Origin of the sequence: Granulicella tundricola MP5ACTX9 (assembly GCF_000178975.2) — a bacterium.
Taxonomy (GTDB): Bacteria; Acidobacteriota; Terriglobia; order Terriglobales; family Acidobacteriaceae; genus Edaphobacter; species Edaphobacter tundricola.
The window spans coordinates 57,096-114,766 of the sequence record NC_015059.1 but is presented as its reverse complement, the minus strand read 5'-3'; the positions used below and the strand labels follow the sequence as shown (position 1 = coordinate 114,766).

Below are 57,671 nucleotides of genomic sequence, written 5' to 3'. Positions count from 1 at the left end.
CGCAAAGCCGATCACGATTGGCGTCGTTTATCGATTGCATTTTGATCGTTTCGGATCCCGCTAACACAATGCAGGCAGCTATGAGAGCAAGGTGAAAGCCGTTTACTGTTGTGTAAGTACGGCCGTACCGATCGAGCCAGCGCAATTTCCTCCAGTCACCATTGCTGAACTTACGTTGAAAGTCTTCGCATCTGAGGTGATGGTTCCTGTAAGAAGGAGACGTGCACTGGTGGGGTCGTTGGTAACGAACGAGAGATTAACAGCGCTTCCCGCTATGCCGCCGTCTGCGCTTGCCAGTGAAGCTTGATTAAAGCAGCTAAAGCCAGTAAAGCTAGCATTCCCTGAGACGAGGAATACGCCATCACCGGTTCCCTGTTGGAACTGACTTAAGACAAGCTGCATCGTCTCCGGAGTCGTGCCAGCGGTCACAGATCCCTTGTAGGTTCCTGAAAGCGCAGCGTACTTCGTCCCTGCCAAGTTCCCGGTTGCGCCATCTGCACATCCTCCGGTGATTGAGTAGGTTCCCGTCATATGAGTCACCGTTGCGTCCTCAGCGGCGGAGATGGTGAGGAATTGGCCGTCAACCGCAAAAGAACGCAAACCCAGCTGATATGCAAGGACGGCGCCTTGAAGCGGGACTGTTGGCGTGTTCACGTAGCAGCTTGTAGACTGCGCTTGGAAAGCACCGGTCGTTAAATCGTTAATGCCAGGATCTGTTCCCTGTTCATTGATAAAACCGCCGAGTGACGTGAATGGTGCAACTCCTTTCGTCGGAGTGGCCTGTATCTGCCAGTTACCAGTGGCATACACGTGATTAGGATCGGAAGTCCCACCGCCTCCACCAGTGCCTCCCGAACCGCCGCTCGACCCTACCTTGCAGCCACCTAAACCTAAGCCGGCGGCTGCTAACGCTATTCCTAAGCACACATTTCCGACAAACCTGCCGCCAACCTCAAGACCGTTCTTCATGGATGAACTCCCAAACCTATAAACATCTTCACGTAACTCAGCCGTCGAAGTGTCTGAATCTTTACTGAAGGGTGAGAGTTGACGCAGCTAGAGATCCTGCGCAACCTCCACCTGTAATGCTGCCAGAACTGATAGTAAGCACGTCTGCTGCTGAATCAACGGATCCGTTCAGAATGACCTTCGCCCCACTTGGATCATCGGTAGTGAAGGTGAGTGCGACCGTGTTGCCGATGATTGTGCCCGCTCCAGCAGACAGAGTTCCTTTGCTAAAGCATGAGAAACCGTTGAACACGGCCGAGCCGCTCTCAAGGAACAGACCCTCGCCGGAACCCTGGGTATTCTGCGAAAGCGATAGCCTTAGCGTTTGAGCAGGGTTGCTCCCGGTTACCGACCCTGCATAGGTGCCCGTAAGCACGTTGTATTTAGTTCCGGTGATAGTTCCTGCTGCTCCACCTGCACACCCCCCGTCGATCGAATATGTTCCTGTGAGATGGGTTGCAGTAGCATCCTTTGTTGCGTTGATCGTCACGAACTGAGCATTAACCGAAAAAGAACGGAGCCCCAAAGCAGCAGCTTGCAAAGCGCCCTGTAGTGGAATCAATGAAGCTCCCAAGTAGCAGGAGGACGGTTGTTGGGCTTGCAAGGCGGCAGTTGTCAGATCATTGACGCCAGGGTTCCCACTTTGCTCATCAACATAGCCCGCCAAAGAGGAAAAAGGCGTAGAGCCCGCGGTCGGAACCGTTTGGAAAACCCAATTTCCAGTGAGGTAAGCGTATCCGGTCGGAGGAGTTGTGGTGCCACCATTGAGTGCAAACCCAGAAGTCGTGCAACCTGTCAGCGCAACAGAGGCGCCAAATATAGCGAGTCCAGCTACGGCCCGGGCCACAACAGCAGTCCGACGCACAATTTCAGTCTTCATGAGCGATTCACCCTGGTACAAGGTCTGATTTCTAGCAGTCTCTTCCCTGCTCCTGAACAACATGTCCAACCGATATTGTATCTCTCGTAAATAGCACTTTACAAATATCGGGGATGAATTGAAGTCCTCGAAGCCCGATAGAAAAGATTCGTTTCCAGCGCTTAGCGTTCAACAAACTGCATTCTCCGGAGCAACAGTCTCAAGAGACTCTGGAACTCTTATCCTCCGTCATTAGCATGCATTGAAACAATCACAACCTAATTGCCTAGGCGGTCACTTCGCCGATACTGAAGTTGTAGCCGTACATGCGTATTCCTGCACTTGTGCCACAGACTACGTGCGGTAACGGTTCGCACGTAGGTAATCTGATGCGGATGACTCTTCGTTCTCCTATTCTCAACAGCTATCACCGAATGCAATAATCAATGCTGGATTTTCAGTTGAGGTCAGCCTGGCCTTCCAACGATGACGGAAGGGCGTGGAGTAGTGGTGGATCAGGATATCGCTAAACGAGCTCGTGCTCACCTCATAAGGTTGGAGCTGTTTAGAGAGCTGCTAGCGCGAATGTATCGCGAATCGATCGTCCAATATGAGTTTTCAGTCCGCCTAGCCCTCCTCTTCGGTTCGGTTCTAAAGGTCCGACAAGCCGGCCTTTCAGTGAAGGTATTGGCCGAACAAATGTGTGTGGAAGAGATTGTCACGATCGGGCGGACGATCGTCGAGGTGGTTGTCAACGCAGCTTACCTCCAGTATGCGGAAGATATCGAAATCGATCGTTACCTGCAGTTCGACAAAGAATTTATCTCCCGTCAAAACGAATTCCTCCAGCTTCAGTCGGGAACAAGGCCGGTTCCCGGCATTGTTCAAAAGCTAAAGGCTAACGCGCTTCGGGTCAGCATGAAGATCATGCCCAAAGATGATGATCCTCGGTGGAGTACTCAAAGCATTGCACAACGCGCTGCATTTGCCGACAAGGTCAGCGAATCTCCGATTATGGCGCTACTTGTGAAGACGTTGCATGCAAGGGGGCATTCGGCCTCCCACGGCACCTTTCAGTCGATGACTCCGTTTATCTCCGCTTTAGAGACGATGGTTGTCGCTGAGACAGACGACCGCTTCGACGAGCTAGCAGAGGCCCTATTTGGAGTTAACCTCAGCCTCATGACGCTCTGTCTCTATCTAAACAACTTTCTCAATCTCGATTTGGACGAAGCCATTCACCACGCCGCTAGAGCATCGGCCGACGACAGAGGGAGTCATATTCACTAACGTTCTACCAATCAGACGCGATATGCCGCCATTCCGCTTCTTAGTCAATTGGAGCGCCAACGCGCCGCAAAAAGGCCGCAAACTTTTCTCGAAATACTTCAGTACTAAAACCTTCTGCATGGAGCCGGATAGCTAAAGGCGCCCACTCCTGCCGTTCGAACCTCTCGATAGCGTCTACGACTTCTTCAGTCGTCTGCTCGTTAAAGAAGACTCCAGTCACCCCTTCAACAACGGTTTCCATCGCTCCGCCAGCCCGATAGGCTATTGTTGGGCGACCCGCCGCGGCAACCTCCAACGGGGCCATCCCAAAATCTTCTTCACCGGGAAAGATGAGAGCACGGCACCTCGAAACATACTCCTCTACTTGAGCATCAGATGCACGTCCCGCAAAGTGAATCGTAGGACCTGCGTCCTTCTTGAGCCCTTCTAAGGCTGGTCCAGAACCGATCACCACTAATTTTCGGCCGAGTGCGGTGCAGGCACTTACCGCAAGGTCGATACGCTTGTAAGGCACCAACCGCGCCAAAACAACATAATAATCGTCTTGTTCGAGAGAAACCTTAAAACGGTGAATGTCGATCGGCGGAACGATCACCTCAGCAGAACGGCCGTATGCACGCTTGATGCGTGCCGCCACAGTTTGAGAGTTTGCAACGAAATGATCGGGCTGTCTGGCCGCAGCTTCATCCCAAATCCTCAGACCTCGAATCAACGTCGGAAGTACCGCCTTCACACCTCCTGCAAACGATTCTCTCGATGAGTAATTGTCGAAGTTCCAGACCCACCGCATCGGTGTGTGGCAGTAGCAGACATGAATGGCATCGGGGGCCACCTGAACGCCTTTCACGTACCCGGAAGAGCTCGACACCACAAGATCATATTGCGACAGATCCAGTGAACTCACGGCGAAGGGATACAGCGGAAAATAGAGACGGTAAAGGTCCCGCATTCTGGGTAGGTTTTGCATCCACGATGTGGTAACAGGCACGTCCCGGATGCTTTCAGGCATCTTGTCTTTCAAAGCCACAGTTGCAAACAGATCTGCACCCGGAAGCATGTTGTATAGCTCCTCGGCGACCTTCTCCGCCCCCCCCATTTGAGTGAAATAGTCGTGAACCATGGCTATTTTCATGATGCCTTTTCCAATCTACCGATCCCCATATCTCTATGCAGCTCCGGAACGCTTCAATACCGTTGTGACCGTTTGCAGCAAGATCTTCATGTCCAATAGGAGAGACCAGTGCTCGATGTAACGTACATCAAGTTCGATCCACTTATCGAAACCTACATGGCTCCTTCCATTGACCTGCCAAAGGCCTGTAATACCTGGCTTGACACTGAATCTGCGCATAAGAGTTGCTTCGCTGAAGAGAGACACATCGCGAACGCTCATCGGTCGCGGACCTACTAACGACATGTCCCCCCTCAACACATTCCAAAGCTGTGGCAACTCATCAATTGAGGTCGAGCGAAGGAATCTCCCGAGCGGGGTGACTCGCGGATCGTTCTTTATCTTAAAGATTGGCCCGCCTGCTTCGTTTGCGTTCTCAAGAGCTGCCATCCGCTGTTCCGCATCGATAACCATGCTTCTGAACTTGATCATGGGAAACAGACGTCTCCGATAACCAAAACGGTTTTGCTTGAAGAACGCAGGACCCCGACTCGTCATCTTCACTGCGACGAAGACACAAACAAACAACGGCGAGAGAAGGAGCAACCCAAGAGCCGAAAGCACTATATCGACGACACGCTTGACTGCCAAACGCATTACATAATTTTCATGTCGCGGGAATAGTTCTTGAAATAGTTGGCGATTTGGCTGCTCATTTTTATGAGTCGTTGCATATATATCTTGCAGATAAATAACCTGCACGCCCACCTTTTCAGCCATCGTTACAGCCCTTTGCATTTCGGGGTAACACGACTGGATTGGCATTGCAATAATGAGTATATCGGCTGTCAACCTCAAGAGGAGCTCGTCCAGATCGTCGATCCTACCCAAATAACGATCAGCGATATCTGGCGCCATCTCGGACGGATCACGATCATCGACGAAGCCGAAGACCTTAGTAGATGAATGGTATCGAGTCCGAATTTCCCTCCACGCCTTACCAGCTCTTCGTCCACTTCCGATGATGAGGATGTGTTGAGGGTTTCTAGAAGCGACCCAACTTACGACCAGCTCACGAAAGCCGATTCTATCTACCTCGAACGCAAAAAGAGCTGCGACCGTGAGAATAACGGTTTGAAAGCGCAGCAAACGCGGATGGAAGAAACCAAGATGAAACATGACCGGAACTGCCATAACAAGGACGCCCTTGAGAATCGCGGCCATCCTGCTTGGAATTGTTGCAAATCGATCGTAGAGTTGAAGTACAGAGAAGCAATACTGCCAAAGGACGATGAACGAGAGGCCGAAGACGGCATCCACCACGTTGATTGGCCGGCTAATAAGACCATGAAAGCCCGCTAAAGAGTAATTCGAATAGACGATTGCAGACACGGTAATAATAAGTGCAACTAATCCATCAAGAGCTGCCAGGCCGACGTTGCATGTGGACCGCTGTATCACTGCCTTACCTCCGCTTCCCATGCGCGAAAGAGCACATAAAGAGACTGTGTTGTCAAGCTCCGTCCATTCTGCAAGGGACGCCCCCAAGCACCAGTTCATCGATGAAAGAATAGATTCAGAAGTCGTAAAAGAATGAAGTCACAGTCAATCGCGGGCCGACAATGGCGGCGCACCTCGATCGCGGATCATGGGTTAACTGTCGTGTCATAGGATGCCGCATTCGAGGGACCCGTCTCAGAGCCAAAACCTATTTCCGCAACCAGCCTTACAACAGTTACTCAAGTATCGTCAGTGAACGCCTCATGTGCTGGCCTTGAATCTGCAGGTTCATCAGATGAAACCCTTACTACTCTATAATTTAGCACGCCTAGTCGTCTTCGGAAGGCTTTCTAAGCTTCAACTTTAGTGCTACGAAGGATGAAGTTGTCTATGCCTCTAAGTTTACGAACCTCCGGAGCCGATAGATTTGTGGGAAGAAAATCAGCAGCAAGTGATATGCCCTTCTCACGAATGAGGACTGGCGTCTGTACCCTTTTGCAAAAAAAATAGATAGAGCTTTCTGGCGTTGACCAAATACGGCATTATCAACAAGTGCGTAGGGAGTGTAAAACTCCATTAACTCGTCTCTAGCGGCTGTCTGTTGCAAAGTAAGATTTTCCATTTTGGCTAAGACTTCATAGTGCCTCCAGCAAATTCCTACGTTGGTTCTAGAACTACCCTTCGTCAACCGATATTGGCTGATAGTATCGGCTACCAGGATGAAGCTTCGTTCCTGATAATGTAGGCCAAGCCTAATTGCAAAATCGCAATCCCCCGCCCTTCCCACCTCGGCAACGCTACGATATCCAATCGCACGTGCCGCCGCAGATTCCACTAGATACCCATCATTTGGAAACCGATGTTCTAAGCTACATAACAACGGGTCCGTGATGATGCCGGCCAAATGGGGCTCTTGTTTGAACCGTTGACTGATCGCTTTGCTTTCAATTGGGTCAAGCTCCCCGCTATCAGTGATCACATCTTGACCTCCGAAGGCGGCCACAGCAGCAGGAGTATCGGCCATAGCGTTTACCAGAGCTCTGATGGCTCCAGGAAGTAAGACATCATCATCATGAAGTAAGAGGAGATACTGTCCGCTGGCATGCTCGAAAAGACTATTGACGTTTCCTGGTTCACCTAGGCTGGGGATATTTCGACGGTAGCTCAGCTTGATTCCCTCTGGTACCGCTACTGAACGAACCATCTTTTCAACGAGGTCATTTGGCGAGTCGTCACTAATATTAATTTCGAGCGGCCGATAGTCTTGCGTGGTGCAAGAGAGCAATGATTGGAGAATCATGGTTGGTCGACGATATGCCGTCACGCAAATCGTTACTAGGGGCTGGCTTAAGGTGTTTTCACTGGTTGGAGACTTATCTGAGTGACCCATATCTAACCCACCTTAGCGCTTGGCAACGATCGGCGCGGATTATCTCTCGCATCTAGTATTGTCTCTTGATTAGGTTGTAGTGTCCTGAGAACATTCCACAACGAGGCACATACAAACACGATATCGCGTTCTAACATGTTGTCGAACATCGGGAGCGTGAGGATACGGCTCGATATATCTGCGGTGACATCCAAGCAGCCAGAAACAGTCCTGTCTATGAAGTAGGGGTGCTCTGCTATATGTGGACTGAAATATGTCCCTGCACCAATTCCTTTTTCCTTCAATGTTTCTATAATCGAGGCTCTAAACGAAACCAAGGGTGCCGGAAGAAGTACTGATTCAAACGACAGAGCAGGAATTCCATTCAGTTTTTGACGCTGCCATCCAGGAAGTTTTTGCATATATTTTCGAGTAAGAACCTTCCTGCGTTCTAGCACAGTGTCAAATTGGTCCAGTTGCAATAATGCAGTCAAAGCTGAAACTTCGCTCAACTTGGAGTTTAAGCCTGGCAGTGTTGAGACCCGCGGCGATTCGAACCCAAAAGATCCCATAGAACGGAGTCGGTCTATTCTTTTTGCGTTGCTACAGTAAATGACCCCCCCTTCGCCCATAGAAAAGATCTTTGTTGCGTGCATCGAAAAGACGACCGGCCAAGGGAAATCAGTTCCGAATGCTAAGCCTCTTTCATCGAGACTTCCAAGTGAGGCTGCGGCGTCGATTACGATCGGTATCCCTTGCTCCTTCGCAATACGCTCGTACCGTGCCAGATCGAGATTGTTTCCAAATGTTGCATATGGAATAATCACTGCGATTTGGTCCTTGTACTGCTTTAGGAGCAACTCCTCTGCCTGGTGAGATGGAAGCCATGTTTCTGGGTCAATATCGCAAAGCAAGGGAATTAGGCCATTCCAGACGGCCGCATGTGCGGTTGCAGCGAAGGTGAAGGACGGCATCAGTGCAAAACGACGCTTCGGAGATTGGCGCTCTTCGATGACCTCTCGGATGGCGAGCATCAAACCGATCGTGGCGTTGCACACCGTCAGACATGAACCACGTATGAACAGCTTGTCGATAAGAGCTAATTCAAAACGGCTGTTCACCGGACCGTAGTTAGAGTATATTCCCGAGTCTTCAATGGCGGCGAGAGCAGCACCGTTGTGGCTCAGCTTCGGAGGGTTGGGTCTAATCAAAGGTAATGGAGCATCAGGAGGAAGGATGTGACGACTGTGGCTCCTTCTTTCAATCTGAAGTCGAGGAGATTCCAGAAAAGGAACCTGCACCAGGTCCTCCTGTATGTGCCGAACTTGAGGTTTAGCCTGGACCTGTGTCACGAGGGTTGGGAGAGGCGCCTTGCTTTGGGGGACCAACAACGTCCTACTGCGGTCTAGGACCTGACTAACGATTCGGTTGCCTAGAGCATGTTGCCACAACCACAAACTATTTATTTGCCCTTCGAATGTTGCCTCTCCTCCAAGCTCCCTGTCAGGTGGATGTCCGGCAGCCAACCCAATAGCAAAAAGCCCCGAGATGGCTGCGCCGTGTTGATCCAACACACGACAATAGGCATCAACAAGTCGGTTCGATCCATTCCTTTCCAGCATGAGTGCAATCGGTTGATTCTTCTCGTCAAAGATGGGAAGTGCACGCGGTAGATAGCCCATGGCTGCAATAATCACGTCTGCTTCATCTAAGAGTTTTTGGCATTGAAAAGACTTTTCCGGTGAAATCAGTTGTAGTCTTACACGCGGCTCGGGTGGCCTTCCGCCTATCCCGCGAACGCTCATAATAAGCTCGCGTGAGTCGAGCCTGAAGCCACCCAATCGATAAACTCTTCCAGAAAGAGGGCAGACATCTAAGGGGCCAAACTCGGTGTACCCATCCGCCTCAGCTTCGGCAACCGAACTATAGAAAATGTGAAGTGGTCGGCGATGTAGGATGGTGATGCTTTCAGGGCCGAATTGAGAAGAACTAGGTAGCCGATTTAACATTGCATGTGCCACGGCACCCGCACTTGTCGACCCACCGACAATCACAATCCTGGCTTGCTCTCGGTCCTCCAACCTTGCAGCAATATCAGAGAGGCCAACGCTTGTCAGAGCATAGCCCGACTGTAGAACTCTGCCTTTGTAGCGAGGCAATAGCGGTTGCCCGGCCACAGCTTCTAAGAAAAGTCTTGCTTCAGGCTGGTGGGCGCCGGTCGCCAAAACAACTGATGAGGATCGAAGAACCTCTGCAATACCGCGGTCCCGATCAAACACATGGGTATCCCATTCGTGAGGTGAGATCTGGCGAACGAAGAGTGCATGCGTATTGCGAAGAATCCTTCCCCGCGGGCTGGCTGCCACCAAGTCTAAGACCGTGGTACCCAGCAAATGTAGAAATTCCCCTGCGAGTGAGAGAGGCACCGCATCGTTGCCGTAGGCAGCCACCTCCAGCACAATAGGATTGTCACGCAGCGCCGTGAACGCATCGTCATGAGGGCGCATGATGATATCGAGAATCGCTAAGGCTGTACTGTCTGATCGGATCGCATAGCTGCCGATCGTGCCCGCCCCAATCCGGTCGCTGTCATCGATGATGATAACGCCCGCCTTGAGGAGGTCACCTAATTTCTCTTCCTTTGAGGCAGCTAACAGTGGCGCGATACCTGCTGGACCGGCACCAACCACGACCAAAGCAAATGAAGCAGTTGCAGAACAATTCATAGCACCTCATACTATCATTCCGTCTATGAATCTCGTGTATACTTTTCCGCCTAAGTGATTTCTCATAGCGGCCTGGATCTGTGTCGGTTAGAACACAATGTTGCCGCAAAATCGCCAACAAGGTCGATAGGCATTCGATCAAGCATGACGCGAAGGGCGCTCACCGCCAATAACTCATAGGTGGGATGGAGCTGCACGACCGTTGCCATAGATGCACAAATGCTAATCGTACGCATCACTCTTCATAAGAGATCCTGACCAAAACCGCAATCCCACCACATCTTCTTGCCTCTCAACACTTCTGGGGTCAGGCGTTTGAGTCCCAGGACTCCTGAGATAACACTTATTGGCTATTACCCTTTGCAAAAGGGTAATGGCCCGTTGCGAACATACGCCCCATGATTGAGCTATTCACTGTTGCACCGCGGTGTAGCATGACTTCCATCAACTTGCTTAATTATCTTGGGAGCGGCTCAATGATGTTTTTTGCACGACCTTATCATTTCTTGATTGTCGCCATTGTCGGCTTACTCTCATCGCCAGCTCCCGCTTCTTCCGAAGGCGTTGCCAAACAGGGTCTTGCCGCCGGTTGTTATTCTCTTAAGTTAGCGTTTGACGGCTCTGCGTGTATGGATATCTCTGGCGGGAGCCCTGCAAATGGTTCAGTCGTTCCATCATGGTCTTGCAATGCCAGCGCTGCTCGATCACGGTCAGTGGCCCCCGTCAGCACCCCTTCAGGTAAAACATATCAACTCGTATCCTCTCTCAGCGGTTCTTGCTTGGATTTTTCCGCTCTCTCAGTTGACGATGGCGGACAGATGCAGGCACGGCAGCGTCTCAACTCCAATCAGCCAAATCAACTGTGGCAAATCTATCCCTACGGAAACGATACGAGCTCGTCTCTGTAAACAGCGGAAGTACCTGTATATACGAGCTGCTGGACGAAGTTTCGTCACCGGCTTATGGTCTGCTTCATTCCGATTTTCCGCAAAACCTGCGTACACAGATGTGAAGAACCTTATCTCCATGCTGGGCGATCCGGGAGGCAGCTTTTCTCCAGGAAAGCTCGACTATACGATCACTGGGGCCGATGCCAGTCAATCACATGCTCTTGCGGAAAGAGATGGCTCATTTTCATTGTTTGTATGGCTTGAACACAGTAGCTACAACGCTGCCATTTGAAGAACCTGTTCTACTGCGTTACTTCCGTTTCGCACAAGAGTAAGGTTTGCGGGCCTACCCCAATCGAGGTGTTGGTAGCCAATCTTGATGGCAGCGTTTCGATCGAGAATGGAGGTGCCAGCAACTTATTCCGGGGGCCCGGGTTTTCCTTCTTTCATCGGTCGCAATCGAGCGAAGATAATATACACTCTTTCACGGCATCTAACACACGGATGTAGTAAACTTTGAAATTAGTACACTGAACATCGAAGCTCGTAAACCCGGTTACCCTCGAGGAGTCTGTCCTGAATCAACCCCCCCAACTTGATCTTATTAGGCCTCTACCCGCCATAAATGATGATCTGGCAGAGGCGAGTACTTTCTCGCTCAAACGAATGCTAGAAGCGTTGATCCGGCAGCGTTACGTATTCTTAAGCGTGTTCTTCACTGTTCTCGCTTTGGGTGCTGTGTATATTTTTGGAAGCCACAAGAAATATGCTTCGCGCATGGAACTCCTTGTCCAAAATGCTCGTAGCGAACAAGTGATCACAGCGGGACGCTCCGAAGCTCCCGCCACTGCAGCCGAGGTTTCAGAGGAAGAGATTAATTCCGAGATCGAACTCCTGCAAAGCGCAGATGTACTTGATGAGGTTATCGATCCAGGGTGGAGCAAAACCTCGCCTTCTCAACGACCCCTTGACGAGCAACAGCGCCACGAAGGGGCGGTTGGGTCTCTTCAAGACAATTTGGCTGTAACACCGATTCGCAAGTCTCACGTCATCTCGGTTCAGCTGGTCAGTCGTGATCCACACCAATCCACTCTAGTTCTGAAGAAACTCCTCGATGTGTTCCTGCAAAAGAAGCTGCAGATTAATCATCCTGCCGGCGCATCTCAGTTGTTTGATCAGGAAGCTGAACGTTACCGCCTACAGTGGCAAAGGGCTGAACAGGCACTTTCGTCCTTCCAGCAGCAGAATGGCATCGTGTCAATAACCGAGCAAGAAGGCGGACTGCAGAAACAGCTTTTCGACGCCGACACTCAACTACGCGACGCCAACGTAGAAATTAGTGAGCTCACCCATAAAGTGACGGCGGACAATGATCAGCTTCAGGCGCTGCCCAGCCGCCGTCCTACTCACGAGACAGCAATCCCGGCATCGGGTTCGATAGATCAACTTCGAACTCGGTTAAGTGAGCTGAATCTCAGTCGTACAGAGCTTGTATCTAAGTACAAGCCGGGCGACCGCCTCATCCTTCAGGTCGACGAACAGATCGCTCAGGTAGAGGCGACCTTGAAGAACATGAACGGATCTTACTACGCAGAAACATCCACTGATATCAACCCAACTTGGCAAGCAGTTGAGCAGGATCTAAGCAGTACACGCACTAGGCTTGAAGGCGTATCTGGGCGTCGCCATGAACTAGCGGATCAGATCACCCGCTTGAATAGCAGGCTGGGAAATACAGAAGAGCAGACACAGGAGCTAAACGCCCTACAGCGGCGTGTCGCCGAAACTGAAGCCAACTATCAGGTGTATGCTCAGAAACGCGACGAGTCACATATGACTGACGTTCTAGATGAGCATCAACTTTTGAATGTTGCTGTCGCACAAGCTCCAACCTTTTCTCTTTCCCCTGTTCGTCCGCGACCCAAGAAGGATGGTTTGCTAACCTTCCTTACTGCAGTGTTCTTGGGCGGCTTCGGTGTATTTCTCGTTGAAAATAGCCGATCGACCATCGCTGATGATTCTGAGCTTGAGGCGGTAGCTCGTTATCCCCTTCTCGCATCCGTGCCCGTTCGATCAAGACTTGACGCTAATAGCCACGTTGATGATCTGCTTGCGTGAATCCTTTCTCACTTCCTCACCGTTACACCGGCCACAACAATTTGCATAACTTATGCCTATGAAAACTTTAGACGCTCCGTCCATGTATCAGGGGCTCTTGCATCGTATAGTAGAACGCTCCAATATGGATCCGACACGTGGGCTGTCCCTTGCGATCACCTCCGTGAATCATGGAGAAGGCGTCTCCTATGTGACCAAAACACTTGCTTCAGCCTTAGAGACCATGCTTATTCCAAAGGTCCTTCACATTTCTCTTTCCTCTCTTGAGACAGTAAAGCATGACCCATCCGAGATTTATTTGACATTGGAGAGGCGCTCAGGAAGACCTGAAGAGTTGCCACGTCTTAGTCAGCAAGATAGCTCGTTAATGTCTGGATTGTGGCATCGGGGAATGGAGTCTCGTTCGGGCGTCGTGCAGCATCTCTGCACCCACTCGAATGTTGTATTAATTGACTGTCCTCCGCTGCGAGAGGACAACAACACCTTAAGCGTTGCTCCTGTTGTCGATGGAGTCATCTTGGTGGTTCAGGCGGGAGGAACCACCACAACAGATATTCTGTTCGCAGAACGAAAGATCGTTGCTGCCGGCGGAACTTTCGAAGGTTACGTACTAAACAAAGCCCAGACCGTTATGCCGAAATGGTTTTACAAACATTTTGCAAAGAGGACCCGATGAGAATTGCAACGTTCTTCGCTGTGGCAGGTTTACTACTTTCAAGCGTGATGCATGCTGACGATAAACTCCATGAACACTCACAGTATCATTTACACCCCGGGGACACACTCTCTCTCGATTATCGACTAAGCCCAGAGTTAAACCAGACAGCGACGATTGGGCCAGACGGGTTTGTTGATTTAAGTCTTGCGGGAACACTCAAATTATCTGGTTTGACATTGCAACAAGCCCACGATCTGATCGTGGAACGAGACTCCGCTCGCCTCAATGCGCCAGAACTTAATCTCCAGCTGAAAGATTTCCAACACCCTTACGTCATGGTAGCGGGTCAGGTCTTGATACCAGGAAAAATCGAGATGCGTGAGGATATGACTGCCCTACAAGCGGTTATGCTTGCAGGAGGATTTAAGGATTCCGCTCGCGAGACAAAGGTTGTTGTTTTTCGACGTATCAGTGGGAACTCGGGTATGGCGGAGGTGTTGCAACTCAATCTGCATCGCATTCACAAAACGAAACAGCTCGAGCAGGATCTTTCCCTTGAGCCAGGAGATATCATTTATATTCCTGAAAATATGGCAACGCAGTTCAGCAAATTTATGCGGATTCCTAATTTCTCGGCATCTGCCGGTGTTCCTGCTTTTTGATGCTTTGCAAGCGGCCACCAGATTGTTTGGTGCGCGGGATCTAACATAGTATTAATACCTCTACGGGTCCTTTAGTGTGGCTGCGACCCCGGAGCATGGAAGATTTTTCAGATTGCGAGCTGCTGCCAATGGTATTGCCTGCCATCTCCCAACGCGGCCTATTTGCCCTTTTGTATCCTAATTTTTTTATCCTTTGTTTTATCTTTAGCTTGGTGTGTGTCGGCGTCCGGTTCTTGCTTCCGCGCACCTGGGACACGGCCCTTGGAGCATTAACACAATCTCGCTGGCAACTATCGATCGTTAGTGTGCTTGGCCTCCTTTATCTCTACATCGGATGTCTGATACTTCGGTTTCCTGGATATGTCGATCCCGTCGAACCAATGGTGGTGGCCGCTTCGTTCTTCTCTGTTCATAGCAAGCCCGTCTATGACATGGTTATTTCGTATGGACCACTCTGCTTTCTTCCCTACGGCTTGGCAATGAAGCTTTTCGGCGCTACAGTGGCCGTACTGAAGGGAGTGGTTGGACTGGCGAATGCCGTGTTCATCTTGGTCCTCTTCGTCATCTTCAAGAAGCTATTTCGTTGGCCCTCAAGTCTTCTTGCGACCATACTCGTTTTATCTACGTGCTTGATGAAGCAGAACTATCTCTTTCAGGCTCGAGGAGATCTGTTCATTTATGTCGCAGTTGCACTCAGCCTCCTGGCGGCCATATCAGAGGGAGGTGCGCTTGGCTGTGTCTTAATGATTGCAGCAGTTACTCTCGGATGCGGAGTAAAGGTTACAGCATTCATGTATTTTGTCTACCCACTTTCCTTGTTTTGGCAGCGGCATGGATCTAGACTCCTGCTCCTTGTGGCGGCGGGCTCAATACTATTAAGTTTTCTACCATTTGCTTTGCATACTTTGAACTTGCACGATTATCTCCATTGGCTTACGGTAATGTCGCATCAGCCAAAAAGTATAAGAGAGTTCCTAGGCAACGTGGTAATAACCGGTCTGCTCCTTTTTCCATGTTTATTAGCATATTGGCAGTTACATAGACGACATCACTCTCTGGCCCGACAGTTTCTTAGAGAGAACTGGATTCCTTTCTCTTTTATGACGGGCAGTATACTTGCTATGGATGTGTTGGCAAGTAAGATCGGTGCCGGACGACATCACCTAGTCCCATATTTCGTTTTCACGGGCTATATAGTAGCTCAGCTCATTCACAAGTCTCGTTCTGGGATGCCGTCGTCATCTTCTCCTGGCTTGCTACATGTTTATCTGTGCGGATGTCTCGCTTTGCTGCTCTTACTGACCGAAGTTAGTGAACTCCAAGATGTACGCACTCTAACCAGACAAGAAGCGGCTCAGTCGGTTGCGCTTGAAAATGATGTGAACAGGGTTTTAGCTTCCTATTCGGGGCATAGGGTAGAACTTGGCAATGGCATTGGTGAGTTTGACTTGGAGCGTGAGTACTCACCGATGTTCTCGGCTCCGCAGCTCATTTTTGCGGGAGGCTCATACACCTTTGATCCTTCGGCTCAGGCGGACATAGAGATGGTAAACGAGCCAATGCGGGAATCCGATCTGCGCCATGTTGCTTCGTGCGAATCCGATGTCTGGCTCATCCCCCGTGGGCAGGTTCCATTCCACTCGGTCAGCATTTACAGTGGCATGTATCCCGACCGGTATAGCGGTCGCCTTCTCTTCCCCGCAACTTTCGAACGGATGTTCTTAGACACATACTCCCTAACCTCATCTAGCCATTACTTTGACATCTACACCTGTAAACGCCCGCGCTGAGAAAGGGACTTTTATTTATGGCGAGGCCCCCCTTCACCTCTCTCCAGTGTCCAACGAAAGGTCAGCTTAGGACATCATGACTACCGGTGCCTCCATCGCCTTTTTCTCTGCACAAGAGGTCGCCCCGGATCGCTACGCCATTGTCTCCAAGCGATAGTCGACGCAACACTGCTGCCAATTGAAGCGTCGGTATTGAATGATGCAATGCTGTAGTCCGCCACCTCAAAGAGGTGTGTTCCTATTACTGTTCGCTATATTTAGACAATGGAGTGTACATCCAGTTTGTATTTATAGAGTTTTTATAGATCCATCGCCAATTCTCCTGAAGGTTTGCCATATTGGCCTTTGCAGCAAGCTCGTCTTGGAAGCTTGAACATTTCGCTGTGCCTATTAAGTTTGTGGCGCTCATCTCGAGGTGAGTACTGAAAGATTTTTCATAAGCGTGGAGACTGGGATCAACTCCCCTAAATACCCCGCTGTAATAGACAGTCTTATGTGGGTCGTCAACCAAACTGCAAATAATGTATAGCTTGTTTGACTTGGGTGCGGTCGATGCGGCATATTGAGAAAAGCCGAGGCTCGGACTAGATAGGAATGACATTCCAAGTATTCCGGCAAAGAGGCGTTCGAAGAGAAATGTGATGTGCATGTTGGATCTCCAACCAAATCTGGGTGAGATTGGGACGTTAGGGAACATGAGAAGATATCTTGATGATGGTCGGGTTGCCGTCGATTGACAAGGATGTGGTCGCTCCAGACACCGCGGTCGCTGTGGTCGTCATAACACCTGTGTCCGGAAATGTTGAGATACTCGTCACGACAAAGCCTGGCCCAAGTTGGAGTGTAATCTTTTTAGGCTGCAGGACCGTTAGCACACATTTCGCCGGATCATATTGACTCTCCTCATTCCACACAATTAGGAAAAACGTGCCATCTCTTTTCTGCAAAAGGGTGTGCCCGAGGTTTTTATCGCCACCCCGTAGTTCATAGGGCAGTGCATCTGGTGCAAAGGGAGGCCCTGGGTCGCTCAACAGTTTTATTAGCGATCGCAGTGCGGTAAATGCAGGCTTGTCTTGAAGATCAGCAGTGAGCAGTCCGTAATCCGGTGACGATACCTCGTCGAGCAGCTCATACAAGAATGTACGGGTGACATGGTGATTGAAGGCCAGCAGCAACGTTCGCATAATGTACGCTCCACCCAAGGGCCGAGGGAGCGTATAAGGCGTAGGCTTTTCGGGCATCAAGTAACCCGTCTCAGTGATCGTAACGGGCAGGTGATCACCATCTAGGCGAGCTTGATCGATCCACCAGTCGAGGCTACCGTAGTTGTGGCCTTCCGGGTCGCCAGCGCCCCAGCCCTGATTTCCAGGATTCCGGCCACCAAAATAAACGTGCAAGTTATTCATCGTCATCATCTGAGATAACTTGCCAACACCTGCGTAGGCCTCCTGCGAAGTGAACGAAGGTCCAAGCACTGGGACATCGAGAAGGTCTCCCGTCCGATGAAGCAACGGTTGAAAGTTTACTGCGTTCTCAATTCCTCGCTTGCCCCCCCCTCCGCAATTCTGACCCGCGTCACATTCGTTGGGAGCTTCCAAAGCCTCTAGATCCTTGACAAGATGACTGAAACGAACAATATCGTCCGACGTGGTCTTCGGATCATTCGGAATAATGTAGGTCGTATGAATGCCTGCCAAAGCTAGCTCTCGATGTTCTTTGACAAATGCCGACGACGGCTCCCAATCGTGATATCCGTCCCGGATGTGACGAATTCCCGAAGAGCGCAACAGCGCCGAGACCTTTGGCCACTCTCGATAATATGGGGTGTTGTCATAAGACAGATGAGTGTCCACTCCGACAGCATCTACGAAGCTGTCTGATTGCCTCGCCGCTTCTAAGGACGCTCGCGTTGCGTTTGCGCGATTCTTCACTGCATCCGTTATAGCGTGCACATGAAGGGGTTCCTGTGCTCCCATGACTTTATCAAAACTCCCATGCTGAGTGATTAGAACCAGAAGCATCACTACGAAAAAATTACTTGTTTGGTGGATAATTTTTCCCATCTTCCAGCTCATATTTTGCCTCCCTCCTATGGTAATTGCTTTATATGGGTGAAGTCGACAGTAATGGTGCTTCATGATGCCTGCTCACAAAAGTGCTACAAAGACTTTTCTGTTTGCATACAACCTTTATGGTAGTATCAGGAAAAATCAGGTAATAACATATTTATTGTTTGTAGGGCTCCTGTATTGGTTCGTAACCGGGCGACTACGTGCCCTAAGTGTGCGTGGTTGTATTACCGTGGTAACCCGCCCGCTAGGGGCGGGAATTACTGCAGATAAGATTACTAACTTTGAGGAGTACTCTCTTGAATTGTGTTCGTGCGCGGTCGTTTGAAATGCTTGGCTTAATGATCTTCGCTACATTATTGGCCGCCCCACTACTTGGTCAATCGGAAGGCTCTCCCGAGCTTAACGTGCAGGCAGGTCCTTACACCCTTTCGCCAAATTCCACTACTTCTGCATGTATGGACCTCAGATCGGCAAGCAGTGTCAATGGAACTGCAATTCAGGCTTACTCTTGTAATGGCACTAATGCACAATCCTGGTCCTTAGTGCCCATCAGTGGAAGTGCCGGAAACGGTTATCAGGTAGTCTCGGTGAGCAGCGGGGCCTGTCTGGACGTTTCCAACGCCTCGACAACCAACGGCGCGTTGGTGCAGGAGTGGCAATGCATAGGTGGAAATCAAGCGAATCAGATTTGGCAGCTTTTCCCCTTCGGAAGCGCTTATGAACTGGTCTCCCTCAATAGTGGCAAATGCCTTGATTTATCGGGTGGCAATTCAGGCAATGGAACCCAGCTCCAGCAATGGTCATGCGGGCAGGGCTCTAATACAAATCAACTGTGGAATTTTCATCCCTTCTCTCCAGAGGGTACAGCTCAGTTGAACCTTTCCGTTGGCCCTTACAGAATTTCGCCAGTCTCTAATCCCTCTGCATGTATGGACCTAAATGCCGCAAGCAGCGCTAATGGGGCGGCCGTCCAGTCTTATTCCTGTAATGGAACGAATGCACAATCGTGGACCTTGGTTCCCGTCAGCGGTAACGCGGGCGGTGGCTACGAGGTTGTTTCGAGCAGCAGCGGAGCGTGCCTAGATGTCATAGGTGTGTCGCTTGCTAACGGAGCGCACCTGAATCAATGGCAGTGTGGGGGAGCAACGAAGCTAAATCAGATTTGGCAACTATACCCATACGGCAACGCCTTTGAACTAGTCTCTCTCAATAGTCAAAAGTGCCTTGACCTGCCGAATGGAAACTCAGCGAATGGGACAGTTCTTCAGCAGTGGTCATGCGGAGAGGGATCCAATAGCAATCAGCTCTGGACCCTTGCGGCACTTTCGAACGCCGTCGGTGTAGTTGCAACGGCTACGAGTTTGACTGCGTCACCCAATAGCACCGTTCCGGGCCAGACGGTCGGAATGACTGCAAGCATGTCAAATCCATCTACGGCAGGAAATGTCACTTTCTTCGATGGAGCGACCTCGCTTGCAACTGTCACTCTCAATGGGGGTACCGCCAGCTTCGCTACCACTGCCTTAGCAAATGGAACCCACTCGTTGACGGCACAGTATGTGGCCAATGCAGCATATAGTGCATCCACCTCACCCCAGGTCCAGGTCACTGTGAGCCCCTCGGCAGTCGGTGAGCAGGCATCGCAATCGCAGGTCTTCTTTGACTCTGTTGGAGTGGAAACACATATTAGCTATCTGAACACGGCCTTCGGGACGCAGTGGCCGGCTGTCCTCCAAGAAATCAAGTCTTTGGGGGTTCATCATTTGCGGGACGGATATTACGACTGGCCCTCATCCTCCTCAATTGTTCTCAATCATCAAAGCCTGGCTGCTTTGGGGATCACTACCACCTATGTAGTACCACTCAACTTCGCTACTACGGTAGCTCAAATAAGGGAGGCCTCAGCTAACCTTCAAGATATGGAAATGCTGGAGGCGTCGAACGAATGCGACGTTGATCCCGCTTGTGGTGGCCCCGGCCTCCTTGGCATCGCCAACGTCGTATCTTTTCTCCCAACTGTCTTTGCAGCTGGTAAATCTCTCGGTATTCCAGTCCTCGGACCGTCCTTCACCACCTCTCAAGCATACGCCGCGGCAGGAAATTTGGCGTCGCACATGACGTACAACAACCTGCATGTCTATTTCGGAGGTCGGAATCCCGGAAGTAATGGATGGGGCGATGGAGATGCTCAAGGAAATAGGTACGGCAGCTTAGCTTGGTGGATGGATCAAGGCAACGTTGACGCACCAAACGTTCCGGACATCATCACGGAAACGGGGTACTACGCTGTTCCTACCCCATATCCATACCAGATCTCTGAGGAAGTAGGCGCCTCCTATATTCCTAGAACTTATCTTCTTGCATTCAATCACGGCGTAAAACGGACCTTTGTACATGAACTGATTGACGAAGCAGCGTCGCCTTTTTTCGGATTATTGAGATACGATTTGTCCGAGCGTCCAGCCTTCACAGCCATAAAGAATATGCTCTCAATCGTGACTGACCCCGGCACCTCTTTTACCCCAGGAAAACTCAATTACACGTTTTCTGGTGGGGACTCTACACTCAACCACACCCTTCTCCAGAAGCAGGATGGAACGTTTATTCTCATAGCTTGGTTAGAGCAAAGCAGCTACGACGAAGTGAATGATGTAAACACCCCCGTGAATCCGCAGACAATAACTCTTACGTTGAACGGAGCTGCTGCTGTAAATAACGTTACTCAGTTCGATAGCAGTGGCAACACCCACGGTGTCGGGATTTCCGGTTCCAGGACGACTGTACCCCTCACGATCAACGATCAGCTCACCGTCATTCAGATTACCCCTCAATAACGTCCGTGTGATCGTTCGGTAATACTAAAGGTGGATATGGCTTATGCCATATCCACCTTTTTCGGGTGATCCCGCGGGTCGGCACTGTATGCCCTACACTTGAAGAGACGCTCCGTCAGCGACAGTCTTTAGCAGGCAGGTCAGTCATTCTGCCCAGGAAGTCATTAGTCCATGACTGCATACTCTCTAACGTTAGGCACTTTGCCGAGGCACATTCATGACGTGTTTGAGGCTTTACCGAACCCATCTTGCATTATTGGTTACCCTTTCCATCTGTGCTGCTGCATCTCTGGGAGATCTGTGGCTAATCAAGGGATATCTATCGCCTACACAACAGTACGATTTCGAGGTCTACTTCACAGCATCTAGTGAAATCGCACAACATCTCGATGCACATCTTTACGATGAATCAGGAAATGGCTTGAACCCTCAACTTCGAGATGCAGATCCTTCTGGCACTATGGCTCATGTAGCGCGTCAGCAAGGGATTCAGCAAATCAAGCTTTATCTGTACCCGCCCCTTTTAGCAGACCTTCTTCAGCCGGTTGCCCGATTGAAGCTCCCAGACGCACTTTTGCTGTGGCGTTCGCTCAATATAGGTTTTCTCATATTGGCCTCGTTATCTATCGCAGCTCTGCTCAGAAAGACATGGTGGACCTTACCATCATTGATAGTTTTCTCAGGCCTTCTGTGCTTCAGCCCTATATGGCAGGCCCTTCACTACGGACAAATCACGTTACTGTTGCTATTTCTTTGGGCGACAGGGATCCTGGCCTACGCAAAGGGATGGACGAAGACCTCAGCAGTCCTACTCGGGATAGCTTCACTTCTAAAATTAACTCCACTGCTGGCCGTTGTTCCTCTACTTATTTGGCGTGATTGGCGTTGGCTTAGATCTTTTGGTTTGACTCTAGCGATTGGGCTAGGAGCCATGGTTTTTATAAACTCACCGCATGTGGTGATGTTTTACGCTCAGCATGTCGTGCCACCAATGTCCTCAGGTATCGGAGATCGGCAAAACCAGACAGTCTTATCAGTACTGCAGGTTATCTCGTCTGGCAGGCATCCACACCTAGGTAAGCTCGCTCCAACCTCGATCGCCTGGACGGGACATATTTTATCTGGCCTGCTTGTTGCGATAGCTGTTTTCTTGACAGTCCTTCGTCAAAAGAATCTATCAACATCGAGCAAGCCCATAATCCTCGCTGCTTTTGCTCTCTTGTCGCTATGTGTTTCACCTGTCTCATGGGTCGACGCGTTTGCCATAGGCTATATCTTGATTGCTTTACAGTGGAATCATTCTTTCGTACAGAAGACTTCAATTGTGCAACTCTTGCTCCTCACAGCGAGCACCGCTGCCTTAGGCGGGAGTCTTGCTATCAAACACATTCACAAATTGGACTCGTTTCTGTTTGCTCAATATCTACCCCTGTTCTTTGCTATTTACCTGGTTTTTTTCACGTTATTGCCATCTAGCATATCCCCAACAGAACATCCTCACCCGTGTTCATAAGGCACGAGAGCTCGCGAGTTAGTTTGAGTTATGTGAGTTATCCAGACGGATACTACACCAGAATGCTAGCCGATGGTGAGTAAGCTTTCAATATATAACTAATTAAAGTCTGGCTTTACAATTCTCATCAGCACCTTAACAGGTTAGCCCAAGAGCAGGCGCAGATATCCAACTACATTCTCGGTCGCCCTATCATATGTTGGGATATCTCCCCCTTCGGTGAGCGACATCGTGTCCTTCTCAATCTCGGAACGCAACCTACGCTATCGATGCAACGACTCGATTAGCTCATCATAGATCTCTTGAACTTTCACCGTCATGCGAGCACATGTAAAATTCTCAATACCCTTCTGTGCGTTCTTCTGCCATGTTTGCTTCAGAGCAGGATCAAGAAGAAGGTTGCTAATCGTATCAGCAAGGTAGGACGGGTTCTTTGCGGGAACGAGAATCCCGGCTGTTCCGCCATCAAGAGCTTCCGGAATGCCATCAACATGCGTTGCAACAATCGCACATCCCGCCTCTCTAGCTTCTAACAAAACCAAACCTAGCGAATCCCGCCTTGAGGCGAGAACAAAAACATCGGTCATCATGAGATAGCCCTGAGGCTCTGCCTGCCAGCCCTCGAAGTGTATTTGGTCACAGTGCGGCGAAAGTTTCGCTTGAGCCTCGAACAACACCCTTTCTGGGCCATCACCTACAAGGTAGAGTTGCGCATTCGGGACACGTAAGAGGACCAGATCGAATGCCTCTAGGAGGTCAGCAATTCCCTTACGATGATTTAGACCCGCAACCGTGGTGATCGCTGGACGTATAAGCATTCGTGGTGGAATGGATGTAAACGGCGCCGTTCTGGCACTTTGGAGCGGACCATTAAGTACGACACGCAGCTTCCATTTCGGGATTGTTCGCGCCATCGTTTCGCTTACAGACTGGCTGACTGCTATGACTCGATCTGCAACTCTCATCAGCGCTGATTCAGGATCATGAACGTTATGCAAATGGGCGACTAACGGGTACCGCGGAAAACGAGTGCACAGCCAGGCTAAAAGTAAGCTTGTCCGCATATGTGCATGGATGATATCCGGGCGGAATGCCTTGATTTTCCGAAAGAGCAATACGCTTGCTTTAACAAGGTTCACAGCACTCACGCGCTGATCAAGAAAGAAATACTCAATACCTAGTTTGGGAAGAAGCGCTGCGTATTCACCATGCCCCGCGACTATTACAACTGTATGGCCATTTCTGGCCTGCTCTGCCGCCAGGTCGACGGTAACATTCACGATGCCATTTCCCTTATTGGTAAGAGAGTTCAGAATATGGAAAATTCGCATCAGAACGCAACTTCCGGCTCACCCTGATGGAGCAGAGTTTCGGGCACAGAGCGCCTCCGAACATCTATGCGGGCTTCCATTGTAGCGTAGCCTAGTCCGATTACGCACCAAGTCAAAAAAGCAATAGGGCCGGTTAAGATATTGTTCAACGCAGCCTCTGCAATTAGTGCAAAGAGCGAAGTTTGGATAGGGGTCAGAGGTATCACAAGCTCGCATTTTGGAGCAAGAACAATGCGATAGCTCGCGCTAAATAGGCCGATGCAGAAGACTATCGACCCAATAACACCAAAGCACAGCAATAGATTGACGACGGAACTGTCGTGCTCCGCGTCCGAAGTGCTTTCTTTTCCCTTTTCGTCTCCTTCTACGCCTAACCCCAACCCAAATGGAGAGGTGGCAATCGAATGGAATACTGCAGAGTAGGTTTTAGTTCGATCGTAGGCGCTATTGTCGTTCGTGTCTGTCAGGCTGTTAAATCTGCCGGTGAGAGTTTCGTTCAGGGCTGGAACTTGCAGACCGATCAAGATGGTTCCCAGACAGATGGCCCCAATGACCACGATCTTCTTACGCTCTCGCGTAGGAAGACGGAATGCAAGGAACAACGCACCCGCAAGAAACGCCACCCAAGAAGAACGACTCATTGAGAGGAGGAGCGAGGCCAAGCCGGCACACAGGGAAAGATATCTGATTTTGTATTTAGACCCATATGAGATAAAAATCCCGACAACCAGATAGGCCGCTACAACCTGAGGTGCGTTCATCGTACTGAACACCCGAACTTCCATGGGACGTGCAGCGCCGAATGACACGAGTTCGGCTAGCTCCAACCATACTCGATCCCAATCAGGGAAGATGAAGTATTGCAGAATCCCATAAGCGCCCACGACAAGCGTGCCGTACACCATGACTCGTTCAAAGCCGGCGTACATCGTTCGGATGTGTTTGCGTTCTATTACCAAGTAAAACGCAAACAAAAGGTTCATTAGCCAGGCGGCAATTCCTGACGCTAAGCCACCTAAGAGCATTTGAAAAGCTGTTGTCGCTGAGGCATATATAACTGCTGCCAACACGCAGAGAAGCGCAGCATACCGTGACTGAAATATTTTCGTCCACTGCGGCACTAATACCCATAGACATGCACCGACGGCGACATAGGGTGCCACCATGATTGTGGTCTCTGTACTGCCTGTCTTGTAGTCGATGTAACGCCGCACCAAGGGTGTCAACATATAGAGCCAACACACTAGCTCTATGTACGCCGTCTTGTCCTTTCGGACAAAATATACCGCTAGGATGAGTGACAAGAGGGGCAAAACATATACAAGCACCCTTGCGATTGGTGAGACAAAAGACAAACAAGCAACTGCGGCCAAGAGCCACATCTTCTGATGGGAAGGACTGATGCGGGCGAGACAACGTGCAATCATGCGGCGGAGCTCCGTCCTTTGAACCGAAGGCTCATCTGATCTTTCAGTAGAATGAAATCTTCCCGCTTTGGAATGATATCCGGCGGCCGTATCTTAAGAAACATTCTAAACGAGAAATATACCAGGATAGTTCTGGCCACGGTTGAAATAGTGAGGGCGGTTGCGGCCCCAAGTACCCCCCACATCGGAATCAGCCACAGCATTAGGGGAATACTTAGTGCTAGTCCGATTGCTTGCAGTACAGTTCCCAATCCAGGTCGGCCCAAAGCCATGAAAGCTTGCGACAGTAAGAAGGCGCAGCCGGATATCGTCACTTCCAGCAACAACACTCGAAACGCACCAACACTATGGATGTATTTTCTTCCGTAGAAGATCTTTAAGAGCCACGGACCGACAAACGCCACTACTAAGCTGCCCATCAACGTTAGGCCTGCGCTAATCCTGGTTGCGCGTCCTGTGAGTCCAATGACCTCTTCCGTCGACAACCCCGTTGCTTTTGGAAAAAGGACAGTGACAGCGGAAGACTGGATAACGCTCATAATGCGGGATAAGCTTAGAGTGACAGCATAAAGTCCCATATCGGCAGGTGTGAGCAGGCGGATCACAAGAACCTGATCAACTTGGCTTCCCAATGTGCCAAGGAGATCTATTCCCCATGACCGAATTCCATAGCTGAGCAACATACGACAGGCCCACAGCCTGGGAAAGTGCAAGTATTTTGGCAGCAGCGGCCTGAGTTGCTTCAACATGAAGAAAAAGACAGGTATCGTCGGCAATGTGTAAGCCAAAGCCGCAATACTCACAGTCAGATGATGAAATGCTAAAGCTGAGAGCAAACCGACAAGGGTTAGTGCAGGAACCATCAGTTGCTGCGCGTTTGATTTCCCAAAAAGTCCATTTGCCTCTAGAACGGAACGGCCGGCGAGCGTGATAGAGCATATTGGCGTAAAGATAAGAAACCATTGTGCATTGATCACCACCCAAGATGGATATTGATGAAGCCATGATGGGAGAAAGTAGGTTCCCACCACCATCGTTATTACACCTGCGCACACGCTCATCGCCAAGCCCGAGCTAATAAGGTCTTCTTTAAATTCTGGATGGCGGCAGATAAAGTAGATCAGCGCAGTCGGTAATCCAAAAGTCGTAAGCCCTGCCAGGAACAAGGACCAGAGAATCATGGCAGCCAATTGCCCTCGTCCGCTCGGCATCAAAGCGCGAGCTGTAACAATGCCTGTCGCTGCATTCAATCCTTGCTGCAGGATTCTGCTGACCAACGTATTAGCAATTGCGTTTGTTCCATTACCTTGAGATACCATGGGCTCCGGCACAGATGCAGAGTCTATCGGGGCGTCCTCGAGTATGAAAGGATCTAGTTCATCTACGTCTTGAGAAATGTTGAATTCCTTCCGACGAACGGGTTTCCGGATGCCAGCAGTTCAGTAAAGGGAGAGACTAGCAATTTCAAGGAATTACCGGCTCTCCCACAGCTCGACATCCAATCCCGTCAGTGTATACTTTACAAGGATATCTTGTTCAAATCAAGCTAGGTCGCTTTATCATGTCGTCTTACTTTAGACATAACTTTTGTTGTGAGTGCTATTTAACTCTGGTTGTTTGAGAGCTGAGCCGAATATGTCCGCGTTAGCCCCGGAGCATACTTTAGCCTATCTTAGATGAGCTCAACTTAGTCTTACACCGAGGTGGGATTGCAAAGGAAGATAAGGGTACTCTTCGTCAATCACACTGCTAAATTGGGGGGTGGTGAACTCGCCTTGTGCGCGCTTATCCGCCACCTCGACCCGGCCTTAATAGATCATCGTGTTCTGCTGTGTGAAGAAGGTCCGCTCGTTGAGCGGCTGAGGATGTTTACGGAGGTCCATGTTGAGCCCCTCTCGGGGGAGCTTCGTGAAGCCCGGAAAGATGGCCTCAGCTCGGGAAAGATAGACTTCTTCAAGAAGGGTATGGAGCTTGTTGGTTATGTTTGGAGACTCAGCCGCACGATAAAGAGGCTTAGGGTTGACCTCGTCCACACAAATTCACTAAAAGCTGATATTTTGGGGGGGCTTGCGGCGCGGCTTGCAGGCACAAAAGTGATTTGGCATATCCGGGATCGGATAGAAGTTGACTATCTTCCTGCTCGGGTTGTCAGCTTCTTCCGACAATTGACCCGTTGGATCCCGCATGCAGTAATCACCAATTCCCACGCCACCATGGAAACGCTGCATCTCATCCCACACGGCGATTTGCGCAAAGAGCGTTTGGCCTGGAAGGGCCTGTCTCGAGTGATTCACGATGGGTTTGATTTCAGCACCTCCTCAAAGAAGCAAGCCATAACAGCTGGCGCTGTTACCATCGGGCTTATCGGACGCATCTCGCCTTGGAAGGGACAGGATGTTTTCTTGAGGGCCGCAGCAATTGTTCATCAAAGCTTTCCGGAGGTTCGGTTTCAAATTATTGGATCTGCCCTGTTTGGGGAAGAGGAGTACGAGAGGCACATTCACAAACTTTGTATGGACCTCCAGCTTGATTGTTGTGTAGATTTCCTAGGCTTTATCTCAAACATTCAGATGGAAATTGAGAGACTTGATCTCGTCGTACATGCCTCTACGATTGGAGAGCCATTCGGACAGGTTGTCATTGAGGGAATGGCTGCCGGCAAAGCTATCATCGCAACTCGCGGTGGAGGAATTCCTGAAATTGTCCTCAACGGCGAAACAGGAATTCTCGTTGCGATGAAAGATTCGCAATCCATGGCAAATGCGATGTTGACTCTCCTCTCTCACCCTGAACAGCGTGCAGAAATGGGAAATAAAGGTTTCCAGAGGGTCGTTGACTATTTCAGAATAGAGAAGACGGCTGACGGCGTAAGCCGTTTTTACCAAGAACTTAGTCAGTCGGACTCCTAATCAATTTTGAGATTGTTCGTTATTACTTCATCGCGTCAGTGACCATGTTTGGAGCTTATGTCATCATCCGCTTACCTTCCGGACCTGCAACATCCTCTAGCCCTCCACATTGGTATCAAGTATGGGAGCGGTGGAGAAGGCCGCGTTTTTTCCGAACTCTCAAAATACATGCCCTCTGCTGGCATTGACTTGATTGGGGTCGTAGGCGGACCTGATGATGTATCCCAATTCACACAAGGAAAAGTAGTCAACTTTGCGCTTGATGGCGCCGGTATGGCAAACCGCCTCATGGGGGCCCGCAAGGTGATAGGACAAATTCTGAAACAGTCCAGGCCCGATATTGTAGGATCGCATTTCGCTCTCTATACGGCACCAGCCTTGGATCTCATGAAGGGTTTACCAAAAGTCACTCATTTTCACGGTCCATGGGCAGATGAATCCAAACAGGAAGGCAGTAGCTCTGGGGCGGCATTTGCCAAGGCTCAGGTGGAAAATTATGTCTATCGTAATTCCGACCGGGTCATTGTTCTCTCCAAAGCGTTTGCTGAGCTTGTCACCGATAGGTATTCGGTGAACCCTGAGGTTATCCGTATTGTGCCTGGCTCGGTCGATATTCAACGTTTTAGTTTGGCAGACACCCGCCAAGATGCGCGGTTACATTTGGGTTTACCCACAGATCGTCCGATTTTGCTTTCAGTTCGACGTCTGGTTCAACGAATGGGATTATCCAACTTGATCGAGGCTGTGGCAGCGATCTCAAAGGTAATCCCAGATGTACTTCTCTGCATCGGAGGAGAGGGAGGCCTACGAAGCTCTTTAGAACGACAGGTGCGAGAGCATAACCTTACCAAGTACGTACGATTTCTTGGTTACATTGACGAGGCATCTTTGCCACGTTTATACCGCGCGGCAGACATAAATGTGGTCCCCACATTGGCCCTAGAAGGCTTTGGCTTGGTCGCTGCTGAAGCCTTGGCTGCCGGAACTCCTTCTATGGTCACTCCGATTGGTGGTCTTCCGGAGGTAGTGGCATCCCTTTCTGAGAACTTAATCTTCCGGTCTTCCTCTGTGGAGGATCTTGCAGACGGTCTCATTGCCGGGTTGCTGGGGAAAGTGAAACTTCCCAGCCAGTCCAATTGCGAATCGTATGCACGGGAGAATTATAATTCCACTCTTATGGCCGAGCGAACGGTTGCCGTTTATCGTGAGCTTTTATAATGTCGTAGCTCGGGGTTTTGCGTAGGCGTGATTTCACGCCAACATTGTTCAATTCTCTGCTCGGCCACCCTAAAGACAGACGAACTCAAATCTAATGCTGTTCAACAAAGGTCTGCGTGATGGCACAACAGGCTTTCGGCAGTAGCCTGCAAACGTGGATTTACGAATGACCAAGCACCTGATTCATGGGAAACTATGACGATTTCGGTCCTTTCTGCATTGATGGGACAGTTTGGCAACACCTTGGTGTCACAATTGGTTCCTTTTTCAAAACAATCCTAGTACACAGTTTCGAATCTTCATTGCTTCAGCGTCCAAAATAGATCGGGAATACTGCTAAGATTAGGTCCCTAGTTCCAGCTGAACGAGGCTCCTTGGAGCCCATCGTCTATCAACAGGAGCCAAGTACGAGCATTTATCTACGCCACAGTCATCTGACATTTGCGATGTACCTCCGGCTGTTCATGACAGAATACCTAGATCCCAGTCTGGAGGAGGTCCTGTACCTGGGTAGCGACATTATCATCTGTTGCGAAATCGATGATCTTTGGTCATTCCCCTCGGGGATGCTTATATCGGAGCAGCCCCCGAGCCATACGATGATTGCCAGCGAGCTCCACCGAACTTTGTGAATAACGGTTAGTTGGTCTACCGAGAGACAATAGGGATAGACCTGACAGCTTTATAGCGGTTGTGTTACTTTGGAACTCGATTTCGGATCTCAGGTTGTGTGACGCGGCGTGTCAACTTTCAGCCTCCGAACTTGGAGAACTAAATGAACGACCTTATAATCGCATTGCTCTTGGTCACAATGATTGCGCTTCCAGGCGTCCTCAAGATCGTCAGCTCGCGCTCGGACCTCGAGTAGTGCATAAGATCGATTGTGACGATGAATTCCGCAGCTCTAGCGACCGTCGCACAGTGGTTCGCAGTAAACCCCGTCATTCATGCAGACAGCTCTGAAGACGCGATAGGTAGCGGACGTTATCTTCCTGCTTGATACTCAGGTACTACGTAGGGACGATGTACACGTCAAAGATCATCACGCCAACCTGGAGTCCGATTAACACCAACTCTTCGAACCACTCCCTGTAGCGGGATGACCCCCTTTATGGTTTAGTAACCAGACCTTCTCCTAAGTATAACGCAACCATCTGATCATGAGTTGCATGGCATCTAGCATGAGTCTCGAAATCATGGCGACCCGTGTTTTCTAAGTTCGGTGAATCTTCTCGGGGCGCTTTTTTCTTGATCAACGCTGTACAGTCTCGAACTCGCCTAAAGTCCTCGACAATCGAACGATTGCTCAGTTTCGTCGTTCCTGCCGCGTGTGTCTCCCTCCTGTGACAAGTGTTACAGGATGGCATGCGGTGGCTAACCTTAGCAAGAGTTGCGGTCGACAAACATTACTGACGGGTAGTCTGGATGCTGGGAACTTTCCGCCAACGTTCAGTTTCTTAATATGAACTTAGCGTAAGCCGTGTACCGACTTCCCTCGTTAATTACGCTTCTAGAACAGAGTGAGAGCGCTCTTCCTTTTCTCAAAGAGTAGCCGGACTGTATACAGAACCCGTATGTCTGAAACAACTTCCCCGGACTGCCTGGATATCCAAGATGAGCGCTCTCTTAAGCATCGTGCGGGGTCGAAAATAAGAAGGCACAACTATCGCGTTGCACCTTCTTGGACTGACGATGACGGAGGCCGAGTTAGGTCCGCAATATTACGAGTTTTCTGTCGTAGATTGCGTTTCACCGCCTGCCAAGCTGGCCGCGGCGTTGGCGCTCGACACATTTTTAGAAGTGCCAGGCTTGAAAGACGTCTTCTTGGCTACAGCGGGTTTAGCTTTCACGATCTTTGCACGAGACGTTTTCTTCGATGCCTTAGCCGTCTTTTTTAGGAGGGGACTTGCTACTTTCGTGACCCCTGCTTTGTTGGCTTTCTTGGCAGCTTTGACAGGTTTAGTGGATTTCTTTGAGGCCGCCCATCTTAGTTTCTGAGCAGCTGCGATCCGTGCTCGCCCTTCTTCACTGATGCTTCGCTTACCGGTCGGCGGCACGACGCCGCCAGAAACCTTGGTAGGTTTGTTGAGAGAACCTTTCGGCCTGCCTCGCTGCTTGCCTGTCTCTTCCCTCTCATCAGACCCTGTAAGCAAAGCGCGTGCTTGCTGCAGGTGTGCAATTTCTTGATCAATGAGTGCCACAATTTGGTTTGTTTGCATATTTTCCTCAGATTTAGAATAGCTGGTTTTCCATCAAGTTGAAATTGTTCGTAACAATTTCTCTGTCAAAAGCTTTGAGTTTACGTTGAGAACAACAGATAGTTCCTGAAGATAGTGTTGCCTCTTCCCAGGTTGAAAGCTCATCGATCTCGATGAGGGTCGGCGGCAATAGCAGCGTAAGCGTGAACACAGACGTCACTAGCTTTTTAGCGTCCTATCATCAAGAGGATTCGATCGCTCCTTGTTAAGGCGACGATCCTATACTTAACTTGCTTTCGGCATTTCACAATGCACATCCAAAGAGTCCTGGTGAACCCGAGTGTCCGCGCTTTGCTTTGGACTGCTCTGATTGGCAGAACGCAGATGCAGGAAGCATAACAATGCTGCTTTTCGGCCTGAAGATAGTGATGATGAACAACGTTGACCTTCGTTTGGTTAGACTCGGTCAAAGATAGAGTCAACACTCCGGGATCCTTTATATTTTTAAGACCTTTTCTTCCGTCGAGAGCGCGACCCCTAACTTCCATTGCCGTGCACTCAGTCTAACTCCGCACACCTTCGAGCGATGTTTTTAGCGAGTACGATGGGATGGCCGCATAGCGTTGTTCCTTCCCCGCACTGGCCTGAGTAGAATAAGCGGAGCGAATAGATCACCTTCAGCGGAATGCCAAACCGCATTGCTCTCTACATCTCATGTCCTCTGTCTCTTGAAGGGCCGTATTCCAGACAACACGTCGCGAGGACATCTGGGAGCCGTCAGCGCAAGAAGGCGACCAGACATCTCCGGGGTCATGCCATCCAAGGCCGGGCCAAACACACGAGCCACTGTATGGAAGCTTTTCTCGTTGTTCTCGCCGCAGAACAGCGGAAGCACGAGAAACTGCCTCATCCCTCGAACATCTAGCCCGACAAACGTCGTCATTTGCCGCACAACTGCATAACGGATGGGCATAGCCGATCTAGGGTCATACTTACCATCTGATCCGTTGTAGATATCACTCCCCCCGGTGATTCCGAGCTGACATCGATCTTTGCCATACAGGAAAACGTTCAGGTTCTTACTTGGTCTCTATCCGCACCGGCGGATGACACGAAGCATAGGGATCTTCCCGTCCGCAACCCGCTGCCAGCGGATCGAAAAGGCTTTCGGCTCCTCAAGCGGACTCGGGCACTCGCTAAGGTGAAGCTGCGATAATTGACCAAAGCTACTCGCCATCCACAATCTGCTACGGCTCCATCCTGAAAGAATCGCTGGCCATCTTCAGCAACACCCTAACCAGCGGAGCGCCTGAACATAGGAGAATTCATCAAAACAGTACGAGACTACAGCCGAGCAACTCAATACTTCAGCCAAACAGGGCCGCCACATCCAACCCACAACCCCACAGCAAATCCAGGGCGCACCGCGACGATTCAACACCCTCTATATCAGAGCCTCTCAGGCGATATCAGACGCGCAAGGTGCTACCAGAGTAGAATGAGCTCACCGTCTCATCGTCGTTCAGGCGATCACTAGCAGCAAATTATTGCTGTATGACAATGCTAGAATCCATCGTTTATTGCAAACTGATAAAGGGCAAGTCGTGCTGCCAACACTTGCTGGAACGTGTTTACAGGTCTAGATACTCCATATGTCACCCGATCACATCGATGTCCTCATTCCCGCGTACAATGCTGCCAAGACTATCACCCATTCAATCCTCTCGCTTCAAAACCAGACCTTCAAAGATTTCTCAGTGCACATTGTCGACGACGGCTCAACCGACGGCACCGGAGAGCTGGTGAAAGCATTGATGATTGATGATCCTAGGATCAGACTGTATTCGCAAGCCAATAACGGGATCGTGGATGCTCTTAATAACGGATTAGGCTATTGTAGGGCGCGGTATGTCGCTCGGCTTGATGCGGATGATATCGCTCAGCCAGATAGATTAGCTACACAACTCAGATTTCTAAACGATAATCCCGATTTTGTGGCAGTCGGATCGAATACCAGACATATTGATGAAGCAGGGCTTCCTACAGGTAGCTATAGCCGTCTGAGTATGCCTATTAAAGGTAATCCCTATTCGCTCCCCGCAAAAGAGCCGTATATAATACACCCGACTTGGCTTGTCAGGCGGAGCGCTGTCGATCGCATTGGCGGCTATCGTCATGTGCCGCTCGCGGAGGACAGTGACCTTTTATGGCGGTTGAGCGAGATCGGTCAACTGCATAACTTAACAGAGATATTGACTGATTATCGTGTTCATGAGAACAGCCTTTCGTCTTCGTCAGTTGTCAACGGGCGCGTTATGGCGATAGGTTCTCAACTCGCGGCATTTTCGGCAAGGAGGCGACGAGAACACAAGAATGACATAGTGTTCAACAGTACAACAGTCAATTCTCTAAAAATCGTTCCCACCCTGAAGGCGATGACGAAGAGCACTGAGGTGGTACTGGGGCAGGATGAGCTTGTCGATTTCCGTGCTTGTGTTGCCGCTAAGTTGCTTGAACTCTCCTCCTACAGACCCTACGAGTTAGACGAGGGCGATTGCAGGTATATTCGCGATGCTCTCGCGGCAATGAAGCAATACAGACCAACAATATCTCAGAGTGAGGTCAGGGCGCATGCTATCAGCGCAGCAGCCCGCCTCTGTCGTGCAGGCAGATGGAGAGAGGGTCGTCTACTACTTAGGCCCGACGATACGATGTCGTTCGTCATTCGACTCCTAGGTCGCATGCCCGTATTGAGTACAGCTAGAGCATTTGTCCTAAGGAAACGTAGAGCCCACGAGATGGTGAAATAAAGGGTTCGATGAGCCGTCCATCTTCTATGTTCTTATCACTCGCGTATGTGTGTGTGGCAGCAGCGTCACGGACGCGAGAGGAATGGTGACATCTGCTGAGTCCCTGTAGGGACACCCTTCATGAACGTACATTGCTAGCGTGGTCGAGTTGGCGTGTAGAGATTTAGCTTAGAAAGAAGGACAACCCAAAAGCCTTTGCGAACAGCAGAGTAGCGAAGCAGGTAAAGACAGAGAAAATAGTTTTTTGCGCGCCAAGCACCTTCGAAGGCCCACCAATTTTCGGTGGCGTACAGTTCAGCAATTTTTCTGTCGTACAAATCTTTATCTCTAGCACACAACCTATCGCAGATCTCGGTTCGGAAATGCTGCATTGCTTTCGCTAAGGCAATCGGATCCGGGATGGTTCGTGTGTGCACGGACTTTTCCTTGCTGTACCAACCAATAGGCGTAGTGTAGATATAATTGCAACTATTAATAAGCTTAAAGCGTGCTCCCCAACATAACGCCTTGCAATATAAGAGGTAATCCTCTCCGTGGCGAAGTGCGCAGTCGTATCGAAGGTTATGTGTGCGAAGAAAACTTGTTCTAAGCAGCGGTTTTAGATAGCCTCCGTCGAGCTCGGTATTGCCTAACCAGCCAATAAGGTAGTCTGCTAATGTCAGAACAGGAGTGGAAAAGTCCTTATAGTAAGGCCCGGTCTCCCTCCTGATGGAGACGTCATAGGTCATTAAATTGTCGGCTATCAGATCAGAATCAGAAGAAGCCGATAATAGTTCAGCTAATCGATTAGGGAGCCACGAATCGTCAGCATCGAGTAGAGCGATCCATTCACCCCGTGCTTGATCGAAGCCTAAATTACGCGACTCTGCTGGGCCAGTATTTACTTCTTTTAGGATGAAGCGGAAGCGGTTGTCAGAACTGTACAGCTGCTTAGCAAGCTTCACAGTACCGTCTGATGAAGCATCGTCTACAACGATCAATTCCCAATCACTGAATGTCTGAGCTTGCACGCTATCTAAGGCGCGCTTCAAAGTGGCCACGGAGTTATAAACAGGCACGACTATACTTATCAAAATACTCGCCTCCCAATTCTTGTTAACTGTAATGCAGCAGGGATGAGAGGCCAAGCTCATCAATCATTGCGATCGCAACTTCATGTTCCACACATGGAAGGGTAACAACGTCAGTATAAGCGGCTCTGCCGGTGGCAGAACGAGTCTAAGAAGGTGGAGGAACTCATTGTGCATCACCTCAGAGCCTCTGGCGTGAAGCTGTAGAGACAAGATGGTTGTGAACATTACAAAAGTAATGGAGCTAAATGAATTAGCTATACCTAGACTCGAATCGCCCTTCTTCTGGCAACCGTTCGGCTGAAGCGCTCTGAATTGGCACTGTCAGTGCCGCCGAGTGATGTACCGTTTGCGGGCCATGGAGTCTGGTGTTAGCCTACTGGGAGGTCGGTCAAAAAAGATATTCCAAGTAGGCTCTTTGGCGTGCCATAACAGACCTAAAGATTTCAACGATTTCATCACCCTGACTTTCGATTTTAATGAGGATCCATGAAGTCTCCTGCCGCCCGAGTGATCGCTTTCTACCTGCCACAGTTTCATCCTATTCCTGAGAATGATGAATGGTGGGGCCCGGGCTTCACGGAGTGGACTAACGTAGCGAAAGCGAAACCGATGTTCCGTGGTCATAAGCAGCCACGTCTACCGGCAGACCTTGGGTTTTACGATCTCCGGGTGCCAGAGTCTCGCGAAAAACAGGCGGAGTTGGCTCGCAATGCAGGCGTAGAATCTTTCTGCTATTGGCACTATTGGTGGGGTCACGGGAAACGCATTTTGGAACGTCCATTTGAAGAGGTGCGCGACAGTGGCAGACCCGATTTCCCTTTCTGTCTTGCCTGGGCAAATCAGTCCTGGACAGGAATTTGGCATGGAAACCCTCGATCAATTCTGATGAAGCAGGAGTACCCGGGACGTGCGGATGAGGAGCTTCATTTCCGGTGGGCGCAGAAAGCTTTTGAGGATCCTCGCTATACATGCGTTGATGGGAAGCCCATGTTCGTGATCTTTGCGCCACATGACATGCCTTCGACAGAGGCTTTTTGTGAACACTGGAGAGAGTTGGCCCATAAAGCCGGCTATCCCGGTCTTCATCTGGTCGCCATTTCTAATAAATATGCAGACGGTATAGACCGTTACCGGAACCCGATCCTCAGGCCATTTGACGCGGTCACTCAGTTGGTGCCCCAGGACTATCTGGAGACGATCGGGCGCACTACGAAGCGTCGTGATCTTGTACGCAAGTGGAAGGAACTGGACTTCGGGGGCAGGCTAAATCATCTGAAACCAACGTCTTGGCGGCGTCCAACCCGGATACGGTACAAGGATGTCGTTGCACGTGCGTTAGAGGATATGCCGCAGGAAGAACGTTTTCTTCCTTGCGTTCTGCCAGGTTGGGATAACACTCCGCGCTCTTCTCATAGAGGCGTGATTTTTGAGGGTGAAACTCCAGAACTGTTTAGAACATTGCTGCAAAAAGCGGTTCAACATGTCTCCGTTAACTCCGTAGAACAGCGGATTGTGTTCCTAAAAGCATGGAATGAATGGGCTGAAGGCAACTACGTTGAGCCGGACGTCCTGCACGGCCATGCCTACCTAGACGTGATCCGTTCCGTTGTTTTCCCTGGTGTTTCGCAGTAGGGTGGCCAACATGTTGACTACCCAAGAAAGTGTTCCCCCTGAAACACTCAAGTCGACCTTTGATGCGCAAGAATTAAAAAAACGGTCCGTTCAAGGCGGTCTGCTCGTTATGGGTGCGCAGGCTGCGAAATTTGTGATTAAGTTTGGGTCCGCCATTGTGGTTGCTAGGCTGCTCACCCCGGCCGACTTTGGCATGGTAGCGATGGTATCTCCCATCTTGGGCTTCCTGAGTACCTTCAATGATCTTGGCTTTGGGCAAGCTATCGTCCAGTCACCTGACATCACCAAAGAGCAGATATCTGCTCTTTTCTGGCGCAATATGCTGATTAGCGCAGGGCTGGCAATTTTACTCAGCTTGATCGCGCCGCTGGCATCCAAGCTGTACCATGAGCCGCGTACGACCCCGCTCCTAATGGCTATGGGTGGAATGCTTATTCTCGCCACTCTTGGACTTGTTCCTAATGCGCTACTGAAACGAGAGATGCGGTTTGGACCCCTTTCCGCTATTGATGTGGCAGGCCTTCTGATTGGGACGGGTGTCACCATCGCGGCTGCGGCAAAAGGCTTCAGCTACTGGTCTCTGGTAATCGGCCAAGTTGCAACTTCGTTGGCCGGTCTCGTACTTGCCTTTATGTATACTCGATGGATTCCTACGCGGACTCTCAAGGCTGAGAAGCTAGGCGCATTTATGCGCTTCGGAGCGAATCTCACGCTGGTTAATGTGGCGACGTATTTCAGCATGACAGCAGACAATATGATTGTGGGCGCCGTGTCAGGCAAAGTGCAACTTGGTCTTTATGATCGGAGCTACACGCTTACGATTGGCCCTCTTAATCAGCTTCTGTCGCCAATCAGCCAGGTTTCCGTTCCCCTGCTTTCGCGGCTGCAGGATAAGCCAGAACTTTACAAAACCAGCTATAAACACATGCTACGCATAGCACTGACTCTTACCATGCCTGCAATGCTGTTCTGTGTGATGACGGCGAAGCATCTCGTTCCACTGATGCTGGGACCCAAGTGGACGCTTGCGGCTCCGATTTTTGCATGGGTATGCTTCGGCGGCTTGATAGCACCCTTATTCTCAAGCACAGGATGGATCTTTTCCACGCAGAATCGCACGGACGAGCAGATGAAGGCCTCCGTGGCAACCGCGTTCATAAGCATCATCTCCTTTGCGATTGGTGTGCATTGGGGAGCTGTGGGTGTCGCATGTGTGTCTTCCCTTTCCTTCACGTTTATTCAAATGCCATTGATGCTCTATGTCATGACGCGGAAGGGTGTCATTACCTTGCCCGACGTTGTGCAGACTTTGATTCCGTTCATCATCACCACATTGCTGGTCGCGATTCCGCTTTATTGGATGCGGTCTGCCTGGACGCTTCCCCAAATGGTCGGCCTCCTGCTCCTGAGCTATAGTCTGTTTGTCGTCCTGCTAATGATGCTCCCGGGCGGACGTGACTTTGTAAAAATGTTGCGCAATATTAGGGGAACGTTACGGCCATCCTGAAGTGTGTCTGGCGCCTAACGAATGTCGCATATATCCGTAACAGTTGCTGGCATCTCTTGTACTAGTCAGACCTAATGGAAGCGGACTTATGTCAATAGGCTAGGGCTCGCCCGCATCCGTTGCGCACGAGAACCTATCAGCAGAACTTGCCGGCTATCGCCATCCATTCAACCAACTTTTGGTCGTCTCGAGAGATATGAATCCGCGGTCAAAAAGCCTCTGGGCGTTCCAGTCATGGCACTGATGATGTCGGCTTTATCCGTTTTAAATAGAGGAGACGCGCTCCAGATAAGAGTACTGCAGAATGTGCCGTAACATTCGGCCTGAAGAATTTCTCTCATTGGGGCTTGATGACGATTAGCATGGTCTATTTGTGTGATCATAGCGTTATGCGAGTCATTGATACACCGTTGCAGGATGTAAAGTTGCTACGGCCAAAACAGTACCCCGATGAACGGGGTTGGTTTTCAGAGGTCTTCACTGGCAAGGGTTTCTCGGCATTGGGGCTGCCGGAGCACTTCGTTCAGGAAAATCAATCCTACTCAAGCCGAGGTGTCCTCCGTGGTCTGCATTATCAACTCGGCAAGCAACAGGGCAAGCTCGTGCGTGTGCTCTCTGGCACGATTTGGGATGTCGCTGTTGACTTACGCCCTGGTTCACCGGATTTTGGTCAGTGGGCTGGTTTCGAATTGACAGGTGATGAGCTGGAGCTCCTCTGGATTCCTGAGGGCTTCGGCCATGGTTTCCTTGTTACGTCTGAGTCCGCCAACGTCCTTTATAAGACAACTGGGTACTACTATCCCGCGGGGGAACGCTGTATCCGTTGGGATGACCCCTCACTCAAGATTGATTGGCCTTTAGAGGGTCTCGGCGTACCAAACATCTCTGCAAAGGATGCCACTGGCTCCTACATGTCACAAGCAGAGCTGCCACCGGCGTACTTGCCTAAATAGCGTCAAGGTGTCAGGTACCAGTCCTTTGCCTATCAGACATTGAAGGAGACAGATATTACCAGCCCATTTGTAAAGCCCTCCAACCAAGACCAGCCGGTCCTCATTACCGGCGGAGCAGGCTTCATCGGAGCCAACTTCGTACTCGACTGGTTCAAACAGCCCAACGCCCGACCGCTGATCAACCTCGACAAGCTAACCTACGCCGGCAATTTCGCAAGCCTGGCCCCGGTTCAGGACAATCCCGCCTACCACTTCGTCCACGGCGACATCCTGGACGGCGAGCTCGTCGCACGCCTCCTCCGCGAGCACCATCCCTCCGCCATCCTCCATTTCGCCGCCGAGAGCCACGTCGATCGCTCTATCTCAGGCCCCGAAGCATTCCTTAAGACCAACATTGACGGCACCTTCGTCCTACTCCGCGAGGCTCACACTTACTTCCAGACCCTCACCCCCGAAGAGCAGGTCACCTTCCGCTTCCTCCACGTCTCGACCGACGAAGTCTACGGGACCCTCACCCCCGACGCACCCGCCTTCCACGAGGACACCCCCTACGCGCCCAACAGCCCGTATGCCGCCTCAAAAGCCGCCTCCGACCACCTCGTCCGCGCCTGGCACCACACCTACAAGCTCCCTACCCTCGTCACCAACTGCTCCAACAACTATGGGCCCCTCCAATTCCCTGAAAAGCTCATCCCGCTCATGATTACCCAAGCCCTCACCGGCAAGCCGCTGCCCGTCTACGGCGACGGCCAGCAGGTCCGCGACTGGCTGTACGTCGGCGATCACTGCTCCGCCATCCGCGCCGTCCTCGCTGGCGGCCGCATCGGCGAGACCTACAACGTCGGCGGCGGAAACCAGCGGGCTAACCTCCAGGTGGTCAACACCCTTTGCGACCTGCTCGACGAGCTCGTCCCCCACTCGCCCTACGCACCGCATAAACAGCTGATCCGCTTCGTCACCGATCGCCCCGGCCACGACCGCCGCTACGCCATCGACGCGCGCAAGATCGAATCCGAGCTAAACTGGCATGCCACCGAAAGCTTCGAAACCGGCCTGCGCAAGACCGTCGCCTGGTACCTCGCAAACACTGCCTGGACCGAAAACGTCACCAGCGGCGCATACAAAAACTGGATCCAGCAGAACTACTCGCACCGCACCGAGTCCGGAGAGCCCCAGTAATGAAAGGCATCATCCTCGCCGGAGGCTCCGGCACTCGCCTCCACCCCGTCACCCAGGCCATCTCCAAGCAGCTCCTGCCCGTCTACGACAAGCCGATGATCTACTACCCTCTTTCGGCTCTCATGCTCGCCGGTATCCGCGACATCCTCATTATCTCCACCCCCAACGATACCCCGCGTTTCGAGCAGCTGCTCGGCGACGGCGCGCGCTGGGGTCTTAACTTGCAGTACGCCATCCAGCCCTCGCCCGACGGCCTCGCCCAGGCCTTCCTCGTCGGCAAGGATTTCCTCGCCGGTGAGGGCTGCTGCCTAGTCCTCGGCGACAACATCTTCTACGGCCACGACTTCGCCCGCAGCCTCCGCGAAGCCGCAGCCCAACCCTACGGTGCCACCGTCTTCGCCTACGCGGTCAATGATCCTGAACGCTACGGGGTGGTGGAGTTCGACGCCAGTCGCCGCGCCATCTCGCTCGAAGAAAAACCCCTCAAGCCCAAATCGCGCTACGCCGTCACCGGAATCTACTTCTACGATCCCCAGGTGGTAGAGATCGCCGAAAACCTCAAGCCCTCGCCGCGCGGCGAGCTCGAAATCACCGACATCAACCGCTGGTATCTGGAGCGCGGCGAACTCCGCACCGAGCTCCTCGGCCGCGGCATCGCATGGCTTGATACCGGCACCCATGACTCCCTGCTCGACGCCTCGAACTTCATCCAGACCCTAGAGCACCGCCAGGGCCTCAAGGTCGCCTGCCCTGAAGAGATCGCCTATCGCCTTGGCTACATCGACGCCGATCAGCTCCGCACCCTCGCCGCCCGTTTCGGCAAGAGCACTTACGGCAGCTATCTCACCCACCTGCTCGAAGAGGCCATCTACTAAATATGCCCGGAATTCTGATTACAGGCAGCACCGGCCAAGTCGGCGGCGAACTCGTACGGCTCTTTCGTTCGCAGAATCCATCTCTTGAAGTTCACGCGCCTGACCGCTCGCAGCTCGACCTCCGCGACCCGGCTTCCATCCGCGACGTCGTCCGCACCCTGCTCCCGCAGTGGATCATCAATCCCGCTGCCTATACGGCGGTCGATCGCGCTGAATCCGATCAGGAAGATGCTTTCGCCGTCAATGCAGAGGCACCCCGCATTCTCGGCGAAGAGGCCGCGGTGATCGGCGCACCTGTCCTTCACTTCTCGACCGATTACGTCTTCGCAGGCGACGCGGAACGGCCCTACGAGGAGACTGACCTCGCGAAGCCCCTCGGCGTCTATGGCCTCTCAAAGCTAGCCGGCGAGCGCAACCTCGCAGCCAGCGGTGCCGCCCACCTCATCTTCCGCACCTCCTGGGTCTACGGCGCTACCGGCAAGAACTTCCTGCGCACCATCCTCCGCGTCGCCCGTCAGCAACCGCAGATGCGCATCGTCGCCGATCAGCATGGTGCACCTACCGCTGCCCGGGATCTGGCGCAGATGACCGCAACCATCGTCGCCCAACTCGAGGAGACGGCAGGTGCGGGTGACCTTGCGGAAGCCATCCGCTCGATCCAAGGCATCTACAATGCAACTAACTCTGGCGACACGACGTGGTTCGGCTTCGCGGAAGAGGCTCTCCGTCTCCGGCGCGCGGCCGAACCCTGCATTAGTTTCGCGGAACTGATCCCCATCCCCACAGCCGAGTACCCAACGCCCGCTCGACGCCCTGCGAGCAGCCGCCTCAGCTGCGTTAAACTTAGTCGCACTTTCGTCATCCAAATGCGTCCTTGGCAGACGGCACTCGGAGAAGTCCTTAAAGAGATTTCCTAACCGTCCAACCTCCGCAACCGGTGACCCAGTCGGCTAGATGGTCACTTGCTTCGTTGGTTCTGGGGCAGGTAAATTCCAGCCAGGTAGACAACAAATAAGAAAATAGCCTCGAGAGTACACACCTCCGCTGAGCATTAACCCTTTGTCCAATCTTCTGTTCATCTGCTCAGGTTTAAGGAGCGGTAATGGACGGACAAAGGGAGAGGTTGGGGTACTCCAATGTTGCGCTTCCCAGTGTGTGGCAATCTATATAGGTCACGGTGCGAACATACAGCCCGAGGTAATATGCTAACCCTGCTTTGCGGTACAGATTCTCCGCTTAGTGCCAAGCACATTCTTCCCTTCTGCCATGGCGAACATCAAAGCATGGCATTTTCCGCGGACATGATAGGCTCAGTGATCGCCGACGGATATGCAGACAAGCGCTGACCTCAAAACGTCTCAATGAGAGCCCGCACGCAGGTTAATTTATTATAAATTCCAACAAAGAAAGGCCACCGAGGGAGGCATGTTGTCGTTATGACGAGCTTTTACTCCATTTGGCCCTCTGTGGTCTGCGTCGTCGGGCTGCTAGCTTTCGCGTCAACCCCTCTGTTTTCGGTGGCAGACACGGCTCCTACCTTAGAGATCAAGCGTGTACGCACTCTTGATGGGCTGAGAGGGTTCCTTGCGTTTGCGGTCGTCTTCCACCACATCGCGATCTACCGTAACTTTCTGCTCGATGGCAACTGGCAGGATTCACCCTCGCGCTACTACACCGAACTCGGGCCAATCGGCGTTTCCTTGTTTTTCATGATCACCGGCTACCTGTTCTGGTTCAAACTCTGCAAAGAGAAAGGTCGTCCTAACTGGCATTCTTTATACATTGGGAGGATCTTCCGTATCGGCCCGCTCTATATATTTGCAGTGCTGCTAGCGTTTGCTCTCGATCAGGTCCATGGCGCACCATTGCCCATCTACACACAACTCAAGCCGCTCGTGAGCCTCGGAGCCTTTCAGTATCAGGACCCGCACATGTTCCTTGCTGGGGTCACGTGGTCGATTAAGTACGAATGGTGCTTCTACTTCAGCCTGCCGATATTGGCTCTCCTGGCGAGGTATCCGAAGGTGCGGACGCCACTCCTTACGTTCGCGGCCTCGGCTTTTGCGATAGCAGCAACTCTCATGCCAAGAGGCGATGGATGGAAACCCACAAACGTGTCTATCATGCTATTGTTTTCGCTCGGGATGCTAGCCGTCCCTCTGAAGGATCAGCTCACGGCACTACCGGATAGGTATGCGTCAGTCATGAGTATCCTTCTGTGCGCTGCGGCCTTCCTGCCCAGGACAACCTACGCACCCATAACGTCTATTCTCCTCGGCGTCGTTTTCCTCCTTGTCTCCTCAGGAGCCAGCATCTTCGGCCTCCTAACGATGAGAGCAGCTATTCGTCTAGGAGACGTTAGCTATGGTATCTATCTGCTACAGGGATTGGCGTTGCTCTCCTTGCGCTTTACGCCGGTGCGAAGATTTGCCTTATCCTCGTCCCCTCATTTCTGGTTGATTCAGTTTGTAGAGGTCACGATGCTGGCGGTCACAGCAATGATTACTCATGTGTTGATCGAAAGACCGGGCATAAAGCTAGGTAGAAAGATTGCGGGGAATGCACCGCAAGAGACACCCCGTATTGGCTAGTAGCCAAACTAGAACGAACTGAGGCTATAGGACTGGTTGCAGCGGCGGAAAACGAGAGCGGTACACCTGATATAGGTATAGATAACGTTTAGACTCGAGCGCTGCGTTATCAAGAGGTTGGCGATGCTGCCGATAAGGGTTACATTGTTGCGCTTTCCGCTCCAAAGGAAAGACGCTCGCTCCGACTATTCAACAATCCAACAAGTTATTAGGAAGAATGAGTATTACCTTTCGATTTAGACAAGAACAAGGCAAAGGTGAGGTCACGAAACGCACCCATTTTTCCTTGCTGAGCTACCACGAATCGGAGCCACGCGTTGCCTCTTAGTGTAGGGGTAAACCGAATAGCTTGAAGTAAGCCTGGAGCGACACGCGTTCCAACGAGTAATGACCAAACGAAAAAAGCAAGTCTTCCTAGTGGTGTCAAAGCACCCCAGAGCCCCACCACCTCATTATAGTTAAAATCACGAAAGGGCGTTACGTTGGTGATTCTACCAACGCCACTGTAATGGCGCTCTTCACTTCGTTCGCCAGCGTAATGGTGCACGAGCGCAAGCGGGTCGTAGGCCAATTTCCACCCATTCTTCTTTACCGAGACGCATAGGCTGATGTCCTCACTCGACTGTGCCCCTAGTCCTCTCAGTCTTGTATCGCAACGCGAATCTTCTAGAGCTTTCCTTCGATAGCTCATGTTTGCGCCTTTAAGTAAATCTACTTCTCGCATGCTGCCAAATCCCAAATGATGGTTTCCAATGGTCCTTCCGAACCATTGCAATTTGCCGACCGTTTCGCGCTGTCGATCGTCAAAAGCTCCGTCAACAAAACAACGGTCCCGACCTCCAAGCCCACCTAATGACGGATTCTCAGCGAAAGCGGCGACAACTCTGCACAACCATTCCGGTTGAGGAACGGTGTCGTCATCAATCATTGCAACAACATCAGTTGTCGAAGCCTCGATACCTGTGTTACGTGCCGCCACAAGACCCGGAGTGTGCACGGCTACACGACGTATAGGTAAGTTCGCACTCTGATAAAAATCCAGAGCGTGATGACTTTCGAGATCATCGTGCCTGAGTACCACGACTACATCGTCTGGAGTGCAATTTTGGGACTTTAGACTATCAAGGCATCGCAAGAGATCAGCCGGACGTTTGTACGACGCTATTAAGACGCCTATAGACAAGAGATTTGACATGGAGTTCCATTCGCTTGAAGTGTCGAAGACAGTGAATGATCTGGGCGGAAGTGCCAGCCCACAGTCTCTTATTGAGGGGCCGCTGAAGTTGTAGAAGATGAGAGAAAAAGATTCATCAGGCAGTGGAGTTGGAACAGAAAAGAAGGCTTGCAGGATGCACCTGCATACCCTTGCTCCTATTGTACTGGGCCCGAGTCCCGATGGACGATGTTGTCGATTCCTGATGCCGCTGCTAAAGACCTCCCCTTACGTCTAGGATTGTCCCAAGCTCATTTCCTCGCTGCATTTCCTATAGGCACACCTGACTCTCGCGGGGTAAGATTAATCCAGCTTTCGGAGGCCACCATCGATGAGAGTTCGCTTCCGACGGCAGCGAGGAAGCCGGGGAAGAGAATGAGACCCACCCAATCTGTCAACGGACTAAATGAAACATTCCTCAAAAGCGCTGGCCCTCTAGATCTGGTCTTTTACGATGTAAACGATCCGGAGGATAAGCGCTTCTGGGCGGGAACTGCCTTTTACATAATCGGGGGCCTTCGGAAAGCAGGAAACCACGTTCATGTGATTGGAAGACTTGCCCCTCGACTGAGAAGACTGCTCATTGCCGCCTTCTATCATTCTTACAGACTCACACAAAAGCTTCATTACCATCCTGACCGCCACTTAGCTCTTACCAAACTGTTTTCGGCGATTGGCACCAGGAGACTGCAGAAATATCCAAGTGCAGATGCCATAATCACGGTCTCTGCAGCATTTTCCGCGTACCTGCGCACCTCTAAGCCCATAATTGTACTGCTGGACGCGACTTGGGGTCAGATAGTTGAAACCTATCCTTACTTCCACAGTTCCATGCAGCCAAAGCACATTGTAGCTTCGGGCTTTAAATTGGACCAGATCGCGTTCTCGAAACCAAATCTACATTTAGTCATGACTTCACAATGGGCTGCCGGCCGCGCCATCGTCGACTACAATATCCATCCCGCACGTGTTCATATCCTCCCTTTCGGAGCTAATTTTAGGGAAGATCCGGCGCGAGAGAATGTCGAAAGAGCGCTGCGGAATAGGAGCGGCGAGCGATGCAGTTTACTCTTTGTTGGTCGCGAATTTGAACGCAAAGGAGGTCCACTTGCCGTACAAATTGCTGGCGAACTAAGAACGTTCGGCATAGATGTCACTTTGCATATAGTTGGTTGCTCCCCGCAAAATCTCCCAAGCTTCGTTAAGGTCCATGGGCTACTCAGCAAAGATTCTGTGGAACACCTCTCCCTTTTGGATACCCTTTACTCAGAGAGTGATTTTTTTCTCATGCCTTCTACAGCTGAGGCTCAAGGCATCGTTTTCAACGAAGCTGCTGCATACGCTCTACCTGTTGCTGCATCCGACGTCGGAGGGGTTTCTGCTGTAGTTTCCAATGGAGATTGGGGTTTGCTTCTTCCGCCCGGGGCCGAAGCCAAGGAATATGCCGTATGGCTAGCCGCTCTCTTTAGAGATCGTCCCAGGTATATCAGGACAGCCCTTCGCGCTCGCGATGACTATGAGAAAAGATTAAGTAACACCGCTTACACGCGAGAGCTCACGAAGATTGTGCAGAGCATAGTACAGGCACACGAGCGGCCTGCGTTACTAAAGGATCGAAGCATTGATAGATCAGTTCGTTACTAATCTACGATGATCATGAGTGAAAACGTAACGAAGTAAATCTTTATGATTTGGCAAGAAAACTCAGCAGAGGCACATTATGGGAACTCTGCACAAGTTCTGCGTCGGCGGCCTGATGGATTAATCTGATGGTTAGGGGTGGATGGCGATGAGCCAGCAGACTTTTGCGTCGCAGTCGAGCTTTGAGAAGTATGGGCGGAAGTCTCGGCGGGAGTTGTTTCTGGATGAGATGGAAGTGGTCGTTTCATGGGTCGAGTTACAGGCTCTGGTCGAACCGCACTACCCGAAGGCCGGCAACGGCCGTCGTCCTGTCGGGCTTGGAAGCATGCTGCGGACCTACTTCATGCAGCAGTGGTTCAATTTGTCCGACCCTGGCGTCGAGGAGGCGTTTTACGAGTCCGCCACGCTGCGGCGGTTCGCCGGCGTCGACCTGGGCGTGGCTCCGGCGCCAGATGAAACGACGGTGCTGCGCTTCCGTCACCTGCTCGAAAAGCATGACCTTGGCGGTGCCATGCTCGACGCGGTGAACCTGCATCTGGCAGCCAAGGGCATCCGCATCGAGACCGGTACGCATCGTCGATGCGACCATCATCCACGCGCCTTCTTCGACGAAGAACGAGAAGAAAGAGCGTGATCCGGCGATGCGTCAGACTCGTAAGGGCAAGCAGTGGTATTCCGGACTGAAGGCGCACATCGGCGTTGATGCAAAAGAAGGTCACGTGCACTCGGTAGCAACGTCGGCGGCCAACGTCTCGGACGTACCTATGCTGCCCGATCTGCTACATGGGGAGGAGCGCAAGGTGTGGGGCGACGGCGGCTATCAAGGCCAGACGAAGGCCATCCGGCAGGCCGCGCCCAAAGCCCAGGACATGACCTGCAAGCGAACCAGGTTCAAGAACTATGTCGATGAAGCTGCAAAGAAGAAAATACGACGAAATCAAAAGTAAGAGCGAAAGTAGAACATGTCTTCCGTATCCTGAGCGCGTGTTCGGCTTCGACAAGGTGCGCTACCGAGGTATCGCCAAGAACCACCACCGGCTATGCACTAACTTCGCCCTCATCAACCTCTACCTCCACCGCAAGCACCTGGCAGGGCTGGCCGCATAGCGCCCGAAAACGGGCAACGACTCTTCAACACAGCGCACACTCAGCCAAAACCAGATACAGCACGGTAGCATCGTAACAAACTGGCCGCCGACTCAAGACGTTTACTCATAACGTCAAATCAGCCGACTGCGCAGAGTTTCCTTAGGGTTTCCAATGTAACGCTCGCTTCTCAAGCCTCGCTCCGGAAGTGGCTGGTGGGTCTGCCGACTTCCGCGAACCGAGCCTTTAGGTTCCTCGGAACAATCAGCTACGCTATGTACTTGGTTCACCTGATTGCCGCCACGATCATCAGGCATCTCTTCCGCAAGCCGGATCCATTCCGCCAGACGTTTGTCCAAGCAATGTTGCCCGCTGCCTTGATGATCGTGATCGCTCAACTCTCATGGGTTTTGCATGACGCGATGATCTTGAGTTGTGCGGTAAAGCAGAGGTACTCGTCGTCGAGGCCGTGAGGAATGTGGGAGTCGCCTTTGCGACTTCCAAGCGCGATTGTTGCGCGTCATTTCCACGGTCTGCACTCGCATCAGTCAAGCAATTCGTATAAGGCCAGTCCCGTGTTGATGAACCGACCTGCTCTGGGAGCGGCCACATCGGCGTACCGTAGATCGGTCGGGACCAGCACTCACCCGTTCTGATGTCATGAACAGGACTAACAGACAAATGCACCATGAGCTAAGTATCCAATGCGAGGCTCTTACGGTCTGCAGGCCATTGAATGAGCTGCGGCCACTTCAGCAAACCCGTGAACACTGCAAATAGATGAATTCCAATAAGAGGCAATACAAAAATGAGGTTTTGTTCTGTCGTTCGCAAAATAGTGAATTGATTCGGAAAGTGCTTTACCTGAATCATGTATGTCCGCTGAACCACCATCCCGTAGGGAAGATAGCATCCAGCTAAGATCAGCCAAAGACCTGCAACTTTATGCCACCTCAAAGCCACTATGCAGGCTGGCAAGGGCGTTGCTAATGCAAATCTAATCGCCCAAAGTTCTTGAGAAAAGTCGCTCGCCCCGACTACAAACATCGCACCCAGATACGCGAGCCAGCCCCAAAGCCCTCGGAGGATTACTAATCCAAAGACAGCACAGCTGATTCAGCTTTAATCCCTCTTGCCACTGTGCGATGCCTCCAGGCTTAAACTATGCCGGTTGTCGGATGTACAGGCTGGGCCACGAGACGCACTCCAAGGGCGGCGCATACCCGGCTCACGGTATCGAATCGTGGAGCACTGTCCGGACGCAGAGCTTTGTACAAGGCTTCCCGCGTGATCCCAGCTGTCTTGGCGATCTCAATCATGCCCCGAGCACGGACAATGTCCCCCAGCGCTGATGCCAGCAAGGATGCATCGTTCGCCCCCAGGATATCGGTCAGTTAGGCAGCGATGGACGTTTCACTGTCGAGATAACGGGCTGCGTCGAACTAACACTGATAGGTGATGAACCACCCTAAGTGGTTATGGTCATTGTCCGGGGAGCGGTCGATAGTAAGTACAACCACTGCAGCAAAACGAAGCTGCGAACTTTGTAATCTGGACCTCATTTTTCCGTCAGGAGCTGCTTCAATGATTTCCCTTCAGCGAATAGTTGCGCTTATTTGTCTTGTTATTGGAGCATTTTCGTCTGTTGCTGCCATAGCCCAATCTCAGGGCATACTCGCTCAAAACCTCGGATCTGGTCCTTATACGATCAAATCTTTGTCGAATAGCTCTGTGTGTGTGGACCTTTCAGGTGCTAACCCCACGAATGGTACAGCCGTTCAGTCTTTGTCTTGCAATGGTACCGTCGCGCAGACATGGTCACTGGCTCCGATTAGCACGGCATCAGGGACTGCCTACCAGGTGGTCGCATCGGTGAGCGGATCGTGTGTGGACGTATCCGGTGCCTCGCAGGCCGACGGAGCTCCGTTACTTGAGTGGCCGTGCCTCGGTGCGAATCATTCCAATCAACTATGGCAGATGTTTGCCTTCGGGACATCCTATGAGCTCGTCTCCGTAAATAGTGGAAAGTGCATCGACTTGGCTGCGGTGAATTCTTCTAGTGCGACACAGCTGCAGCAGTGGACCTGTAGTGGAGGAACGGACACAGGTCAACTCTGGAACCTTGGAGTCATCCCCCCTACCAACACCGGTGTACCTACCTCTCCACCTGCTCCAACAACAGGAGCAACGGTCGACCTATCTACTGGAGAGCAAGCTTTTCAAGCTGACGCTTTTGTAGACTCGATCGGTATTAATACTCACATTACGTATCAAGATACCCCGTACTGGTCGGCGTGGCCCACAATCTTTACCAGTCTTGAAGCTCTTGGCGTTCATCATATTAGGGATGGTTTCTATAGCTGGCCAGTTGGCTCTGCTTTCTATACGGAACATCAGGCACTCGCGAAGGCCGGAATCAAGACTGACTATGTTTTCTCTATCGACAACAGCACGACTCCCCTGGTTGTTCAGACGTTTGCAAACATTGTTCAGGACATGGAGAGTATCGAGGCACCGAATGAGTGTGATGCAGGACAAAACTGCGGCGGCGGAGGTCTTGCGGGGATCAACAATGTAGCCGCCTTCATGAACACCATGTCGGCAGTAGGCAGTTCTCTGAATCTGCCAATTCTTGGTCCATCGTTTACCACGGACGCCGGCTATGCAAAAGCAGGGCAGCTCGGCACGAAGATGACATATAACAATATGCATATCTACTTCGGCGGACGGAATCCCGGTTCTACAGGTTGGGGTGGAGGCGACGCTGAAGGTAATAATTACGGCAGCTTTGCCTGGTGGATGGATCAAGCACACGTCGACGCACCGAGCGCTCCTATTATGATTACGGAGACCGGATACATGGCGTATACGCAGACCAACACTCCCTATACTTTGCCAGAGTCCATCGAGGCCTCGTATGTACCGCGAACTTTTGCACTCGCCTTCAATCATGGAATCAAGCGGACCTACATATACGAGCTCTTAGATGAAGTTTCGTCTCCTGGCTATGGTCTGCTGAGATCCGATCTCTCCCCTAAGCCTGCGTATTCGGCGATGAAGAACCTCATCTCTCTCTTGTCCGATCCTGGAACGACTTTCACGCCTAGCAAGCTGACATACGTGGTGAGTGGAGCCGATGAAAGCCTCAGCCATACGCTTCTTCAGAAACGAGACGGATCCTTCTGGTTGGCTTTATGGCTGGAACAGAGCAGCTACAATCCAGCTACGAATACGTCGACACCGGTAGCTTCGCAGCAAGTAACCATTTCAATCAGCGGCGGTCTGGGCGTGAAGCAGATTCTACAGATGGATAATACTGGGGCCGCAAATAGCATTACTGGAACAGGCAGCACGGTTTCCTTACCTTTGAATGATCAGATGGCTCTGATCCAGATTGGTAAATAACTAGGAAGCTTCATCTTACAACATGCACTTAGAATCCAAATCCGGTTGCTTCTTGAAGCAACCGGATTCAGGTGTTCTAGTTTCCACAAACACCAGTGGAACTGGCCTTTGGCAAGCGGACCCCGTATATGGTTACGCTTGTAGCAGGAATGCCCGAAGTAGTAAATGCGCTTAGTCTTTCTCTCCTCAGCAGCTTAAGACATAGCGGAGGGTCTGATTGCGGCCCTCAGTAGCGGGATTCAACTACCCAGTCAATTCGAATGCGAATGACATGCTCGCCAGAATTTCACTTCTACTTTGATGGCCAAATAAACTCCTATATGGAACCGGGAGCTGCTGTAGATAAGCTTTGTTCTTACTGGGCGGAGTTCAAACAAACGGTGTGACATTATAAGCAGCACCTCCAACGATAGCCATCTGGCGATCGATAGAGGTGAACGAAGGATTTCCCGAGTGGAGTCACCCTAAGCTCTGCTCTTGTAAGACCGCAACCGAGAAGTAGAGCCAGGATGGCCCGGTCCCGCTTGCCAGCCAACACCTCAGGATCGGGTGCGTTCAGCAAATCATTTGCCTGATCTTTCGTCAGCCAGTTCCCTGCCCTCACGCCCAGTTGCTGCACTCCGGGCACGCGCTCGATTCCGACCGCAACAGTCGGCTCAAGCAGGCCGTTGTCGGCCACCTCGCGGGCGAGCTTCCGGATCCGAGCTAAGCGCCGGTTGAGGGTCGAGGTGGCCAGGCCCTGCGCGACCAGCTCCGCCCGGTGCTGCTGGACCAGAGCCTTCGTGAATGTGGCTGGCGCCACCCTTAGTCGCACCAAGGTAGAGAATGCGAGAAGCCCGGTCGGTAGGCACGCCGGAGCCGGCTGACGTGAGGCCGTTCAGGGCGTACGCCAGGAGAGTGGCATCAGCATCCAAGATCGAATCGGTGTCTTGAGGATCTGAAGTGTCTAAGGGCGGAAGAGCGAGCATGTAGCTTTTGAGTTTATTTGGGTTCTTCGGTACATTTGGTGATTCTTTCCAGCAGGCGTGGGTAGGGTAAGAAAGAGGTAGCTGTGGAGGCTCTTGATGATCCAGGCAATCTGCTAACCGAGTCTTTCTGAAGTGAAGCTGGTGTGTCTTCGTCCGAAGGACGGGGCGATCCAGATGGAATGACAGGCCTGCCGCGCTATGGCTTACTGCCCGGTGTGCGGCGAGCTTTAGACTGGATCACGTTAGCTCTTGGCGGCCAGGCCGGCGCTCGTCTTGCAGGGCGCCTCGGCTTACTTGCGAGTGAATCCACGATGCGCTTCGACAGCTACGGCGTCAGGTTCAGCCAGACATGGCGACGAGTCCTCGCGTTCTCGGCATCGATGACTGGGCATGGAAGAAGCGCCATCGCTACGGGACTATTCTTGCGATCTGGAAGCGGGCAAGGTCGTAGACCTTCTTCCCGATCGGGCGTCAGAGACGCTAGCTGACTGGCTCAGAAAACACCTGGGAACGCGGATCATCAGCCGTGATCGTGCCAGCTCCTATGCCGAGGCAGCCCAGAAAGCGGCTCCACAGGCGATCCAGATTGCGGATCGGTGGCATCTCCTGAACAACCTGAGTGAGGCACTCAGAAGCACTCTCGAACCCCATCGCCGTGTCATGGCGCAAGCGGCCCAGTCCCAGCCTTTTGACTCGACAGAACCAGTCACAACACTGCAGGTTTCAGCCTCGCCATCCAGGACAACGAAGCAGAAGAACCGCGAGCGTAGGTATGGTCTCTATCAACAAGTAAAGGACCTCATAGAAGTTGGCGTGAATCAGTCCGACGTCGCTCGCCAACTTGACATCAGTCTGCGCACCATGCAGCGATGGGTACAGGCTGGCACGTTCCCTGAGAGGACGCCTCTTTGCTACCCACACTCGGTCGACCCCTACGCAGACTATCTTGATCAACGCCTGCTGCAGGGCTGCCGCAATGTCAGCCAACTTTGCGAGAACTGCAACAGCAGGGATACCGTGGCCAGCTCAGCAGTGTCTGGAACTGGCTCCAGAAACATCGAGGAAATGACAAGAGAAATGAAGTTGAAAAGCTAAAAAGGCCACAGGTTCATTGCTCGCCAAGACATACAGCGTGGCACATTCTGAAGGAAACAGCTTCAGCAAAGCCATATTTGGACGAGCTTTATCGCGCTTCTCCCGAGATCAGCAAGCTTGCACACCTTGGCAAGGAGTTCTTTCGTATCGTTCGCAGCCGCGATCTTGCTGCCTGGTCCGAGTGGCTTGAAGCTGCCCGGCACACCGCTCTAAGCCGCTTCGCCTCCGCACTCAACACGCGATCGGGAAGCGGTCGAAGCTGCCTTGCATCTGCCCTGAAGCAACGGCCCAGTAGAAGGGCAAGTCCGTCGGCTCAAGCTCATCAAGCGGCAAATGTATGGCCGAGCAAGCTTCGATCTGCTCAGGCTCCGAGTGCTGCAGAGAGCTTGAAAAGAGGCGCTACGCCGTCACCGCTGGCACATGAACAAGCTTCACCAAATGTACGGAAGAACCCACATTGCAGCCAAAGCTACAAGCGAGCAAATGGCTGGTCCTAAATTACTACCCAGATATCCGCAATTATCGGGTGCAACATTAGCGAGAACTGACAATAAATGCGCGTTCACGCATTCATCCCCGCCGTCGAAACATGTGGTCTCCAATCGTTCGGAGGCGATGCCGAGACTGACTTCACTGGGGAAATGGAAGGAATCGTGCATTCCCGCTATTTAGCTGATGCACTCTGGTCGCGGTTCGTTCGCTGGCATTGCGGCTGCAGCTACATTGCCTGAGGGCTTCTTGACAGAGCGTTATCGCTCCGCTTGACCTTCTAAGGTACTGCCGATGGCACCGCTGGTCGGATCACGTGACAACGCGGGACAATCATCGTGACGACTTTCAGTTCCGCACCCATTCCAAAAATGCGTTGCGGGGAACGATGCTGCGACGCTTTTTCACAGGTTCACGCTAGGTAGGTAGGGTCCTTGGTGGTCGACTCGGCTCGAGTTTTGATGGTAGAAGGGTCCTTAATATCGCTTAGCTCTTTGGTGTAGAAGGCGACAAGACCCCAGCGAGGAATCACCAGCTCTCGTTTGTTTGATTCCCTGCTCTGTTGGATGATTGGCTGGAGGTGGCCGGCGCAAACGTTGTAATCCACATCCGGTATCGGGACTCCTCGGGTTGCGGATTCGCCTGAAAGTATTCCGCGATCTTCTGTTTGTTGCTGGACGGACATAGCGACCGCATACGCTAACTTCCGCCATTCGCGGTACCTACTAATTGCCGCGCGTGGACAGCCATTTAGCACTTCAAACTGCTAACACGCTAACAGGTCTTGGTGTATCGCGGAAGAATTTGCGAACAGCCGACAGGGAGTTTTCCACAAGGCAGTACGGGAACACAGCCCCAACCCTCCACGATGCACGAACCCAGTCAGGAGTGACAAAGCATGCACCCCACAGCAATTGCAGAATCGAGATACCGGAACTTCCCTCTTCACATCGCGGACCAATCCAGTGCCAATCACTCCGCAAATTCAAGTTTGTTGTTAAATATCGTTGCTGGCTTTCGCGTACGTAGCCACTTAGCGTTTCAAAATGCTAAGGCGCTAGCGTCTCAGGATGAACCTTGGGAAGATCTGCACCCTTTCCGGCTCCCAGCCTGCGCCTGAGAAAGCGGCCCTGTCTTAGAGACTGCTCATCCCAGGGGGACACCGCATTGGCCCAAACCTAGTACTGCGCCTACAGTGAACCCGAAACAAGGACCCATCCCTAATGGGCTCCCGCCGGCGCGCGCAAGAGCCACCTTTATCTTCCGCGCTGCGCTTATGCAGACCAGGCAAAGTACGCCCGCCCTTCGAATGGCAATCCGGCTCTTGCAACTGTCTCCCACTCCGACGTGTGTCAAGTCCAAGGCGTACTCTAACACAAACGCAGCCAAGCGGTTGAAAGGGCTATGAGTCACAGTAGGTTAACGTAGACACCTAGTGCCTTAGCAATCCAACAATTTAGAAGTCTATTGTTAGCGCGTTACGGTAATTGTATCGGCAGCGCAGGAACAACGCCACAACCGCATAGCCTCACCAATCATGTCAGGAGATCAACGTGAAACAAGCACCCAACGACGGGCCTAGCGTTTACCAGATCGTCACCGATCGCATCATCGCCAGCCTAAGCAGGACAATCGTCTGATCGTGCAAACGGCGGCCAGCGCCTCACGCGCAGTGGACCTCATCACGGGCCACTGCCTGGAAGGCCAGGACACCGACGGAAGGAGAGGGAAGCGCCGATCATACCGGCGCACCCTCTTTCAAGATGTTCAAATTTGACAGTCTAAACATCTAGTATGCTGATATTCTAACCGTCTAACGGCCTAGCACATTGAAAGGATCGCCATGCATGTAGCAGTTGCCAGTTTTAAGGGTGGGGTCGGAAAGACCACAACGGCGATACACATTGCCGCTTACCTCCAGACGCTAGGCCCCACTTTGCTGCTCGACGGAGATGGTACCCGCAACGCAACTGAATGGGCGACTAGGGGCGAAGGCTTGCCGTACCGGATTGCCGACGTTCGTTCAGCCGTGAAACTTGCCCGCGACTTTGAGCACACGGTGATCGACACGGGCCAGCGACCGAGCGATGCGGACCTCAAAGCTCTCGCAGACGGGTGCGACCTCCTTATAATCCCTGCTGTCCCTGCAACGATGGACAGCGACGGTCTTCGGCAGACCATCGAGGCTCTGGTAGAGATGAAGGCTGATAACTATCGCGTCCTCATCACCAAAGCACCACCACCACCTCAGGCGGAAGCGAACAACCTGCGCAATGCGTTGGAGAAGGCCGGGATCCCGACCTTCAGCGCCACCATTCCCTTACTGAAGGCGTTTGAGAAGGCAGCGGCGGCAGGCATAATCGTCTCCGCTGTAGATGACCCACGCGCGGCTCGCGCCTGGGAAGCGTATGTCTCTACCGGAAAGGAAGTCGTAGCGTATGGCAACAGCAACTAAGACCACCGGAAGTCAGTTCGACGGCCTGCTTGCCCCACGTAAACGCCCCCAACCCGAGGAGCCTGAAGCGGCTCCGGTTGGCACAGACGACACGGCTCCAACAAGCCGGGTGTCAGTTGCAAAGTCAAAGGCGAAGTCTCTAGCTAAGAGCAAGAATGACGCCTACCAGGGGAGAACCTTTTACGTTCGCAAGAAGACGTATGCCGAATGCGATTACGTCCTCAAGAGCAACGACGACCCACGCGATATGTCAGACCTGGCAGAAGAACTTCTCTCTACGTGGCTAATCAACGAGGCTAAACGCTCAGCACGTTAGCGCTCTAGTGCTTTGAACAGTAAGAGCAAGCACCCGTGGGATGTCTCTCATTTATCGTCAGCAAAACGTTTGTAGACGATCTATGAAGTGAGACGCTGGTTTCCGATGCGGAAGCCGCTGCGAAGAGCCACACCAGCCTTACACTTCCAGCTCTTGTTCGAAGAAGGCGCATGAATAATGGTCGCATCCACGATCGTGCCGGTCTCGATGCGGATGCCCCTGGCCGCCAGATGCAGGTTCACCGCGTCGAGCATGGCACCGCCGAGGTCATGCTTTTCGAGCAGGTGGCGGAAGCGCAGCACTGTCGTTTCATCCGGTGCCGGAGCCACGCCCCAGGTCGACGCCGGCGAACCGCCGCAGCGTGGAGGACTCGTGAAACGCCTCCTCGAAGCCAGGGTCGGACAAGTTGAACCACTGCTGCATGAAGTAGGTCCGCAGCATGATCCCAAGCCCGACAGGACGACGGCCGTTGCCGGCCTTCGGGTCGTGTGGCTCGACCAGAGCCTGTAACTCGACCCATGGAACAACCACTTCCATCTCATCCAGAAACAACCCCCGCCGAGACTTCCGCCCATACTTCTCAAAGCTCGACTGCGACGCAAAAGTCTGTTGCCTCATCGCCATCCACCCCTAACCATCGGATTAATCCATCAGGCCGCCGACGCGAAACTTGTGCAGAGTTTCCCTAAGGGGTCTGTGGGTCGCAAGAGCCAGCGCCGGCATGCTTCACGATGACACTGCTAAGAACCGCATTCGAAAGCTCTAGCCTGCTAGACATCTAGAGGGCGGATTGCTATATACGCGAAAGCCCACCGCTAGCCATTCCAGGGTGGCGAGAATGGGTTAGCATTCTAGCCGTTTAGATTGCTACATACACAGGAGACCATCCTTTACGGTTTT

At 51.8% G+C, this 57,671-nt stretch carries 40 protein-coding genes and 3 pseudogenes (1 of these 43 only partly in view); 27 read left to right on the top strand and 16 right to left on the bottom strand.

Going from position 1 to position 57,671, the window contains the following annotated elements; genetic code table 11:
* Positions 1–64 carry the final stretch of a hypothetical protein gene (locus tag ACIX9_RS25275; RefSeq protein ID WP_198152260.1) on the top strand. Its footprint begins 515 nt before the window's first position, so 64 of the gene's 579 nt are visible here — the last part of the coding sequence; its start codon lies off the left edge, out of view; it ends in the stop codon at positions 62–64.
* Positions 65–102: 38 nt separating this feature from the next.
* Here the strand turns inward: ACIX9_RS25275 and ACIX9_RS25270 are convergent, their stop codons facing one another.
* Together ACIX9_RS25270 and ACIX9_RS25265 are read right to left on the bottom strand one after the other, a co-directional pair.
* Complete coding sequence (locus tag ACIX9_RS25270) at positions 103–969, bottom strand: hypothetical protein (protein ID WP_013573241.1); 867 nt, start codon at positions 967–969, stop codon at positions 103–105.
* A 61-nt stretch (positions 970–1,030) separates the two neighbouring features.
* Entirely contained in the window at positions 1,031–1,888 is an 858-nt protein-coding gene (locus ACIX9_RS25265) for a hypothetical protein (RefSeq protein ID WP_157478383.1), read from the bottom strand.
* A gap of 489 nt (positions 1,889–2,377) precedes the next feature.
* Here ACIX9_RS25265 and ACIX9_RS22760 point away from each other — a divergent pair, with 489 nt between their 5' ends.
* Complete coding sequence (locus ACIX9_RS22760) at positions 2,378–3,157, top strand: DUF5677 domain-containing protein (protein WP_157478382.1); 780 nt, start codon at positions 2,378–2,380, stop codon at positions 3,155–3,157.
* 40 nt (positions 3,158–3,197) lie between these two features.
* On the opposite strand, the gene ACIX9_RS22755 is transcribed toward ACIX9_RS22760, so the two are convergent.
* The 4 genes from ACIX9_RS22755 to ACIX9_RS24340 all read right to left on the bottom strand — a co-directional run bounded on the left by ACIX9_RS22755 (position 3,198) and on the right by ACIX9_RS24340 (position 9,863).
* Positions 3,198–4,289, bottom strand: coding sequence for a glycosyltransferase (locus tag ACIX9_RS22755; RefSeq protein WP_013573238.1), 1,092 nt, complete (start codon positions 4,287–4,289; stop codon positions 3,198–3,200).
* Between the two features lie 33 nt (positions 4,290–4,322).
* On the bottom strand, positions 4,323–5,828 hold the full coding sequence (locus ACIX9_RS22750) for a sugar transferase (protein ID WP_013573237.1): 1,506 nt from the start codon (positions 5,826–5,828) through the stop codon (positions 4,323–4,325).
* Positions 5,829–6,156: 328 nt separating this feature from the next.
* Positions 6,157–7,158: a glycosyltransferase gene (locus ACIX9_RS24345; protein WP_013573236.1), complete on the bottom strand. Its 1,002-nt coding sequence runs from the start codon at positions 7,156–7,158 to the stop codon at positions 6,157–6,159.
* Positions 7,159–7,160: 2 nt separating this feature from the next.
* On the bottom strand, positions 7,161–9,863 hold the full coding sequence (locus tag ACIX9_RS24340; RefSeq protein WP_013573235.1) for a DegT/DnrJ/EryC1/StrS family aminotransferase: 2,703 nt from the start codon (positions 9,861–9,863) through the stop codon (positions 7,161–7,163).
* 398 nt (positions 9,864–10,261) lie between these two features.
* Here ACIX9_RS24340 and ACIX9_RS27870 point away from each other — a divergent pair, with 398 nt between their 5' ends.
* The 6 genes from ACIX9_RS27870 to ACIX9_RS22720 all read left to right on the top strand — a co-directional run bounded on the left by ACIX9_RS27870 (position 10,262) and on the right by ACIX9_RS22720 (position 15,981).
* Positions 10,262–10,771 (top strand): RICIN domain-containing protein, encoded by a 510-nt coding sequence (locus ACIX9_RS27870; protein WP_083808545.1) that lies wholly within the window; start codon positions 10,262–10,264, stop codon positions 10,769–10,771.
* A gap of 100 nt (positions 10,772–10,871) precedes the next feature.
* Positions 10,872–11,045: a hypothetical protein gene (locus tag ACIX9_RS27865; RefSeq protein ID WP_198152258.1), complete on the top strand. Its 174-nt coding sequence runs from the start codon at positions 10,872–10,874 to the stop codon at positions 11,043–11,045.
* A gap of 284 nt (positions 11,046–11,329) precedes the next feature.
* A complete protein-coding gene (locus tag ACIX9_RS22730; protein ID WP_332308654.1) occupies positions 11,330–12,871 on the top strand; it encodes a GumC family protein in 1,542 nt (513 codons plus the stop codon).
* Between the two features lie 58 nt (positions 12,872–12,929).
* A complete protein-coding gene (locus ACIX9_RS25255) occupies positions 12,930–13,547 on the top strand; it encodes a P-loop NTPase family protein (protein WP_198152257.1) in 618 nt (205 codons plus the stop codon).
* Positions 13,544–14,191 (top strand): polysaccharide biosynthesis/export family protein, encoded by a 648-nt coding sequence (locus ACIX9_RS22725; protein ID WP_013573231.1) that lies wholly within the window; start codon positions 13,544–13,546, stop codon positions 14,189–14,191. The genes ACIX9_RS25255 and ACIX9_RS22725 overlap by 4 nt, the downstream gene beginning before the upstream one ends.
* 95 nt (positions 14,192–14,286) lie before the next feature.
* Complete coding sequence (locus ACIX9_RS22720) at positions 14,287–15,981, top strand: MFS transporter (RefSeq protein WP_157478371.1); 1,695 nt, start codon at positions 14,287–14,289, stop codon at positions 15,979–15,981.
* Positions 15,982–16,667: 686 nt separating this feature from the next.
* On the opposite strand, the gene ACIX9_RS22710 is transcribed toward ACIX9_RS22720, so the two are convergent.
* Positions 16,668–18,056: a hypothetical protein gene (locus ACIX9_RS22710; RefSeq protein ID WP_013573228.1), complete on the bottom strand. Its 1,389-nt coding sequence runs from the start codon at positions 18,054–18,056 to the stop codon at positions 16,668–16,670.
* A gap of 293 nt (positions 18,057–18,349) precedes the next feature.
* Here ACIX9_RS22710 and ACIX9_RS25250 point away from each other — a divergent pair, with 293 nt between their 5' ends.
* A complete protein-coding gene (locus tag ACIX9_RS25250; RefSeq protein ID WP_013573227.1) occupies positions 18,350–20,887 on the top strand; it encodes an RICIN domain-containing protein in 2,538 nt (845 codons plus the stop codon).
* Between the two features lie 256 nt (positions 20,888–21,143).
* Positions 21,144–22,400 (top strand): glycosyltransferase family 87 protein, encoded by a 1,257-nt coding sequence (locus tag ACIX9_RS22700; RefSeq protein ID WP_198152256.1) that lies wholly within the window; start codon positions 21,144–21,146, stop codon positions 22,398–22,400.
* A 263-nt stretch (positions 22,401–22,663) separates the two neighbouring features.
* Here the strand turns inward: ACIX9_RS22700 and ACIX9_RS22695 are convergent, their stop codons facing one another.
* The 3 genes from ACIX9_RS22695 to ACIX9_RS22685 are packed head-to-tail and all read right to left on the bottom strand — an operon-like array spanning position 22,664 to position 26,489.
* Positions 22,664–23,680 (bottom strand): glycosyltransferase family 4 protein, encoded by a 1,017-nt coding sequence (locus tag ACIX9_RS22695; RefSeq protein WP_198152255.1) that lies wholly within the window; start codon positions 23,678–23,680, stop codon positions 22,664–22,666.
* Between the two features lie 50 nt (positions 23,681–23,730).
* Positions 23,731–25,158, bottom strand: a complete 1,428-nt coding sequence (locus ACIX9_RS22690) for an O-antigen ligase family protein (protein ID WP_013573224.1) — start codon at positions 25,156–25,158, stop codon at positions 23,731–23,733.
* On the bottom strand, positions 25,155–26,489 hold the full coding sequence (locus tag ACIX9_RS22685) for an oligosaccharide flippase family protein (protein WP_198152254.1): 1,335 nt from the start codon (positions 26,487–26,489) through the stop codon (positions 25,155–25,157). Before ACIX9_RS22685 ends, ACIX9_RS22690 begins: the two co-directional genes overlap by 4 nt.
* A 378-nt stretch (positions 26,490–26,867) precedes the next feature.
* On the opposite strand from ACIX9_RS22685, the gene ACIX9_RS22680 reads away from it, so the two are divergent.
* The 3 genes from ACIX9_RS22680 to ACIX9_RS27860 all read left to right on the top strand — a co-directional run bounded on the left by ACIX9_RS22680 (position 26,868) and on the right by ACIX9_RS27860 (position 29,917).
* The gene (locus tag ACIX9_RS22680; protein WP_013573222.1) at positions 26,868–28,067 is read left to right on the top strand and encodes a glycosyltransferase family 4 protein; all 1,200 of its coding nucleotides are present in this window, start codon (positions 26,868–26,870) and stop codon (positions 28,065–28,067) included.
* A 57-nt stretch (positions 28,068–28,124) separates the two neighbouring features.
* Positions 28,125–29,285 (top strand): glycosyltransferase family 4 protein, encoded by a 1,161-nt coding sequence (locus ACIX9_RS22675; protein ID WP_013573221.1) that lies wholly within the window; start codon positions 28,125–28,127, stop codon positions 29,283–29,285.
* A 374-nt stretch (positions 29,286–29,659) separates the two neighbouring features.
* Positions 29,660–29,917, top strand: a complete 258-nt coding sequence (locus ACIX9_RS27860; protein ID WP_041598246.1) for a glycosyltransferase — start codon at positions 29,660–29,662, stop codon at positions 29,915–29,917.
* A 1,089-nt stretch (positions 29,918–31,006) separates the two neighbouring features.
* Here the strand turns inward: ACIX9_RS27860 and ACIX9_RS26600 are convergent.
* Positions 31,007–31,504 (bottom strand): hypothetical protein, encoded by a 498-nt coding sequence (locus tag ACIX9_RS26600; RefSeq protein ID WP_013573219.1) that lies wholly within the window; start codon positions 31,502–31,504, stop codon positions 31,007–31,009.
* 1,631 nt (positions 31,505–33,135) lie between these two features.
* Between ACIX9_RS26600 and ACIX9_RS22655 the strand changes: the two genes are divergently transcribed.
* Complete coding sequence (locus ACIX9_RS22655; RefSeq protein WP_013573218.1) at positions 33,136–34,293, top strand: glycosyltransferase family 2 protein; 1,158 nt, start codon at positions 33,136–33,138, stop codon at positions 34,291–34,293.
* Between the two features lie 134 nt (positions 34,294–34,427).
* On the opposite strand, the gene ACIX9_RS22650 is transcribed toward ACIX9_RS22655, so the two are convergent.
* Complete coding sequence (locus ACIX9_RS22650; protein ID WP_157478369.1) at positions 34,428–35,351, bottom strand: glycosyltransferase family 2 protein; 924 nt, start codon at positions 35,349–35,351, stop codon at positions 34,428–34,430.
* Positions 35,352–35,852: 501 nt separating this feature from the next.
* Here ACIX9_RS22650 and ACIX9_RS22645 point away from each other — a divergent pair.
* From ACIX9_RS22645 to ACIX9_RS22615, 7 genes are all read left to right on the top strand, one after another.
* Positions 35,853–36,998, top strand: coding sequence for a glycosyltransferase WbsX family protein (locus ACIX9_RS22645; protein ID WP_013573216.1), 1,146 nt, complete (start codon positions 35,853–35,855; stop codon positions 36,996–36,998).
* Between the two features lie 10 nt (positions 36,999–37,008).
* Positions 37,009–38,505, top strand: a complete 1,497-nt coding sequence (locus tag ACIX9_RS22640; protein WP_013573215.1) for a lipopolysaccharide biosynthesis protein — start codon at positions 37,009–37,011, stop codon at positions 38,503–38,505.
* A 350-nt stretch (positions 38,506–38,855) separates the two neighbouring features.
* Positions 38,856–39,458, top strand: coding sequence for a dTDP-4-dehydrorhamnose 3,5-epimerase (rfbC, locus tag ACIX9_RS22635; RefSeq protein ID WP_013573214.1), 603 nt, complete (start codon positions 38,856–38,858; stop codon positions 39,456–39,458).
* A gap of 39 nt (positions 39,459–39,497) precedes the next feature.
* Positions 39,498–40,637: a dTDP-glucose 4,6-dehydratase gene (rfbB, locus tag ACIX9_RS22630; protein ID WP_013573213.1), complete on the top strand. Its 1,140-nt coding sequence runs from the start codon at positions 39,498–39,500 to the stop codon at positions 40,635–40,637.
* On the top strand, positions 40,637–41,512 hold the full coding sequence (rfbA, locus tag ACIX9_RS22625; RefSeq protein WP_013573212.1) for a glucose-1-phosphate thymidylyltransferase RfbA: 876 nt from the start codon (positions 40,637–40,639) through the stop codon (positions 41,510–41,512). The genes rfbB and rfbA overlap by 1 nt, the downstream gene beginning before the upstream one ends.
* A gap of 2 nt (positions 41,513–41,514) precedes the next feature.
* A complete protein-coding gene (gene rfbD / locus ACIX9_RS22620) occupies positions 41,515–42,429 on the top strand; it encodes a dTDP-4-dehydrorhamnose reductase (RefSeq protein ID WP_013573211.1) in 915 nt (304 codons plus the stop codon).
* Positions 42,430–42,948: 519 nt separating this feature from the next.
* On the top strand, positions 42,949–44,103 hold the full coding sequence (locus tag ACIX9_RS22615) for an acyltransferase family protein (RefSeq protein ID WP_013573210.1): 1,155 nt from the start codon (positions 42,949–42,951) through the stop codon (positions 44,101–44,103).
* Positions 44,104–44,311: 208 nt separating this feature from the next.
* Here the strand turns inward: ACIX9_RS22615 and ACIX9_RS25240 are convergent, their stop codons facing one another.
* Positions 44,312–45,298: a glycosyltransferase gene (locus tag ACIX9_RS25240; RefSeq protein ID WP_013573209.1), complete on the bottom strand. Its 987-nt coding sequence runs from the start codon at positions 45,296–45,298 to the stop codon at positions 44,312–44,314.
* A 393-nt stretch (positions 45,299–45,691) separates the two neighbouring features.
* Between ACIX9_RS25240 and ACIX9_RS22610 the strand changes: the two genes are divergently transcribed.
* Both ACIX9_RS22610 and ACIX9_RS22605 read left to right on the top strand, forming a co-directional pair.
* Positions 45,692–46,960 (top strand): glycosyltransferase family 4 protein, encoded by a 1,269-nt coding sequence (locus ACIX9_RS22610; RefSeq protein WP_157478367.1) that lies wholly within the window; start codon positions 45,692–45,694, stop codon positions 46,958–46,960.
* Between the two features lie 145 nt (positions 46,961–47,105).
* Positions 47,106–48,064, top strand: a pseudogene (locus ACIX9_RS22605) (IS5 family transposase).
* 1,136 nt (positions 48,065–49,200) lie between these two features.
* Here the strand turns inward: ACIX9_RS22605 and ACIX9_RS25235 are convergent.
* A pseudogene (locus ACIX9_RS25235) lies at positions 49,201–49,449 on the bottom strand (addiction module antidote protein).
* A gap of 178 nt (positions 49,450–49,627) precedes the next feature.
* On the opposite strand from ACIX9_RS25235, the gene ACIX9_RS22590 reads away from it, so the two are divergent.
* Positions 49,628–51,448 (top strand): RICIN domain-containing protein, encoded by a 1,821-nt coding sequence (locus tag ACIX9_RS22590; RefSeq protein WP_013573206.1) that lies wholly within the window; start codon positions 49,628–49,630, stop codon positions 51,446–51,448.
* A 1,358-nt stretch (positions 51,449–52,806) separates the two neighbouring features.
* Positions 52,807–53,511: a transposase gene (locus ACIX9_RS22580; protein WP_041598239.1), complete on the top strand. Its 705-nt coding sequence runs from the start codon at positions 52,807–52,809 to the stop codon at positions 53,509–53,511.
* Positions 53,512–54,412: 901 nt separating this feature from the next.
* On the opposite strand, the gene ACIX9_RS27855 is transcribed toward ACIX9_RS22580, so the two are convergent.
* Positions 54,413–54,685: an SOS response-associated peptidase family protein gene (locus tag ACIX9_RS27855; protein ID WP_041598238.1), complete on the bottom strand. Its 273-nt coding sequence runs from the start codon at positions 54,683–54,685 to the stop codon at positions 54,413–54,415.
* 1,158 nt (positions 54,686–55,843) lie between these two features.
* Between ACIX9_RS27855 and ACIX9_RS22570 the strand changes: the two genes are divergently transcribed.
* Together ACIX9_RS22570 and ACIX9_RS22565 are read left to right on the top strand one after the other, a co-directional pair.
* Entirely contained in the window at positions 55,844–56,455 is a 612-nt protein-coding gene (locus tag ACIX9_RS22570; protein ID WP_013573204.1) for a ParA family protein, read from the top strand.
* Positions 56,439–56,771 carry a hypothetical protein gene (locus ACIX9_RS22565; RefSeq protein ID WP_013573203.1) on the top strand — a complete coding sequence of 111 codons (333 nt, stop codon included), beginning with the start codon at positions 56,439–56,441 and terminating at the stop codon, positions 56,769–56,771. The genes ACIX9_RS22570 and ACIX9_RS22565 overlap by 17 nt, the downstream gene beginning before the upstream one ends.
* A gap of 143 nt (positions 56,772–56,914) precedes the next feature.
* Here ACIX9_RS22565 and ACIX9_RS25230 read toward each other — a convergent pair.
* Positions 56,915–57,389, bottom strand: a pseudogene (locus tag ACIX9_RS25230) (IS5 family transposase); the annotation flags it as partial.
* Between the last annotated feature and the right edge of the window lie 282 nt (positions 57,390–57,671).

Coding starts and splice junctions, on each gene's coding strand:
- ACIX9_RS22720 (WP_157478371.1), top strand. CDS start 14,287: ATGGAAGATTTTTCAGATTGCGAGCTGCTGCCAATGGTATTGCCTGCC.
- ACIX9_RS26600 (WP_013573219.1), bottom strand. CDS start 31,504: ATGCAAACAAACCAAATTGTGGCACTCATTGATCAAGAAATTGCACAC.
- ACIX9_RS27870 (WP_083808545.1), top strand. CDS start 10,262: ATGATTGAGCTATTCACTGTTGCACCGCGGTGTAGCATGACTTCCATC.
- ACIX9_RS24340 (WP_013573235.1), bottom strand. CDS start 9,863: ATGAATTGTTCTGCAACTGCTTCATTTGCTTTGGTCGTGGTTGGTGCC.
- ACIX9_RS22590 (WP_013573206.1), top strand. CDS start 49,628: ATGATTTCCCTTCAGCGAATAGTTGCGCTTATTTGTCTTGTTATTGGA.
- ACIX9_RS25265 (WP_157478383.1), bottom strand. CDS start 1,888: ATGAAGACTGAAATTGTGCGTCGGACTGCTGTTGTGGCCCGGGCCGTA.
- rfbA (WP_013573212.1), top strand. CDS start 40,637: ATGAAAGGCATCATCCTCGCCGGAGGCTCCGGCACTCGCCTCCACCCC.
- rfbC (WP_013573214.1), top strand. CDS start 38,856: ATGACGATTAGCATGGTCTATTTGTGTGATCATAGCGTTATGCGAGTC.
- ACIX9_RS22645 (WP_013573216.1), top strand. CDS start 35,853: ATGAAGTCTCCTGCCGCCCGAGTGATCGCTTTCTACCTGCCACAGTTT.
- ACIX9_RS22655 (WP_013573218.1), top strand. CDS start 33,136: ATGTCACCCGATCACATCGATGTCCTCATTCCCGCGTACAATGCTGCC.
- ACIX9_RS22755 (WP_013573238.1), bottom strand. CDS start 4,289: ATGAAAATAGCCATGGTTCACGACTATTTCACTCAAATGGGGGGGGCG.
- ACIX9_RS22610 (WP_157478367.1), top strand. CDS start 45,692: ATGAGACCCACCCAATCTGTCAACGGACTAAATGAAACATTCCTCAAA.
- ACIX9_RS22675 (WP_013573221.1), top strand. CDS start 28,125: ATGTCATCATCCGCTTACCTTCCGGACCTGCAACATCCTCTAGCCCTC.
- ACIX9_RS24345 (WP_013573236.1), bottom strand. CDS start 7,158: ATGGGTCACTCAGATAAGTCTCCAACCAGTGAAAACACCTTAAGCCAG.
- ACIX9_RS22580 (WP_041598239.1), top strand. CDS start 52,807: ATGGAAGAAGCGCCATCGCTACGGGACTATTCTTGCGATCTGGAAGCG.
- ACIX9_RS22725 (WP_013573231.1), top strand. CDS start 13,544: ATGAGAATTGCAACGTTCTTCGCTGTGGCAGGTTTACTACTTTCAAGC.
- ACIX9_RS25240 (WP_013573209.1), bottom strand. CDS start 45,298: ATGTCAAATCTCTTGTCTATAGGCGTCTTAATAGCGTCGTACAAACGT.
- ACIX9_RS22570 (WP_013573204.1), top strand. CDS start 55,844: ATGCATGTAGCAGTTGCCAGTTTTAAGGGTGGGGTCGGAAAGACCACA.
- ACIX9_RS22710 (WP_013573228.1), bottom strand. CDS start 18,056: ATGAGCTGGAAGATGGGAAAAATTATCCACCAAACAAGTAATTTTTTC.
- ACIX9_RS22640 (WP_013573215.1), top strand. CDS start 37,009: ATGTTGACTACCCAAGAAAGTGTTCCCCCTGAAACACTCAAGTCGACC.
- ACIX9_RS22565 (WP_013573203.1), top strand. CDS start 56,439: ATGGCAACAGCAACTAAGACCACCGGAAGTCAGTTCGACGGCCTGCTT.
- ACIX9_RS27855 (WP_041598238.1), bottom strand. CDS start 54,685: ATGTCCGTCCAGCAACAAACAGAAGATCGCGGAATACTTTCAGGCGAA.
- ACIX9_RS25270 (WP_013573241.1), bottom strand. CDS start 969: ATGAAGAACGGTCTTGAGGTTGGCGGCAGGTTTGTCGGAAATGTGTGC.
- ACIX9_RS22690 (WP_013573224.1), bottom strand. CDS start 25,158: ATGATTGCACGTTGTCTCGCCCGCATCAGTCCTTCCCATCAGAAGATG.
- rfbD (WP_013573211.1), top strand. CDS start 41,515: ATGCCCGGAATTCTGATTACAGGCAGCACCGGCCAAGTCGGCGGCGAA.
- ACIX9_RS22615 (WP_013573210.1), top strand. CDS start 42,949: ATGACGAGCTTTTACTCCATTTGGCCCTCTGTGGTCTGCGTCGTCGGG.
- ACIX9_RS25255 (WP_198152257.1), top strand. CDS start 12,930: ATGAAAACTTTAGACGCTCCGTCCATGTATCAGGGGCTCTTGCATCGT.
- ACIX9_RS22750 (WP_013573237.1), bottom strand. CDS start 5,828: ATGAACTGGTGCTTGGGGGCGTCCCTTGCAGAATGGACGGAGCTTGAC.